Genomic DNA, 44,657 nt, shown 5'->3' with positions numbered 1-44,657 from the left:
GCCGGACCTGGAATCCTGGCCCACAAGCTCCCGGGTTAGGGCCACCACCTGCTCCAGGTACTTTCTATAGTCCAGGGCCTGTTGCCTGCGCTCCCGGATCAAGGCGTCCAGGCGCTCGGACATCTTCTGGTAGTACTTGGGGTTGACCGGCATCTCGTCGATGATCAGCCGCCGGACATTGTTCTCAATGGTCTCAGCCATGGTCTCCGGCTTGTTCTGAATCCCTTGGGGCAGAGATTTGACCGCATCCTGGCCCCGCCGGACAATGAGATCCACCAGGGTCATGTCGTCAAAGGCGGAGAGCTTCTGGCTCTCCTCGGCCCGGATATAGGTATCCAGCAGGTGGCGCATGGCCGGTTCATAAGCCTTCATGTCCACATAGTCCCCGCTGGCCACCTTGACCTCCCCTCGGACCTGTTCAAAGTGTTCCACCTCGGATTTTATTTCCTGGGCCTCGGCCTGGCTGTACCCGGCCTGGTGCATCTCGTTGGCCACCTCGGCGTAGGCCCGAAGCAGACTGCTGACCAGCTTGTACAGCTCCACCCGTTTTGGCTCGTTGTCTTTCAGGGTCTTGGTATCTGTGCTGTCCGGGCCGCAGAAATAGCGGATATAGGCCTGGGTGTCCCGGGGCGGTTCCACCGGCTCGCACAAGGCCTTGATCGACTCCCGGGTCTGTTCCAGCTTCTCCTTGGCCTTGCTCAGACGGTCCTCCAAAAGGCCCTGTACATCCTCGGGATCGTAGCCGTCAAAGGCCCCGCCGGTATAGTCCTGCAAGGATTTCTCCAGGGACTGGAAGAGATCCTTGTAGTCGATGATGTAGCCGAACTCCTTGTCTTCCCCGTCCAGGCGGTTGACCCGGCAGATGGCCTGAAACAGGCCGTGGTCCCGCATCTGCTTGTCGATATACAGATAGGTGGCCGGAGGGGCGTCAAAACCGGTCAGCAGCTTGTCCACCACAATGAGCAGCTTGAGCTGTCCCGGCTCGTTGATGAACCGCTTTTTGACCTCCTGCTCAAAGGTTTCCACCTTTTTCACCGCTGTCTCTTCCGGCTCGTCAAAATGCTCGACCAGCATCCGACGGTAGATCTGGTACTGGTGCAGCTTCTCGGTTTCCCCCTCACCGGTGGTCTCTTTCTTGATGCTCTCGGTGGAGGGGACGTAGGAGGTGACAATGGCGCACGTGCCCTTCAGCTCAGTCTGCTGGAACAGCTCGTAGAAGCGGCAGGCGGAGTAGATGCTCCCGGCCACCAGCATGGCGTTTCCCCGTCCGCTCTTTAGCCGGTCCCGGATGGCCATGTCCCACAGGATATCCGAGACGATCTTTTCCAGGCGGTCCTTGGAGCTGAGCACCTTTTGCAGAGTCCCCCAGCGCTGCTTGAGCTGGGCCTTGGCAAAGTCGCTCAAGCCCTGGGTCTTCAGCTCAAACCACTTGTCGATCTTGTCCTGGGAAGTGATGTGCTGATCGATGTCCCGGGCCTCATAGCGCAGGTCCAGGACCACCCCGTCCTGCACCGCCTGATCGTACTTGTAGGTATGGATGTAGGGGCCAAAGACCTCGATGCTCTTGCGCTTGTCTTTTTTCAGCAGCGGGGTCCCGGTGAAACCAATGAGCACCGCCCCGGGCAGCATGCTCTTCATGGCCTCGTGCAGCTTGCCGGACTGGGTCCGGTGGCACTCGTCCACAAAGACAAAGATCTGGCCCTTGGGATGGAAGTTTTTGGGCAGCCTGCCCTGAAGATCCTGAAGGAAGGAGTCCACATCCCCCTCTTCCGAGGCCCCGAACTTGTGAATCAGGGAGCTGATCAGCCACTCCTGGCTGTCGTTCAACACGCTGATCAGATCCGCCCCGCTTTTGGTCCGGTAGATGTGCTCATTGACGCCTGTGAACACCTTCTCCATCTGCTCATCCAGCTCGGTCCGGTCGGTGATGATCAATACCCGGGCATCCTGGACGTTTTCCCGTATCCACTTGGCCAGCCAGACCATGGTCAGGGATTTGCCGCTGCCCTGGGTGTGCCAGATGATTCCGCCCTGCCGACGACGGACAAAATCCTGGGCCGCCTTGACTCCAAAGTACTGATTGTGGCGGCAGGTCTTCTTGTACCCGGCATCAAAGACCATAAAGTCGTGGATAATCTCCAGAAAGCGCTCCGGGCGGCAGAGCTGAAAAAGTCCCCGCTCCAGAGGGTCGCTCAGCTCCGACTCCTCCCGCCACTCCAGCCAATACTTCTCCGGGGTCTGGATCACCCCGTAGCGCAACCCCTCGGTGGGATTGCCGGCCATGACCAGCTGCACGGTGGCGAAGAAGGGGCGGATGAAGTTTTTGTCCTGGTTGTCCAGGTTCTGGCGAATGCCCTCAGTGACCGAGACAGTGGACCGCTTCAGTTCCAGCACCCCCAGGGCCAGGCCGTTGACAAAGAGGACAATGTCCGGGCGCTTGGTGTGCTCCTCAGTGACGGTTACCTCCTCGGCCACAGCAAAGTCGTTGTTCAAGGGCTGATGCCAGTCGATGAGCCAGACGGTGATGGTCTGCTCTCCCAGCTCCGGTCTGACCCTCACCCCATAGCGCAGCAGGCCGTAGACTTCCTGGTTGGCCTGGTACAGGGTCTTGCTCCCGCTGATGGCCCGGGCCTGATCCACCTCCCTCAGGACTTTGGTGATAATCTTGTCGCTATGGCCCTGGTTCTTAAGCCAGGCCCAAAGCAAATCCTCCTGCACGTTCTTGTTGGGCCGGTCCTTCCAGTTGCCCAGATAACGATAGCCCAGGTAGTTTTCAAAAAAGCGGAGCACCTGCTGCTGGGTATGGATTTCGCGTTGGCCGACCTTATTCATCAGGTTCCTCCAGGATCTTCCAATAGCCCCCTTTTGCCGGTCCGACCCGTACCACTTTGCCGGCTTTGCGCAGCCTGGCCAGATTCTTTTCTATTGTCCGGGAACTTTTGCCAAGCATATCAGCCATTTCTGGTATCGTGGTCCGGGGCTCTTGCCGTATAATATCAAGCAATTCTCCCGAACTTTTCCCCGAACTTTTCCCCGAACTTTTCCCCGAACTTTTCTGGGCTGTCTCCTGGGGAGGCACTCTGGTATCCGCTGGTGGTTGATACTGCGAAGAAACACTCTGCTGGTAGGACACTGAGAAGGGAAACTCGACCCAGATTTCTCCAGATTCAATCTGAATGGAAGGTTCCGGGGTTCCCGATTGCTGACAGGCCTCAAAAACACGATGGATGCCCCGGCCCCACGCCTCGATTTCCCCGGCCCAGAAAAAGGCATTGGCCACTTCAGGATTGAATGGCCGCGAAGGGTGCTGCCCTAAAAGCTTTTCCCGGGACCAGCCTTCAGGCAGCTCACCCGGATTCCATACCAGCAGCTTATCAGGGTATACCCGGATCTGTATGGGGCTGGCTACGGCATAATCCCGGTGCACAACAGCGTTTAACAAGCTCTCCCGCAATGCGCTTTCTGGAACTGGGTAGCTCTCCACCCTTTGAATGCCTTCGTAATGAATACCCGCCTTGAGGTACTTGGTGAGCAGTAGATCAATGCTCTGATCCACTTGCGCAAAAAGGTTGCCGTGGATTTCATCGTGATAGCGCAGGTCGCTTTCTCCGGCAAAATACCCGATCTTGATATAGGCCCCTGTAATGAATCGTTCAGGGTCTTGGTGGAAAAGCAAAATGGCTGCCCGCTTAAGATAGGAATGCTCCAGCAAGCGCAGCTTGTCGATCAACCCGTGATCATCCTCAGCCAGAGCCTCAGCACTGAGTCGTCTGCTGCGTTGTGCTCTCTGGCGAAAACGTTGCAGGGCCATTGGGTCTAAGTCCTGAATCGCCCCTCCGGGCAGAGGAACACTATCCCAGGTCCGACCGTGTCTGCCCAGCAAAAAGCGATCCAGAGCTGCGCCTTTGAGCACCTGGTTGGTGCTCCCGCTGCGATAGAAGTACTCCCCCTTGTAGCTGACCGGGTTGGGATGGGGATCGACATGGATCTCCAGGTACTCCTGTCCATCTTCATAATGGAGGTTTACGTCTACCAAAATTCCCAGAAGATCCCTTACTTTATTGGGAATTTCCTCCAGCAGGCGCTGGGCATTGGATATTCCCACGACATTTCCGTCATCGCCACGGCCAATGACCAGAATGCCCCCTTCAGCGTTGGCCAAGCCACATATCCATTTCAGATACTCGTCCCGCCAACTTTGCTTCCATTCGATATGCTGCGACTCGCTCACTGTTCCGCCTCGGTGGCTTGTGCTTCAACCAACCGGGTCCGCCCGGTCAAAAGCTCCTGCATCATGCCCTGCTTGATCTGCTTGGTCTTGTCCCGGCGGCGTTCCAGGGCCTCGATCTCGGCGTCCATGTCGGAGAGGACGGTGGCGATGGCGGTTTGTTCTTCTGGATCAGCTGGCAATGCTATCTGATAGTTTAGAATATCATTTTTGCTAAGATTACCTTGAGCACCACCTTTTGCTTCTCCTGTCATCGCTATTAAAAATGATGTGTTCTTCAAAAGCTGATATAAAAATTCTTTTGAAACAGAATGTGATACAATTAATCCTACACGCTGATTTAACAAACAATCGTTGTAATTTACTCTACATACGCGACCAACATTCCCTGTCATGGAGATTAGTAGATCTCCGATCTTTAATCGCTGATGGGATCGCAAGTCTCTAGGAAGCTCATTAATCATACTACATTCTGATAAATCCATTCTACCATCTTGAACATTCGCTATTGTAATGATTGAATATATTCCTGAATCAGTATACGTAGCACTCTTGAAAGCATATCCATTGAAGACTTCAGCAACATCTCCAAGCCTCTTCATCTCCCACTCCCCCTCAAATCCCGGCAACCGGGTCTCCCCGGTCAGGAGTTGCTGCATGGTGGCCTGTTTGATGTCCCGTTTTTTGGCGATCAGCCGGTCCAGGGCGTCGATCAGCGCGTCCACGTCGGAGAGGGCGGTGGCTATGGCGCGTTGTTCTTCTATCATGGAGGGAAGAGCAATCTGGAATCCAGCTACACGGCACAGAGCTAACTTTGGTTGAGCCCCAACAGTACAAATTGATTCAATTGCCCTTTGTATTGGTTCCGACATCAACCAATACATTAAGTATTTTCGATCACAATTAATATTGGTGATGCGGTCTGCATTCTCGGTTAGATTTGCGCCATCAAGGTAACTTGGAATTTCCCCCACAATTCCGATAGTTCCAGCTACACTTATAAAAATATCCGATTGGTAAATACGATAATTCCTGATTGTATGAAACGCCTCATCTGGAACATATTTTATGTCTGAACTCTTAACTCCCCCGGGACGCATATCGGCTACGCGAATGTAAGGATGATGAGTTGCTGATTCAGTAAGTGTATGCCCATTTGGAAGTCGTTTTCCACCTTTTACTATAGCCAAATCGGCCACAGCATGTTGATTCCAATCTTCAGGAATAACGCCCACCTCTGTTCGCTTATACCCGGGCGGCACGTCGCTCTGGTTGGCATCCGCCGGCACCACCTGATAGCCCCGCTCGGAATCTCGCACAGCGTTCTGTTCCTTGGTCTCGCTACGCTCAGCCATCAACCCGCACCCCCATCCTCTCCAAATGCCCAGCCACCTTCTGACTCAGCTTCTCCACCTCGCCCTCAATACTCGGCAATGGCTGCGCATAACGCTCATCCAGCTCCTTGACCCGACCAGCCAGGGTGTTGGTCAACCGCTGCACCTCGCCCTGTATGGCCTTCCGGATACTGGCCAGCCACTTGTCATCCACCACCAGGGCCTTGATTTCATCCTCACTGAGTGAACCGTAATGAACCAGGACCCTGGCATCCAGATCAACCTGGGCGTCCTTGACCGCCTTCTTGGCGCTGGCCTCGGCCTCCAGCAGCTTCTGGCACTTTTTGAGGGCGGCGATCTCGTCCTCGGCCTCCGGCTGGCCTTTGAGAGCTTTGAGCCGTTTAGGGATCTCGGTCTTGGTCACATTGCCCTTGTCGTTCTTGACCTCGCTGAGCAGATCCTCTTCCCCGCTGTGCTCCTCCAGAAACTCCTCCAGCTCCCGGGCAGCGCTCTCCTGCGCGGCTTGCAGCTCCTCTATCCGGGCCTGGTCCTTAGCAAAGTACCGGGCCACGATCAGCCGCGGGGGGACAAGGTCCATCTTGTACTTCTTGCGCTTCACGGTCAGGTCCGGGCTCTCCTTAATCTTGCGCTCCTTGTCCTCAATCACACCCCGGGGCCGGGCCGCCTCTTGCCAGCCATCGGCGGCAATGAGGTACACATCGTCCTGCATGGTCTCGTGCCAGTAGTCCATAAGCCGCTGGTACAGGTCGTAGCGATCCAGGAGGTCCACCTGGGCAAAACGCTCCAAAAGGTCTGTGGACAGGGTGTGGATGACCTCCTTGGGTTTGACCTCTGGCTCCAGGGCCATGAGATACGAGCGGTGGGCCTGCTCCCAGCCCTGGATGATGGCGGATATGCGCTCGGTGTAGGCCTGGAAGGATTGGTGGTTGAGGATGGTGGACTTCACCTCCGGGGTATCCACTCGGGGTTCACTGTATCCGGGCCTGCCATTGGAGGTGAACAGGGCCTCCCGCAGCCCGGGCAGGACCGACCAGTAGGCCTCCAATTCCCCGATATCCTGGTCCGGGATGCCGCCGTTTAAGTGCGCGTCCAGGTCGTGTTTGTCTTCGGGCTCGCTGGAATCGATGTACCGGGGGATGTTCAGGTTGTAATCATTGGCCGGATCGGCGATCTCGCTGATGGGCACCAGACGGGAGTAGCCGGAAACCTCCCGCTGGGAGTTGAAGGTGTCCACGATCTTGTGGATATCCTGGGACCGCAAGCGGTTCTTGTTTCCATCCTTTATATAGCCCTTGCTGGCGTCAATCATGAAGATGGCCTGCCGGGAGTGGGCCTGCTCCTTGTCGATGACCACAATGCAGGCCGGGATGCCCGTGCCGTAGAACAGGTTGGCAGGCAGGCCAATGATTCCCTTGATCAACCCCCGAGTGATCAGGTTGCGCCGGATGTCGGCCTCCTTATGCCCCCGAAACAGTACTCCGTGGGGCAGGATGATGGCCCCCTTGCCCTTGCTTTTAAGGGAAGAGACCAGGTGCAGAAGAAAGGCGTAGTCTCCGTTCTTGGCCGGAGGGATACCGTAGGCGAAACGGCCGAACTGATCATGGGCCGGGTCCAGCCCGTTGGTCCAGGACTTGGCGGAAAACGGCGGATTGGCCACGGCAAAGTCAAAGGTCTTCAGGCTCCCGTTTTGGTTGGTGAAATAAGGCGCGGCCAGGGTGTTTCCCTTCCACAGTTCAGCGGTCGGGTAGTCGTGCAGGATCATATTCATCTTGGCCAAAGCCCAGGTGGCGTTGTCGTTTTCCTGACCAAACAGGCTCGCCCCCCGAGGCGCCTCGTCAGCCGCCTTTAAAAGCAGGGAGCCGGAGCCGCAGGTGGGATCGTAGATGGTCTGGTCCTGGCTTGTGTTTGGCCCGACTCCGACCACCTTGGCCATAATCTGGGAGACCTCAGCAGGGGTGTAGAACTGCCCCTTGCTCTTGCCCGACTCGGTGGCGAAGTGGCGCATCAGGTATTCGTAGGCATCGCCCAGCAGGTCGTCCCCGTCCGCCCGGTTGGCCCGAAAGTCCAGACCGTCGAATATGGTCACCAGCTTGGACAGCCGATCCTGCATCTCCTTGCCGGTGCCCAGCTTGCTCTCGTCATTAAAGTCCGCCTGGTCGATGACGCCCTTGAGATCGTTCTCCTCAGCCAGACGGCCGATGATCTTGTTGATCTTGTCCCCAATCTCCTTGTCCCCTTTCAGGGCCACCATGTCCTGGAAGCTGCCTCCTTCCGGGACCTCGATCAGCGAATCCTGCTTGTCCGAGACGTACTTCATGAAAAGCAGAGTCAGGACATAATCTTTGTATTGAGAGGCATCCATGCCTCCGCGCAGCTCATCGCAGCTTTGCCACAGGGAGCTGTAGAGCTGTGATTTTTTCAGGGCCATATGCGAACACCTCTTGACGAGTCCAAGGTTGCGAATCAGTTGAGCATGCTTTGCCGGGGCAAGCCCGTTTGCGTGCCGTATTCTGATTGGGATACAGGACACTTAAGGGAGTGGTCAACAACAGGGGGTATACCTGGCGGGCAAACGAGTGCCTGCGGACATGCATACCATCACTACAAAGAAAGATAAGACCCACAGGCCGTTTTCGTCGTTTGACTATTGACCGGCCCCGAGCATTAAATGCATTGCAACCACGCGAAACACGTGACAATCCAGTGCAACGCCCTTCTATCATTGGTCGCTCATTTCCTGGACGAAGCACCTGGATTCCCGCTTGCGCGGGAATGACGGGAAATAAGCCGAAGCTTCGTTGCAGTGCTATTTGGACAGCATTTTTTCAGGGGCCTGGATACCTCCTGGGTCTCAGTTGACAACCCGCAAATTGTCCTTATCATTTCCTGATGATGCTTATTTAGGTTACATCCTGCTCCCGGCCTGGAGCCGGAAAGCAGCTCTGACGATCACGACCAACACACAGGAGGTTCACATGGCAGATGGATCACGGGAAGAGCGGCGCGGCAAGGTCATCGAGGTCTTGAACAAGGCCCGGGAAATGGAGCTGCACGCCATTTATCAGTACATGAATCAGCACTACGGCCTGGACGACATGGACTACGGCGAACTGGCCAAGAACATCAAGCTGGTGGCTATTGACGAAATGCGCCATGCCGAGATGTTCGCCGAGCGGATCAAGGAGCTGGGCGGAGAGCCGGTGGCCTCTTCCTCCCAGAAGGTCCAGCAAGGCCAGGAAGTGGACAAGATCTTTGCCCACGATTCCAAGCTGGAGGACGACACCATCGATGCCTACAACCAGTTCCTTCAGGTCTGTCGGGACAATGGGGACAGCATTACCGCCAAGCTCTTTGAGCAGATCATCGACGAAGAGCAGGAGCACTTGAACTACTTTGACGACGTGGGCGACCACATCAAGGACCTGGGATCAACCTACCTGGCCCGCATAGCCGGGACACCGGCCAGCACCGGCGGCTTTGCCAAAGGCTTTACCGTGGCTGAAGGCGGCGGGGAATAAGGACGCACGTGATCTGCCCTCTGCCCTGGGATTCAGGGTAGAGGGAGCATACACACTCCCTGCCCTCCCGGCAAAACGCCTCTCCAATCCCCTCCCAGCCTGCGGAAAACAGGGTACAGAATCTAGCACCATGTCATTCATCATCTGTCGCAATGCAAGAAACACCCCCCAGCCCCCTCAAGGGCTGAGCTTTACCCACACTTGACACCGTGGGATAAGGTATTTGTCATCGTTCAACCACCCCTTTATCCCCCTGCACTCACTTGTGATTTACCAGTGATCAGCTATGTGTCATGCACTTTTTCAAGTGAGTGCAGGGAGGGGACCCTTAACCGTCTGATCTTGCCTTAAATCTGCGATTACGGTTTTCGATAATCCATACACTTGCGGATAGAAAACGTACAGACAGCCGCGATTTTCTTAACTCCCCTCCTTTGCAAGGAGGGGCAGGGGTGGTTGGGATGGTGAATCTGACACCTCATTTTTTCAGCATGTTATAACCCCACGGTGTCAAGTGTGTGCCATGCACAGCCCTCAAGGGAGGACGAAGAGGGAGCGACAGATTAAGAGTGATTTTTCACTAGGTCGAAGAGCCGGTCCTGAGCCGGATCACTCCCAGATGGCGTAGAAGTGATGCACAGGCCCGTGTCCGCGGCCCAGCCTGTAGCTTGCCCCGGCCTGGATGGCCCGGGTGATGTACTCCTTGCCCTTGCCCACCGCCTCTTCCATCTCCATCCCCCTGGCCAGAAAAGCGGCAACAGCCGATGACAGGGTGCATCCGGTCCCATGGTTGTTGATCGTGGACACATGCTCGGCATGCAAAGGAAGGCATCGATCCCCCTCCCGGAGATAGAGAAGGTCCACGCTGGCCGAATCCTGGAGATGGCCGCCCTTGAGCAGCACGGCTTTGCTGCCGAAAGCGCACAGGTCCCGTACCGCCCGCTGCATGGACGTAAAGTCCGGGATCTTCCGCTCCAGAATGGCTTCGGCCTCTGGAAGATTGGGGGTGATCAGATCAGCCAGAGGCATCAACTCCCGGCACATGACCTCAATGGCCCGGTCTTCCAGCAGCTTGTCCCCGCTTTGGGCCACCATAACCGGATCGAGGACAACCCGGGGCGCTTTGGCCTGGGCCAGGACCTGGCTCACAGTCCAGATAATGTCAGTTGAAAAGAGCATCCCGATCTTGACCGCATCAGTGCCTATATCACTGAGGACCGCGTCCATCTGAGCCTGAACAAAGGAGGCCGGCACCTGCTGAATTCCCGTGACTCCCTGTGTGTTCTGGGCCGTGAGGGCGGTGACCGCGGTTGTTCCATAGCAGTCCAACGCGGAAAAGGTCTTCAGGTCCGCCTGGATCCCGGCCCCTCCCCCGCTGTCCGATCCCGCAACGCTCAGGACCCGGCGGTAGGTGCGCAAACTGTTCTCGGCAGTGGGCATGGCACTCTCCATGAGGTAGAAATGAGGACGAAAGCCGCAATGTACGCGGCTTTCATCGGACACCGCGAAAATGATTCCAGCCTGTGCTCGTTATCGGACGCACCCTCCCCGAGGCATCCACCAGTTCCGGCTCCCCGCCTGCGGTCATTTCGCCGATCACGGCCAAGGATGGACGAAACCTCTCTGCGTACTCCCTTTGCACCGCATCCAGCTTTTCAGGCCGGACAGTGAACAACAGGACATAGTCCTCGCCTCCGGCCAGGGCCCACTCCAGGGGATCGAACCCAAACCGGGAGCAGAACCAGGTCAACTCCTGGGAAAGGGGCATATCCGCGGCATATACTCTTGCCCCGGTCCCGCTGGCGGTGCAGATATGCTGCAGATCAGAGCTCACCCCATCGCTGACATCGATAGCCGCCCCCAAGGCCCGGGACGAAGCCAGGAAACGGCCCTCTTCCAGGCAGGGCCACGGGGCGATATGGGCCTGATACAGGGGTTCGAATTCCTCTGGAATGGGCTCGAGGCCGCTGGTTATGAGGTGCAGGCCGGCCCGGCTGTCTCCCAGGGGGCCGGTGCAGCAGATCAAATCCCCGGGTTGGGCCCGGTCCCGGCAGAGGATCTCCTCTTCGGCCACCTCCCCGGTCAGAGCCACATTGATGACCAGCCCCTGGGTGGAGCTGGTGGTGTCTCCCCCCAGAATATTCACCCCGAAACGGACGCAGATATCGTGCATCCCCCGGTACAGCTCATCCAGATAGTCCATGGAGCAGTCCTTGGGTATGGCCAGGCTGATAAAGGCTTCCCCCGCGCTCCCGCCCATGGCCGCGATATCGCTCATATTCACGGCCACGGACTTCCAGCCCAGGGAAAACGGGCTGGCCGCGGTCCGGATGAAATGCACCCCCTCCACCAGCATATCCGTGGTCATCAAGGCCAGCTTGCTCCCGTCAGTCCAATACGCGGCCGCATCGTCGCCGATTGCCGTATGCACCCGGTCCGAGCGGACAAGACATTGCCCGCTGATCCGCTGGATGAATCCGAACTCTCCGACATCAGCAAGACTGGGCATAGGCTCTCCCGGATGCATTGTGTCCGCAGGGCTTCCTGAACCCAAAGCAGGGGGCATGAAAAAAGCCGCTTCCAGAGGGAAGCGGCCTGACATGGTGCACTGACGGTGATCGTATCTCCCTGCGCCGGAACGACCCGGATCAGGTTCAACGGGTATCATCTCAGGCGTTTCCGCCACCCCGGAACGTGTCGTTTTGCGCACAAGCCTAATTGCAGATCCCCGGTTTGTAAACCTCATGGCGGCGAGGACTTCTGCGGGCGGTATGGTTGACAGACGCAGTGTGGGTCCTATGTTTCATGGACAGAACTCAAAAAACACATCAATGGAGGTCAGCAGTATGCGGATTCTCAATCTTTATTACACCGCCACCAGCAACACAACCAAGGTCGCGGAACAAATCGCCTCCACCCTCACCCAGCTGGGGCACACGGTAGATACAGTCAAAGCCACGGCCGACGCTGATATCGATATCCTGGACTACGATTTCGTCTTTGCCGGATCCGGGGTGTATGCCTGGCTTCCGGGCAAGCCGATGCAGGACCTGTTCACCAAGCTGCGCAAGGGCTATGCTCAGGCCGGGGAGATCAAACCAGCCTCCCCCAAGCGGGTGGAGAAAAAGGCTGTTGTCTACTGCACCTACGGCGGTGTGCACACCGGCATACGTGAAGCCGTCCCGGCGGTGAAGTACATGGGGCAGCTCTTCGACCATCTCGGGTTTATGATCCTGGACGAATGGTACTTTGTGGGCGAATACCACCCGGAGAATATGCGCCAGATGTCTGAACAGGGCCGCCTGGGGGACATCCGGGGCCGGCCGGACGAGCGCGACCTGCGGGAAGTGGATCAGAAGGTTCGAGGAATCATGCTGACTGCCGGGAACGGATGATCCGGCAGCAGGAGCGCGTCCCGGCACTCACTTGCAGGCCAAAATTTCAAGCATACCTTGATCATTCATACGCCAAGTGAGTGCCGGGTGGAGAAGAAATGGACAGTGATTGTGCTGTGCATGCATGGGCTTCACCCGTTCTGAGCAAAGGATTCCACAGCTTCCCGGACCAGGGTGGCGGTGTAGGCCAGGCTCGGCCCCCCGCCCATGGCGACGGCGACCTCGGCGGCTTCATAGATCTCCTCGGCCGTGGCCCCGGATTCCAGAGCGTCATGGACGTGATGCGAGATGCAGTAGCTGCACCGCTGCTGGACAGCCAGGGCGACGAAGATGAGCTTTTTCATCTTCCGGGGCAGTGCCCCCTCCCGGGCCGCGGTTTCCGAGAGGTTCATCATGGCCCGGACCATATCCTTATTCGTCCTGGCCAGCTTGGTGATTCCTGTTTGCAGTTCCTTCAGGGTCTCTTGGCTCATGCCTCGCTCTCCTCATGTGTTCAGTGTATTGGTGAGATGTCATGTTCCCTCGTAGCCAGGGAGGAAATTGTAAAGCAAATAAGGGTGCAACACAACACCCCGAATAAGGGAGCGCACCATGCTCATCAAAGACGCTGCACCTGAGGCCGGAGGGATGGTCCGGACCTGCTTTATTTGAGCTGCCGCCTGTGCTACATCCTTACATCACACCTCGAACACGCGTAATTGGAGATTGAAGGAGAACCTATGCTCGCAAACGATGACCTGCAAACCACCTGTCACCAAAGCTCAAGCTATGTACTGGACCGGGAGCTGGCCAAGATAGTCAATATTTCCATGGCCTTGGAAATGCCCTTACTCCTCAAGGGCGAACCCGGGACCGGCAAGACCATGCTGGCCCACGCCGTGGCCGAGGCCCTGGATATGCCGCTGATTGTTCTGAATGTGAAGTCCACACTCAAGCTGGTGGACACCCTGTATCAGTACGATACCCTGACCCGGCTCAACGACAGCCGTTTCGGGGACTCCAGCCGGGATGTGAGCAACATCGAGGAGTACATCTCCATGGGCAAAATCGGACAGGCCTTCATGTCCGATCAGAGAGTGGTCCTGCTCATTGATGAGATCGACAAGGCTGATTCCGATTTCCAGGACGACATGCTGGATATCCTGGATCAGATGGAGTTTGACATCATAGAGATCGACAAGACCATCCGGGCCAAGCACCGGCCGGTGATCATCATCACCTCCAACGCCAAGAAGGACCTGTCCGAGCCCTTCCTAGGCCGATGCAACTTTCACCATATCGCTTTTCCCGACCCGGATATGATGCAGGACATAGTGCGCACGCATTTTCCCGACCTGGCCAACGAGGTGATGCAGCAGTGCGTTCGGGCCTTCTATGCCCTTCGCGATCTGCCGGGGATTGAGAAAAAACCGGCCACCAGAGAGCTGATCAATTGGATCCGGGCTGTGCAGCACGATCCGGAAGTCACCCCCAAGGAGCTGAAGAAAGGAAACCTCCCCTACCTGGGGACCCTGTTCAAGAAAAGTCAGGATCTTGAGCGGGCCCAAGCCAATCTGGGACGGCTGTAGCCCATATGTTCATTCCCTTTTTTTTCCTCCTGCGCCAGCACGGGGTCCCGGTGTCCCCCACTGCATTCCTGCGCCTCCAGACAGCCCTGCGCCGGGGGCTGATCGCCGATCTTGACGATTTCTACACCGCGGCCAGATGCCTGCTGGTGAAGAACGAAAAGCACTTTGATCTCTATGACCGGGTCTTTGCCCACTACTTTCAGGGCCAGACCCTGGAGGAGCCTGAAAACAAAGAGCTCGAGGACTGGATCAAGCAGATGCTCCAGGACTGGCTGCACGATCCGGCCGAACTGGCTCAGGCTCTGGGTATGGACGAAACAGAGCTGTCCGGCATGTCCCCCCAGGAGCTGGTGGACTACTTCTACCAGCGCCTGCGGGATCAGGACGGGGAGCATCACGGGGGCAGCAAATGGATCGGAACCGGAGGCACCTCGCCTGTCGGCCATTCCGGGCATCACCCCGGAGGCATGCGGGTGGGCGGCGCCTCCCGCAGTCAGTCCGCGCTCAAGGTGGCCATGGATCGCCGCTATCGGGACTATGCCCAGGAAGGTCCATTGACCCAGGCCCGGATCGGCGAGGCCCTGAAAAAGCTTACCCGCCTGGTGCCCGAAGGCCCCAAGGACATCCTGGACGTGGACGAGACCATCAGGGAAACGGTCAAAAAGGCCGGTGAGATAGAGCTGATCTTTCGCCGCAGCCTGCGGGACAGGCTGAAGGTTATTCTGGCTATCGACAACGGCGGCTGGTCCATGGACCCCTACGTGCAGGTGGTCACCACCCTGTTTTCCCACGCCAGAGCCCAGTTTCAGGATCTGAAGATCCTCTATTTCCACAATACCATCTACGACTTTTTGTGGGCCGATCCCCGCCGCCGCAACCGCCGGGTGAAGGTGGACGATATGGTCACCTGGGACTCGCATACCCGGTTGATTATCGTCGGAGACGCGAGCATGGCCCCGTATGAACTCATGGCCAGGGACGGCTCCATCCATCAGGAGGAAACGTCTGGACAGCCGAGCATCGACCGTTTGCAGCTTCTGGCCCGGTCCTTTCCCTACTCGGTGTGGCTCAATCCCAAGATGGCGGCCCAGTGGCCCTATACCCGGACCATCGGCATGATCCGCCAGGTCTTTCCCATGTTTGAGCTGAGCATGGACGGCTTGGAACAGGCTGTGCAGTATCTCAAGGGACAGCCCGGTGCGCCGGCGTAGAATGACAGGTTTCACCCCAAACACAGGAGGGCGCTATGCAGGAACGTACAGGACTGATCACTATGAAAGGCAACCCGTTGACCCTGGTCGGTCCGGAGATCACCACCGGGAGCCCGGCCCCGGACTTCCGGACGGTGGATACGGACCTCAATCCTCTCACCTTGCAGGACCTTGAACACAAGGTGCTGATCATTTCCTCTGTGCCCTCTCTGGATACAGATGTCTGTGACATGGAGACCAGGCGGTTCAACACCGAAGCGGCCAACTTAAGCCAGGACATCAAGATCGTCACCGTCAGCATGGACCTGCCCTTTGCCCAAAAGCGCTGGTGCGGTGCGGCCGGTGTGGATCAGGTCCTCACTGTCTCCGATCACCGGGAGGCTTCTTTCGGTCAAAACTACGGGGTGTTGATCAAGGAGCTGCGCCTGCTGGCCCGGGCGGTCTTTGTTCTGGATCAGTCCAGGACCGTGCGCTATGTGCAGCTTGTTTCCGAGGTGACTGAGGAACCGGACTACGGCCCTATTCTGGATGCGGCCAAAAGCCTGGTTTGAGGGCAACCGCGGCCTGCTCACCAACGACTCCGCGCAGTTGAGATGTCCCCGTCGGATTAAAAGGTTCTTCGACGTAGCCTGTGGATTTTTGGAGTTTGCCATCTCTTCTGTGTGCCCACTTTCGGCCCGGTATTTTCTAAGCCCCGCCAAAGGGGGATCCCTGCCCCCTCCTGGCACTCACATGCTGGACCTTGTTTTCAGATGGACTGAGCATATCATGCATGTGAGTGCCTGGTTTCCCCCTTTTGGCGGGACCAAGAAAATGTGCGGGCCTGCCGCTTACGGCACACAGAAGAGACGGCAAACTCTTATGTAGGCAATTCCACTTTCTGTGTCGAAGAGCCGATTAAAAGTACGGGGAAAAGAGCCAGAAAAAGGAATCCCTGACCCTGGCCGGGAGGGATCTGCCGTCCACTTGCTCCAGGGTTTCCTCTCTGGAGATCTGGATGGTGTCCAGCACGTGGCGGGTCAGGGATGCAATCAGTTCCTGATCGTGGAACTCAACCACCATTTCAAAGTTCAGGCGCAGACTGCGGGGATCGAGGTTGGCCGAGCCTATCTGGCCGTAGCAATCGTCAACCAAAAACAGCTTGGAATGGTTAAACGGAGGGGGCTGATAGAACACCCGAACCCCGTACTGCAAAAGCTCCCAGAGCATGTTGCGGGTCGCCCAGTGGACATAAGGCAGGTTGTTCTTCCCCGGCAGGACGATGTTCACCCTCACCCCGCGCAGGGCAGCGGCCTGCAGGGCTCCGACCAGTTCGCGGTTGGGCAAAAAGTACGGGGTCATGATCATGACCTCGTCCTGGGCCTGGGAGATGGCCCCGACCAGGATCATGCTCAGCTTGTTCAGGTCCTGGTTCGGCCCCACGGTAATGGACCGGCAAACGGCCGGACCTGAGGATTCCAGCTTGAGCTCGGACGGATTTAGTTCCTCATCCCCGGTACAAAACCCCCAGTCTTCCAGGAACACCTGCTCCATCTGGGCCACTATCGGCCCTGAGCACTGAAAATGCACGTCCTTGACCCGGGAGGCCTTGGACAGCTTGTCGAACAGGTGCCGGTCCCCGATATTCATCCCCCCGGTGAAGCCGGTCTTTCCATCCACGGTCAGGATCTTGCGGTGATTGCGCAGATTGATAAATGCGGAGGGCGGAAAAAGACGCAGGGGCATGAACCGGGCGCAAGGCACTTTTTTTCGAGAAAGGAGCTTGCTGGCCCTGGGCCAGAAATAGAGTTCCCCGATTCCGTCCACTATGACCCGCACATCCACGCCTCTGGCCTGGGCCCGCTGCAAGGCCTGGATAAACCGCTGGCCGGTATCGTTGGTTTCAAAGATATAGGTTTGCAGATAGACGCTGTGCTCTGCGGCATCAATGGCCTGAAGCATGGCCGGAAAGGCCTGCTCTCCGTTGAAGAGCGGAGCAACCCGGTTCTGGCACAGCAGTGGACGCTTGGTCACCGCCTCCGAGATATCGGCGATGCGCCGAAAGGTTGGGGATACTCCTTCCAGGTTGGGCATGGCTTGAATCGGGGCCAGGCAGGTATTTTCCTGCGGCGGGGGAAACTCAATATGGACCAGGGGCCAATACCATTTCAGACTCTTGGCCTTGGTCCGCACCCGGTTGATGCCCAGCAGAAAGTAGAGGATGGCCCCGAAGGGAGGAAGGAGGATGCAGGTGGCTATCCAGGCCCATGAAGCCTTGGGATCCCGTTTGTACAGCAAGGCATGCCCAGCTGCATAGAGCTGAAAGATCCCCAGCAGGGTAATAAACCACCATTGAATGAATTGCATGCCGCATGATCCTTGTATCCAGGACTGTCGTGCCCTCAGGAGAATACAAAGGCCCTTGAAATAAGCTCAAGGGCCTTCGTCCTTCTCAGGAATCTGAGTGTTTTCCTTTCTTTGTGGCATACGGGTCAAAACATGGTGGTGTCAAGTATGCCCTATGCCCTGGACACAACTGGATACAGCTGTCAAAGAGCGCAAGAAGGAGGCCACAGCTCCGCCTGCAACCTCTCAAGGCTGTGGAGCTACTCAAATGACAGCGGAAGGCGCTTGAATCTTCCGCCGTGGATTATTGGATCCCCTTCATACCCCAGATCCTTGAAATTCAAGAAATCGCTTTTCTTTTCCAGGTGCTTTGGATCCCATCCGCTGTCTTCTGCGGACTGCATCCTCTCCCCGCCCTGCATCAGGTCTGTGAAGTCTGCGGCCCGGGCGGGGCGATGACAGCGATCACAGGTTTTTTCTCCCTGAAGCGCGGAGTGACACTGGGTGCACTTCAAGGCCCCTTCCTTGGGCAGAACTTCGTGTTCCATGCGCCAATACATATCCGTTCTGACCCAGACATAGTCTCCACTGTAGGGCAAGCCAGAGGCCTGCATGCCTTCCTCAAAGGCCTTTTGCCAGTCCAGATTCTTCCAATAGGCCGTGGTGTCCTCTTGCCCATAGGGGAAAAGGTGCGGCAGGAGCAGGAGGCTGGTTTCCGGATCGGCGGGCTGGACTCCGCGCATAACCTTAAATGGGGTGATCTTGGAATCCGGATCCGTTTTGTCTCCAACCGGAGAGGCTAAATGCACGTAGTCTCCCTGCTTCTTTTCCTTCTGGGACGCATCCGGGTCGACGATCTTTCCTTCCAGATCAACCGTATCTCCAGCCAGGGTCCGCTGGGTATAGCCATTGGACCACGCATAGCTCGGCTTGGCATTCTGGGTCCACCCAAACACCCCCTTCTTCCAGTGATACAGGGGTTGGCCATGCGGCCCTTTCTGAACAGGGCGGTCCGTGTCCCCTGCCTCTGACCAGTCCCACCAGATCTTTGTGGGATGGCTTCTGGCGTACAAGGGGGAATGACAGGTGTTGCAGGCGATGTGATCGCAGTGTTCGTTAAGATGATGATCCAACAGATCATTCCCGTAATGGGGCTCTTTGGTGTGGCAGTCTATGCACTGGGTCGTTCCCTCGGTTGCAGCCACTGAAGAGGACTTGCCCGGAATTTTATGGTTTGTGGTCCTATGGCATTCCGTGCAGGTAAAGTCATATCCGCCCATGTGGATATCACAGGTCCTGCATGGATCATTCAGCTCGCTGCCCATATTGGCGTGTTTGACATGATCGCCTCCTCCACCGGAAAAATGACAGCTTCCGCAGGTCTCTCTGCTGGTTGGCCCCACATTACGGGCAATCTGGGCCAGATCGATGTCCGGATCGGGCATCCCGGCCCCGGTAGGGGTCTTTGTGTACTTCCCTGTGGTATCGTGGCACACCAGGCAGTCGATGTTTTCCAGCCGCGAAAAGTCAAAACTGTCGTCTTTCCAACCGTAGCCAGCGTGGCATGAAGTGCAACGAGACTCGTTGCTGTTGGGATTAATTCAGAAGTTGTTCAGGGTTATATTGGCCTTGCCGATCTCCTGATGCTGTCTGTTCACCGTGTAGCTCGCCGGACCTTTCCACAGCCAATGAGCCGTGGTCACAAAATCGCGGGCCTCATCTTCATGGCAGCCAAGACAGGCTTGGGTCACTTCTCTTGGTTGGGGATCTTCCGGCAGGCTGACCAGATTCGTATGATCCGGCGGGTTCTTCCTGTGGCAGCCCTGGCACCCTGTAGGCCCTTGGTTCATGTCCTTATGACATCCCATGCACTTTTGATGATATGCGGATTTCAGGCCCACCCGGCTCGGAGCCTGGGGATGGGACTGCTCCTTGTGGCAGGCCCGGCAGGCTACAGTCTCTGATTGTTCTTTATCTGCCGGCCGGTAGTGGTGACAGGCCGCACAGTTGTCGTTTAACGCGGAGGCGTGCTTGGAGTGCATGAACCGCACCGGTTGATAGGTGTCCGTATCGGCATTGACCACAGGACTGGATAGCAGAAAATATTCATGGGTGATGTCCCCGCTGTCCAGCCCCATCCTGTGCAGGCGGAGCTTGCGCAACACCGGATCTTCCCGCTCCACTTCGGCTATAAAGGGATATCTCTGGGCGGCATGAACTCGGGCCTGCTCCTGCTCGGTCCGCACTTCCGGGCCGGGAGCGGCAGGGGCCGTCGTCATGCTTGATGCCGTGATCCCCAGGATGAAGCACAGAAAAACCGCAGTCTTGCGTTTCTTTGGTCCTTCCAAAAAGATATCGGGGGGATGCAGTCTCACTTTCATTGCTTCACCTCCAGCTTTTGGGCATGGATAACCGGGAGATAGGTGACAAAGAGCCTGTACAGAAACATGATGGTGGCAATGCATCCGGCAGTGACCACAAACTCCAGAAGGCTCGGCGTATACGATGTGCCGTGAAGCTGCGCATTATAGGCAACGATAAACACATTGATCCGGTTCAGAAGGACCCCGCCGACGATTAAGCTGGCAGCGGCGAAAAGCCCCCGTCGGGATCTGCGTACCGCGGGCGACAGGAGCATGAGCCAGGGCAGGATGCCTCCGACAGCCAGCTCGACCAGAAAAAACCAGCTGGCTGCAGTGCCTTCAAAGATGAGGTCCAATGCCCCCCTGTAGGCAAGATCTCCCAATTTTAACCCCAGATACAGGCCCAGAGTGATGATCACGAATCTGGAAAGAGGCTCCAGAATCTGTATTTCCGATCTCAGCCGCAATGAGGTTGTGGCGATGGTTGTCTCGAAAATAACCATTGGATATCCAACGGCGATTGCCGAGGTGAGAAAGAGCAGAGGAAGAAGGGGTGTGTACCACAGTTCGTGCACTTTTGTCGGGGCAATGAGCATCAGAGTGCCCAGGCTGGATTGATGCATGCAGGACAGGACCACCCCAAGGATTGTGAAGATCCAGATGGTCTTGTCCAGGCCCCGGTCCAGTAGGGCCAACAATCCTATCTTGTGCTTGAACCGTTCTGCGAGCACCGGGATGAACTCTATCCAGAGCACAGCCAGATAGGTCATGACGCACATAGCCACTTCAAACAGTGCAGAATCATGGTTTTGAAAAAATACCGGCTTCCAGACGGCCCATGGTCGGCCGATATCGATGAACACACCGAAAGCGACAAAGGTGTACCCCAAAGCCGCAGTCAAAAGCGCCGGCCGGACGATGGGCTCATAATACTCTTTCCCCAGGATGTGGGCCAAAAAAGCGGTTGTAAATCCCCCCGCAGCCAAGGCAACTCCGGAGGCAACGTCCACCGCTATCCACAGGCCCCACGGATTGGCATTGTCCAGATTGGTGACCGGCCCCAGGCCGCCGATGAATCGCGCCGCCAGTCCAATCCCTCCGGCAAGCATAAAGGCAAGCAGGATCAGCACTCCCGGAGTCCAAAACGGCCTGTCCACAGGTCGAGGTCCACTATTACTCATGATCGCCTCTTGTATTTGCTTCGCCTGATGCATCTTTCCTGCTGGTATAAGCCATAATGCCGCCCAAAATGCCGAAGAGAAGGATGGGGGACCACAGATAGCTGAATAGGCTGTGCTGAATGGTTTCAGTCAGCTTCGGCACCGGCTGGGTGGACACCTGGGCAAAGCCCAGCTTGGAGAAGCGTTCCCCTGAGACATACATCCAGCATGTCCCCCCCGCCTCCTCTTCGCCGTATACGTGATCCATATACCGGGCTGGATTCTCCCTGATGCGCTGATGGGCATCGTCGAGGACGTCCTTTCTTTTTCCAAAGGTGATCGCCTCCATGGGACAGGCGGCGGCACACGCGGGCATTTTCCCCTGCTTGCCCACCCGGTCGAAGCAGAATGTGCACTTCCTTACCCTGGGGGTGAGCGGCGAGTCGTACTCATAGGCGGGCACTTCAAATGGACAGGCCACCATGCAGTACCTGCACCCGATACACTTGGTCACATCGTAATGGACCGCTCCGTTTGGATCCTTGCTCAGGGCCCCGGTCACACAGGCGGAGGCGCATGCCGGATCCTGGCAGTGCATGCACTGCCGCTTGACGTAGGTGGGAACCGGGTTGTGATCCTTATCAAGCTTTCCGGTGAAGTACCGGTTGACCACGGTAAAATGATCTTCATCCATCCATCTTTTATTTTCAAAGGCCGTCTCCTCACCCAGTCCGGGGTCAGGCCCGGGCAAGCCGTTTTCTTCAGCACAGGCCTGCTCGCACAGCCTGCACCCGATGCACCGGGTTAGGTCCACGAGACATGCGTTGGGGTTGTCCGGCGCATCTGAGGTCCAGGCCCGGGCCTGATTGGACGCGGTCAATGCGGTTGCCCCGGTGGCCGCCCCGGCAGCCCCAAGGGTCTTCAGAAATCCCCGTCTGGTACTATCCATATCCATCTCCTTTGTACAGCGCGTTCCCTTAACAGAGATTTAAACAGAATGTTAGGATTAAACACTCTGCACGCGCCCTCCATATGTAGACCGTATAAATAACATGTTGAAAAAATACAAAGGCAGTGTCTGAAGCAAAACAACGGACGCAATGCATTCATCAGCAAGCAAAAAAGAGACCAAAACAAGTGCACAGATCATTTCCTACCATGCATGGAGGCTTTACTGCCCCTGGCTGAGGCGATCCAGGATCAGATCTGTCAGTTTCTGCGTCGGTTCCGACGGCCGGCCCGGAGCACGGTGCAAGGCGATCTCCACTTGAGGGAGCGGAGGCAGTTCAGCCGGGCCTTCCGGTTCGATCTCCCGCAATCCTTGGCGCAGCATGGAGCGGGTGACCACAGTCACGGCCAACCCGGCCGAAACTGCGCTCAGCAGCCCCTCCAAAGATCGGCTGGTGTAAGCGATCCGCCAGGTGCACCCAGCTGAGCGCAATGCCTCCAGGGTCAGCTCCCGAAACACGCAGTAACCCTCCGGAAAAAGTGCTAAAGGCAGCACCGCCTGATATTCTGCACCAGTTTGCTGGGCAGCGGCCCAGGTCAGCTGTTCCGATCTGAGGACATGCCCGCCGGGGCTCTTGGGCTGGCGGGTGACCACGGCCAGGTCGATGTTTCCTTTGCGCACCTCCCGGACCAGGTCCACTGAGAGCTCGCAGCGCACATCCAAGGTCACTCCGGGATACATCTCCGCGAACCGACTCAGGATATCCGGCAGATAAAAGGCGTAGTCATCCGGGATTCCGAGCCGGACATTTCCTTCCACCCGCGGCGCGTTGAGCATATTGCGCACTTCTTCATTCAGGGCCAGCATCCGCCGACCGTAATCCAGAACCGTCTCCCCTTCAGGAGTCAAGACCACCCGGGAGCGATTGCGAAGCAAAAGCGTCACCCCCAGGGAGTCTTCCAGCCTCTTGACCTGCATGCTGACCGCGGACTGGGTCCGATGCAGCTTGCCGGCCGCTTCCGTGAACCCACCTGAGTCCACGATGACCGCGAGGGTACGAATCAAGTCCAGGTCCATATTCGTCTCCGGATACCCATCAAAAAAATTGATCAATAAATAAAATCAATTCATTTGCATGAATTTACCTTCCTGCTTATCTTGATCTGGCAGCTGCCGGGAACGATAGAATAACATGTCGAATTTTAATGGTATCCTATAAGGATTGAATATGCAAACCTTGAATTTCAAGCCTGACACAGTCTTAATAAACAGCAGACATAAAGGGAATTTATTGGGCGGGATCGCAGTTTTGATGTGGGGTGCCCTGCCCTTGCTCCGTCTAATGGCCGAAGAGATACCGCCCCTTCAGCTGACCACCATGTCCCTGTTCATGGCCGCAGTGGTCACCTCTGGCTTGCACCTGCGCGGCCAGCACAGGGTCCAGGCCAAACCCAAAAACCGGCCTCCAGCAGGACGGGATGTTTGGCTTGCCGCCCTGTTTCTCCTGGGAGCGGTGGTTTTTTATTTCGCCGCCCTGGCCAGCGGCCCGGCTGCCGAGGTCACCCTGGTGACCTATATGTGGCCCTTGGGTCTCTCCGCAGCAGTGTGCATGAAAACCGGAAGATTGCCGGGCATGCGTATGAGCACGGGCGTGCTGCTCTCCTTTGCCGGGGCAGCCCTGGCCCTGCTGTCCGCAAATGAGGGATCCGGAGGCGGGTCGTCAGGAATCCATGGCATTTGGGGCTACATCCTGGGGCTGAGCAGCGGCCTGTGCTGGCTGGGGTACTCAGTCCTGCTCAAGCGGTTGCCCTTGGATCTAGGCCTGCATGCCCATGTCTTTTCCATAGCCGGACTGGGGGCCGGGGTTCTGCACCTTGTCCTGGAGACAACCGCCCTGCATGTTTCCGCAGCTGTTTTGCTGCCGGCAGCAATTATCGGGATCGGCCCATATGGGTTGGCTTTTCTGGCCTGGGGGCAGGGGCTGCGATTCGGGCATCCAGGACTCTTAAGCGCCTTGTGCTATACCGTGCCCATAGTGGCCACTACCCTTTTGGTTCTGGCCGGAATGGAAACCTGGCGGACGGAACTGGCCATAGCAGCCGTGGCCGTGTCCTGCGGGGCGTGGATGGCCAGCATGGGCCCCTCGCAGACCAGCTCTTGACGGTCTCGGATATGTATTCTGGTTCTTCGACGTAGCCTGTGGATTTTTGGAGTTTGCCATCTCTTCTGTAGGCAATTCCACTTTCTGGGTCCAAGAGCCTGTATTCTGGCCGGGAGGTGCGGACGAGCAGCCCCCGGATGACCGGATCATCCTGCCCCGTCTGGATAGCCGGGGCCTACCCGGAGGGCGTCTCCAGCTCCTGTACCCGGTAGAAGCTGTGCTCAAACTCCGGCCTGTCCTTGTAGCGCTTCAGAAAATAGCTCGGGGCCTGCTCCAGGCTGTGCAGGACATTGGGATCGACCATGATCCCGGCCTGATGCAGAGCTTTTGTAATGGCCTCGGGCTTGGGCGGACAGCCCTTGACCGGGATCATGGACTCGATATCCGGGTGATCCCGATGCGCCTCCCACATGCACTTGCCCAGCAGGATGGTCTTTTTGCCGGGCGTGGGCTGCATGCGCTTGCCGGTCAGGACCTCCACATCGTCCCAGGGCGTGCCGTCCCAGGCCATGGCTATGGCCGACAGCACGAGCCAGTTCACGGCTGAGCAGAAGGTGCACATGGTGGCATCGTACTTGTAGTAGGAAAGCCCTTGGATCCCCATTTTGTGCATGGGCTGGGGCAGGGTCTGATCCTCGTTGTACGGGAACTCAAACTGGTGGCAGGCCCTGACCTCCGAAATGGGCATTCCCCTGATCTCCAGGTCGCGTCCATCCGGATACCTGTTCTGCCGGGCACAGGCATGAGCCAAATGCGGAACCCGGGCCGGATCGTGCCCCAGGACCATGGTTCCGGCCATGTCCGCGGCCAGAACATCCGTGGAGGCGATGAGCAGATTGCTGCGTCTGGCCTTCCCGTCAAAGCTGGGGCCCCGTTCCAGGGAATAGATGCCGTCGATGACTGTCAGCATCGGCGGCATGGGCCGGGCCAGACGCGCGACCCAATGGTGCAGATCCTGTTCAGCATCCGGGCTGTGGCATTTTTTCCTGGATGAGACGTCGATCAGGCCTTTGAGGTTTTTTATTCCTAGGCTGACCACGGTCTGGGCATGGGTCTTCAGCACCGGCAGATCTATGAGCACATCGCTCTGCACGGCCTGCTGGTTGTAGCGGACCGCGAATCCGTCGCCCAGGTCCACCTGCTCAAAGGGCTGCTGATAGACATTGATCAGCTTCACCCCATACCGCTTTTGCAGCTCGGTGTAGCCGAGCCCCTCAAAAGCGGCCTCGGTCAGAGCCGGGTCCTTGGGCTTCATGGTCACCATCCCCTCCCCGATGGTGATGTCTGTCACCCCGTATTCCTGGAGCAGGACCACCATGTCCCGGACCAGCCGGGAGGTGGTTATCACCCCCCACTTGGGGAACCCGGCCGATGTCCAGGTGACGATGTTCGGCTTGATGAACACCCTGGGGTTCGCAGGCAGGATGTTCCAGCCTTGGATCCGATCCACAGCCAGGCGCAGAGATTCTTCCGGCTGTTCATATCTGGTGATGGACACTACGGGCTGCGACATAGGGCATCTTCCTTGGATCTCTCTTCCGTACTCTCCTGGTACAATGAGGTTCTGTGACCTAGCCTGTGGATTTTTGGAGTTTGCCGTCTCTGCTGTGTGCCCACCTTCGGCCCGGTATTTTCTAAGCCCCGCCAAAGGGGGATCCCTGCCCCCTCCAGGCACTCACATGATGGACATTGCTTTCAGATGGACTGAGCATATCATGCATGTGAGTGCCTGGTTTCCCCCTTTTGGCGGGACCAAGAAAATGTGCGGGCCTGCCGCTTACGGCACACAGCAGAGACGGCAAACTCTTATAGATGCAATTCCACTTTCTGTGTCGAAGAGCCTACAATGATTTCCGGCCGCCTCTTGGGACCGGGCTACTGACTGCCGACATAGACCGGCCGAAAGGCGCTTTCATCCAAAGACAGGGCCTTGTCCACCTGGGCCAGGAGGCGCTCTCTGTCCTCTGGGAGCACACCTTCGGCCTGGATGTAATTGGTGTAGTGATCGCTGGTCAGCCGGGTCCGGCACACGCACTGGTCGATAATGGTCCGCAGCTCCAGCAGAGCCTGATGCGCGGAGACGATCTGAAACTCATTCTTTTCAATCTGTCTGAGCAAGGGAGTGTTGATCTTGGGCAGAAAGGTCCGGACCCTGAGAAACTCCGGACTTATGGCATTCACGGCCCAGGCCGTTTCCTCGGCGTGCTCCCTGGTCAGCTCCCGGCCGCCGATTCCCAGCATGACATAGGCGCTGGTCTCTATCCCGGCCCTGGACAGAAACTGTCCGGCCCGGATCTGCTCGTCCCTGGTCGCACCTTTCTTTATCCGGCGCAAGACTTCGTCGCTGCCGCTTTCCAGACCCATGTGCACCCTGGACAGACCGGCCTCGGCCAGCCTGGCGAGCCCGGATTCCCCTTTGTCCAGGATATATCTGGCCGATCCATACACAGTGATTCGTTCCAGGAGGGGAAAGACCTGTCTGGCTGTCCGGCAGATATGGACCAGGTCCTCAGTGGGCACGGCGATGCTGTTGCCAGCCGGCAAAAACATGGTCCGGACTCTGGATCCGTACACATCCTTGGCTGCATGGATATCTTCAACAACTTCCTGCACCGGCCGAACCCTGAACTTTGGGCCCTGTTTGTACACCATGCAGAATGTACACTTGTTGTGCGGACAGCCCACGGTGGCCTGAACCAGCAGGCTGTCGGCCTCGCTCGGCGGCCGGTATATCGGTCCTTCATAGCGCATGATCGGTTATTCCTAAATGCTGTTGCCTGGCCCAAGAGCTGCTCACTGTCCTCTCTTTCCGCCTGGGTCGGACCTGGGCTCAGGGATGTACTCCACTCCCAGGCTGCGCCGGACCGGCTGAGGATACAAAGCCATGAGCTCATAGACCATCTCCGGCATGTCCGGGCTGACCGGAAGGCCTATCTCCTGGGCGTTGGCGTAGGTTATCGGATAGTCGTGGGTCCAGTGTCCCTGGGTCAACAGATGGGATATGTGTTCTGCGGTGTCCTGGGGAAAGCGGTCCTGGAGGAGGTCAATCACCGCGCGCTCGATCTGATCCAGGGCCTTTTCCGCCATGTCCGCGCAAATCAGGGTCTTGTCCTCGATGTCCTTGATCGGCTTCTCCCGCAGGACCCGGAGCAGGGAGGCCCCGGGGGACTGCCCGATCTGGGGGTCCACTGGCCCCAGCACCGCGTGGGGGGCCATGACGATCTCGTCCGCGGCCAGGGCAATGAGGGTTCCGCCGGACATTGCATAATGGGGGACATAGACCGTGACCTGGGCCGGATGCTGGCGTATGGCCCGGGCGATCTGCAGGGAGGCCAGGACCAGGCCGCCCGGGGTGTGCAGGACGATATCCAGGGGCACATCATTGTCCGTCAAGTGTATGGCCCGCAAGACCTCCTCCGAGTCATTGACATCGATGTAGCGCATCAAGGGAAAACCAAGAAAGCTCATGGTTTCCTGGCGATGCACCAGAAGGATGACCCTGGAAGAGCGGCTCTTCTCCAGCTTGGCCAGGGTCCGCTTGCGGGCGGATGCGATCATCCGCTGTTTGAAAAGGGGCTGCAGGGAGATCAGGATTACAAAAAGCCAAAACAGCTCAAAGCCTTGCATACCAAACTCCACCGTAATGTATGTGCGTATCTTGCCTTGGCCTGTCCCATGCTTATGTATAACCAATGCGGATGATCAGGCCGGAACTGAATTCGTAACCCGAGGCGGATTTTCGGTCAATTTCTGCCCAACCCCAACAAAGGAGCACAGTCCATGGTCACAATGAAAACAACAGGTATGTCGATTCTGGCGGTGTTGATGTTCAGCGCCCTTGCTTTTGCCGCTCCGGGCCAGGAAAAGCAGGGCCCTGCCCCCTATCACGGGCCCAGAATGGGACAGTGGTATGATCAGCTCAGCACGGAGCAGCAAGAGGCATTGCAGAGCATACACGACAAGTACGTGGATCAAATGCGGGACATGCGCCTTCAGCTGAAGGCCAAGAAGGCCGCCTTGCGCGCCCAGGTCCTGGGCAGTTCACCAGATCAGAGCAAGGTGGACACCCTGGTTTCAGAGATCAATGAACTGCGCAGCAAGCTCTTTTCCGCCAAGGTCAACATGCAGATGGAAAAGCGGGCCAAGGACCTCCCTGTGCACGGGATGTACATGCGGGACAAGGGCATGATGAATGGCTCGGGCTGCCCGATGATGAACAAAAGGAACCACGGCGGAAAGATGATGCAGGGCAAAGGCATGCATCGCAGCGGCCAGGGCATGGGACCGCAAATGACGCAGGACGCGGCCCCGGAACAAAGTGAATAATGCTCTTCCCACCTCAGGCAGGGCAGGGTCGACGAACCATGAATCAGCCGCGGCTACAGCGGTTGCCTGTGGCTCTTTGACCCTGCATGTGGATTTTTGTCCCCTGTTCTGTGGCCAACCCTCGTCCCGGCATTTCCCAAGTTTCGCCAAGGTGAGATGCGGGATGCAAACCCAAGGTCATCCCCGGGACTGATCACAATCCGCCCTGCTCTCTCCCCACGTCCTCCGTAATGCAGGCTACCGGAACCTGGGATGGCACATCTTGGACGGGGACAGGATCTCCTCCAGCTGTTCCCGGCTGAGCAGACCTTCCTCCAACACCAGATCCATAACCCCCCGGCCGGTCTGCAGGGCCTTGGACGCTATCCGGGTGGAGTTCTCATATCCAATGTACGGATTCAGAGCGGTAACGATCCCGATGCTTTTCTCCACGTAATTCCTGCACTGCTCTTCATTGGCCGTAATTCCACGAATGCAGCGCCGGGTCAGGGTGGTGACGGCCTTGCTCAGCATCTTCATGGACTGCAGGATATTAAAGGCGATCACCGGCTCCATGACATTGAGCTGGAGCTGCCCGGCCTCGGCAGCCATGGTCACGGTCTGGTCGTTGCCGATGACCTGATAGGCCACCTGATTGACCATCTCCGGGATGACCGGATTGACCTTGCCGGGCATGATGGAGGAACCGGGGGCCACGGGCGGCAGATTGATCTCGTTCAGCCCGGCCCGGGGACCGCTGCTGAGCAGGCGCAGGTCGTTGCACATCTTGGATATTTTCACCGCCACCCGCTTCAGGACGCTGGAGAACATGACAAAGGCCCCCATGTCTGAGGTGGCTTCCACCAGATCCTGGGCCACCTCGAACTCAATCCCCGCGATCCTGGACAGCTCCTCCACCACCAGGCTGGAGTATTCCGGACTGGCCGTGATCCCGGTCCCGATGGCTGTGGCTCCCAGATTGATCTCCTGAAACAGGCGGACCAGGTAGTGGATGCGCTGCATGTCCTCTTTGACCGTAATCCTGTAGGCCTCGAACTCCTGGCCCAGGGTCATGGGCACCGCGTCCTGGAGCTGGGTCCGGCCCATCTTGATCACGCAGCTGAACTCCACCGCCTTTTGCTTCAGCTCATAGGCCAACTCGCTCATAGCTGTGGTCACATCTTGATAGCTGAGCAGAATGGCCAGCTTGATTGTGGTCGGATACACGTCGTTGGTGGACTGGGTCAGATTGACGTGGTTGTTGGGGTGGATATGGGTGTACTCCCCCCGACTGTGGCCCATTATCTCCAAAGCCCGGTTGGCGATGACCTCGTTGGCGTTCATATTGGTCGAGGTCCCGGCTCCGCCCTGGATCATGTCCACCACGAACTGATTATGCAGATTCCCGGCGATGATCTCGTCACAGGCCTGAGCGATGGCCCCGGCCTTATCCGGCTCCAGATCGCCCAGCTTTTGATTGGCCCGGGCGGCGGCCTTTTTGACCATGGCTATGGCCCGGATCAGATTGGGAAAATGCGACAATGGGATGCCGGTGATGTCGTAGTTTTCCACCGCCCGCAGGGTCTGGATCCCGTAATAGGCGTCGGCCGGAACGTTTCGATCGCCCAGCATATCGTGCTCGCCCCGTTCTCCTCCCTGAAGGCCTGAGCACAGGGCGGGATCGTTGTATCCATATCCTGCATATTTCAACCGGTGCAGCATGACCTTGGCCACCTGGGAAAAGATCTTCCGGGCCATTTCCGGTTTGTCCTGGATCACCTCCTCGATGTGCTTTCGTTCCAAGGCCAGGACCTCGGTATTGATCACCGCACGGCAGGAGGTGGAATGCGGCTCGTCACTTAACATAGCCCCTTCGCCCACAAAGTTCCCGGCCCCCAGGCGGGCCACCACCCTTTGGGCCTCGCCCACCCCGCGCAGGATCTCCACCTCGCCCTGGATGACAACTGATATCTCCGTTCGTGCCGATCCGGCATGAAAGAGAAAGCTGCCCAAGGGGTAGGTGCGCCTGATGCTGTTTTCTGCCAGCAGACGGAGATCCTCGGGGTCTACGTCGTGAAACACCACAATGTCTTTGAGCAGTTCCATGCGTGCTTCCATGTGCAGTCGTGTCCTTTGTTGGGGGAAAAGCCTTTCAGTCCGGTCGTTGCCACCTTGGCTCCACCAAGTCCCAATGTAGGATCTTCCCTGGGGGATGGCAATATACAAGTCATTGTTCGGTTGTGATTTTCAGCTCATACGCCAAGCAGAAAAGCCCTCCCGGAAGATTCCGAGAGGGCTTTTCATATCGCCTCAAGGACAAATTGACACTCACCAAGCGTCCTGTTTTGTCTCAGCAATAAGGGATTGTCGGGGCTTGATCAGCTGCCCTTGACTCCTTTTTCGATCCGCTCCCCGACATCTTTGTCGATGTTTTTCCAGTACTCAAAGGCCCGCTGGAGGACCGGCTCGGTGACGCCCTTCTTGAGATGGTTGACCACATTGGTCACCAGCCGTTCGCGCTGGGCATCATCCATGACCTCCCGGACCAGGGTACCGGGCTGACCGAAGTCGTCGTCTTCTTTATGCAGGGTGTAGGCAGCCCGAACGAACTCTCCATCGGCAGACCAGACAGCCTGCTCGGGATAGCGTTCAGGATCTGCCTTGGGACCACCCTTGGAGTTGGGAGCGTACACAGGATCGGTAACATTATCTATGCGCATCCTGCCGCCCTTGCTGTAGCTGTTGACCGGGACTTTCGGTCGGTTAACCGGAATCTGCTTATAGTTGACCCCCAGGCGGGCCCGGTGGGCATCGGCATAAGACATCAAGCGGGCCAGGAGCATCTTGTCCGGACTCGGCCCGATTCCCGGGGGGAAGCTGTTGGGCTCAAAGGCCGCCTGTTCGATCTGGGCGTGAAAGTCCGTCGGGTTTTGGGTCAGGGTCAGCCGGCCGACTTCAATTGGCGGATAGTCGGTGTGGGGCCAAACCTTGGTCAGGTCAAAGGGATTGAACCGGTAGTTCTTGGCATCCTCAAAGGGCATGATCTGGACCTTGAGGGTCCAGCTGGGGTAGTCGCCCCGCTTAATGGCCTCCGAGAGATCCCTGCGGTGGTAATCCGGATCCTCTCCGGCCATCCGATCGGCTTCTTCATCGGTGAAGAAGTCGATGCCCTGATCGGTTTTGAAGTGATACTTGACCCAGAACTTCTCGCCCTTGGCGTTGACCCACATGTAGGTATGGCTGGTGTAGCCGTTCATGTTCCGGTAGGTCTTGGGCACCCCCCGGTCACTCATCAGAATGGTCACCTGATGCGCGGTCTCCGGGGACAGGGTCCAGAAGTCCCACTGCATGTCGTTGCAGCGAAGGCCGGTGTCCGCCCGCCGCTTCTGGGAGTGGATGAAGTGCTGGAACTTCATGGGATCCCGGACAAAGAACACCGGGGTGTTGTTCCCGACCATGTCGTAGTTGCCCTCGTTGGTGTAGAACTTGAGGGCGAAGCCGCGCACATCCCGCCAGGTATCCGGGCTGCCGGCCTCTCCGGCCACTGTGGAGAACCGGGCCAGCACATCGGTCTTGGCCCCGGGCTGGAACAGGGAGGCCTTGGTGTAGGCGCTGACATCCTGGGTGACCTCAAAATGGCCGAAGGCTCCGGAGCCCTTGGCATGGGGCTGCCGGTCCGGTATCATTTCCCGGTTGAAGTTGGCCATCTGCTCCATCAGATAGTGATCCTGGAGCAGGATCGGACCGTCCGGTCCGACGGTCAATGAATGCTCGTCGCTGGATACCGGGATCCCGGCATCATTGGTGGTCGGTTTATTTTTTTCACCTGCCATGTTCGTGCCTCCTTACTTCGGGGATTCAGGTTCTCCAACTCTTGGGTATGGGCAGCATTCTTTTTGCCCCACGCTGCAGAGGCTCTCTCCTTGTATGCTGCTTATTCTTGCAAACAATTATCAGTCACCTTTTCCTCCGTCAAGCCAAATCCGGCAAAGGGCTGTTGCCCTTTGCCGCCATTTTCGGTACCAATGCTGATCAGTAGTTCGGGCTGGGCACAGCAAAATACGGCTTTTCGACACAAGGACTTCGGTCATGGAACTCAACCACAGACTCTATGGTCTCTTTCAGGACAAAGCGGCACAGGTGAATGTGGAGATCCTCAATCTGGGCCTTTCCTATACCTGTGTCACAACTTCGGACGGGGGAATGGGGGTGGCCTTCACCTGGCTGGACAACGGCAAGATGTGCTGCCAGGCATTGGACGGCATGCGCTATGAAGGCCGTCCGGCAGATGAGCTGCTGCAGACCATTCTCGATCCGCATCCGTTAAAACGCAGCATGGGGCTGGCTCTGATCAATGCCCTCAACCATGCCCAGGCCCTGGAGCTGCCTGAGGATACAGATAATGGACAGCTCTTTGATCTGTTAGGTGTCGGCCCGGGAAGCCGGGTAGCCATGGTCGGCTACTTCGGACCAATGATGAAGGCCTTTGAAGACCGGGGCGCAGTCTTGGAAGTCATCGATTACAATAAGAATATCGGCAACCCTCAGGAGTTCTACGCCAAGCTGGGCAGTTGGGCAGAGGTGCTTTTTCTGACCTCCACCTCCATCTTGAACCAAAGTACAGAAGAGATTCTGGACCGGGCTCCAAATGCGGTGCGCACGGTCATGCTCGGCCCCAGCACCCCCATGGCCTCAAACGCCTTTGCCCACCTGCCGGTGGACTTACTCGCGGGCACCGTCCCAGTGGATCAGGACAAGGTGCTGCAGGCGGTGCGCAACGGGGCCGGGACCCGGATGATTCAAAAGTTCAGCCGCAAGGTGCATGCAGAACTTGGCCCTGACAGGTGAGAGACCCTCGGTGCTAGGTCAAAAAACAAGGCTCTTCGACACAGGCAGTGGAATTCCATACAGAAGAGAGTTTGTTCACTCCAAGATTCGTTTAGAATGACAAAACACATCTCAAGCCCTCTCATATAGTTCCGTAATCGTTCAGCCCCCTGAACACATACATAGTTCCGGCTCTTCGACACAGAAAGTGAAGTTGCCTACATAAGAGTTTGCCGTCTCTTCTGTGTGCCGTGAGCGGCAGGCCCGCACATTTTCTTGGTCCCGCCACCCGGCACTCACGTGTATGATGAGCTTTCGTCACACAGAAAGCAGTGACCTGAACGTGAGTAGCCGGGAGGGGGCAGGGATCCCCCTTTGGCGGGGCTTAGAAAATACCGGGCCGAAAGTGGGCTCACAGAAGAGATGGCAAACTCCAAAAATCCACAGGCTACCTCGAAGAGCCATGGTTCCTTTGAAGACTCAGGACAGGCCCTAGTGCCCATTTATGCATGATGCCATAAAATCCCTTTTCCGCCCAGTTCACCCGGAATTTCCGCGGCACGACCTGTCCTTATTGTTCTTCGCCGTCGGCATCGGATTCCTGGCGGCTGTAGGGGCCTTGATCTTTCGAAGCCTGATCGAGCTCATGCAGTTCGCCTTCTGGCCGGACGGCATGGGCTTTGTGGATCAGGTGCGGGCGGCCCCCTGGTGGCAGATCCTGCTCATCCCCGCTCTGGGAGGTCTGGTTGCGGGCCCGGTCATAACCTTTTTCGTTCCCGAAGCCCGCGGACCCGGGGTTCCGGAGGTCATACTCTCGGTAACCACCCGCCAGAGTACCATTCGCCACCGGGTAACCTTCCTCAAAGGCCTGATCACCAGCCTGCTTCTGGCCTGCGGGGCCTCTGTGGGCCGGGAAGGTCCCATCGTCCAGATCGGCTCCTCCGTGGGCTCCTCTGTGGCCCAGCTCTTCGACCTCTCTCCTGAACTGCGCAGGCTGTGCCTGGCCTGCGGGGCGGCTGCAGGCATATCGGCCACCTTCAACGCGCCGATCACCGGCGCAGTCTTTGCCATGGAAATCATCCTGATGAACATCGAGGTGGCCTATATCAGCCACATCGTCATCGCCTCCATCACCGGATCCGTCTTTTCCAGGCTTTTCTGGGGCGACTTTCCGGCCTTTGAAATCATTGATTTCAAAATGGATACCTATTTGCAAATTTTCGGCTACCTCCTCCTGGGTCTTTTGGCCGGCCTTATCTCAATCATTTTTGTCCGGGCCATATACGCCTCGGAAAATCTGTTCACCCGCCTGCCCGTACCCCGGTGGCTGACACCCGCCCTGGGAGGCCTCCTTTTAGGGCTTTTGGCCCTCTACCTGCCCCAGGTCATGGGCGTCGGCTATGATACCGTCAACGCGGCCCTGTCCGACACCCTGCCCCTGCAGCTGGGCCTCATCCTGCTCGGAGCCAAGCTGGTGGCCACCGCCATCTGCATCGGCTCCGGCATGAGCGGGGGCATCTTTGCCCCTTCCCTGTATCTGGGAGCAACTTTGGGCACAGGGCTCGGCTATGCCCTGTCCATGCTCTGGCCCGGTTTACAGGTTCACCCGGCCTTTTTCGCCCTGGCCGGAATGGGGGCCGTGGTCTCCGGTACCACTTTGGCCCCGATTACCGCCATCGTGACCATCTTCGAGCTGACCCTGCACCCCCAGATCATCCTGCCCCTCATGGTCTCCTGCATCAGCGCCACCCTGGTCGTCCGCCTCCTGTTCGGGGTATCGGCCTACGAAATGAAGCTCCTGCGCCGGGGCATCAACATCGTCCGGGGCCACGACGTGAGCATCCTGCGTGATTTGTGCGTCAGGGACTTCATGCGCCATACCGTGCCCAAGCTGACCCTGAAAACCTGTCTTGAAGATATCGTTGCCGAGATGTCCACCTCGCCCTACCCCCATTTTGTGGTCGAAGACGACGAACACCGGCTTGCGGGCGTGCTGTCGCTCCGGGATGTGCGGGAGGCCCTGCTCTATTTCGATGACTTAAAGGAGAGCCTGATAGCCGCTGACCTGATGAGCTCGCAGGTAACGACCATCACCAGCCAGGACGACATGGAAAAGGCCATGCACCTCTTTGAAGCCCACCCCTTTTCCATGTTTCCGGTAGTGGACAGCGAAAACCATGTTGTGGGCATTTTGACCAAAGACGACCTGCTCAAGGCCTACGATCAGAAAGTGCTCAAAGACCGGGTCCTTTCAGTCAGATCCCCCAGGGAGGGGCAATCCGGCAGTAGCTGCCGGCAGTAAGCCTCTCTGATCGATTCCCGCCCCAGCCGAACCCTGTTCCGGCCATTCCCCATATATCTTTTTTGACATAATTGACTTTATCGATTCATGTTTGTAGCCTTGAAACTATTTCATGTAATTTCCTTCACTCTTGCGGTATGATTTTTGTGATGGAGGCATGAGGTCTGTATTGAGTCTCATTTTACACAGAATTCTGTAATAAAGATGCCGTTTGCAATTTCATACTTCGCAGCGCTGGATTCAAAAGCCAGCTTGTACACCAAGCATGCTGCGCAGCATTCCACCGATATCTGCACGAAAGCCTTTATTCAGGCCTGCACCAGGTCCTTCGGCCTGGATACAATCACAGGATGGAATGCTTTCGATTTATGCTTTTTCCATAACTCAAACCGGAGGTCTTGGCATGGGTGTTTCAAGACGTGATTTTTTCAAGATATCCGGAACCGCGGCAGTGGCTACAGGCGCCACAGCCCTGTCGGCGGAGGATACGAAGGCCCAAGTACCGGACAACAAGCTCAAGGGGACACAGGTCACTACCACCATCTGTCCCTACTGCGCAGTTGGATGCGGATTTAAGGTCTACACCAGGGACGGAGAGCTGGTGCACATTGAAGGTGACTCCGAGCACCCCATCAACCGCGGGCAGTGCTGCCCCAAGGGAGCCTCCCTGTATCAGCTGATCGACAATGAGACCCGGGTGCAAAAACCCATGTACCGGGCCCCGGGGGCCAAGGAATGGAAGGAGGTGGAATGGGATTGGGCACTGGACGCGGTAGCCAAAAAGATCAAGCAAACCCGGGATGAGACCTTTGTCCAGACAGACGCCAAGGGCCAGACAGTCAACCGGACCGAAGGGTTAGCCCATGTGGGCAGCGCGGCCCTGGATAACGAAGAGTGCTTCCTGATGCAGAAATGGCTTCGCTCTCTTGGCCTGGTGTATATCGAGCACCAGGCCCGCATCTGACACTCGGCAACAGTAGCGGCTCTGGCAGAGTCGTTCGGCCGCGGGGCAATGACCAATCACTGGATCGATCTCCAGCATTCCGACGTCATTTTGATCATGGGCAGCAATGCCGCGGAGAATCACCCTCTTTCCTTCCAGTGGATCTCCAAGGCCAGGGAAAAAGGGGCCACCCTTATTCACGTGGACCCCAGGTATACCAGGACATCCTCGCAATCGGACATCTACGCCCCGCTGCGTTCCGGATCGGACATCGCCTTTCTGGGTGGAATGATCAAATACATCCTGGACAATGATCTGGTCCAGTCCGAGTATCTCCGCCTGTATACCAACGCCCCCTTTATCCTCAATCACGATTTCCAGCTCCCGGAGGATTTGGACGGGGTCTTTTCCGGCTATGACCCGAAGAGCAGGTCCTACGATCAAAGCACTTGGAACTTCGACACGGACGCAGACGGGACAATCCGCAAGGATATGTCCATGACCCACCCCAGATGCGTCTACCAGCTGCTCAAAAGGCACTACTCCAGATATGATTTCAAGACTGTTTCCGAAATCACAGGGACTCCCCAGGAGCTGCTGAAAAAGATCTATTCCGCCTATGCAGCCACCGGCAAGCCGGACAAGGTGGCCACCATCATGTACGCCATGGGCTGGACTCAGCATACAGTTGGAACCCAGAACATCCGAACCATGGCCATCGTTCAGCTCCTGCTGGGCAATATCGGCCTGGCCGGGGGCGGCGTGAACGCCCTGCGCGGAGAGAGCAATGTTCAGGGCTCAACAGATCACTGCCTCCTGTACCACATCCTGCCCGGCTACCTGAAAACGCCCAAGGCCTCGCAGCAAAGTCTGGACACATACAACACCGAGAGCGCTCCGACCACGCAGGAACCGTTGAGCGCCAACTGGTGGGGCAACTACCCCAAATATTCGGTCAGCCTGCTCACGGCCATGTACAAGGACAAGGCCACTGCGGACAACGAGTTCGGATATCACTGGCTGCCCAAGCTAGAAGACAACAAGGACTACTCCTGGCTGATGCTCTTTGACCAAATGTACAAAGGGAACTTCCAGGGTCTCTTTGCCTGGGGCCAGAATCCGGCCTGCTCCGGAGCCAACTCCACAAAGGTCAGAAATGCCCTGTCCAATCTGGACTGGATGGTAAACGTCAATCTTTTCGACAATGAAACCGGTTCCTTTTGGCGGGGCCCGGGCATGGATCCCGAACAGATCCAGACCGAGGTCTTTTTTCTTCCCTGCTGCTCTTTTGTGGAAAAGGAAGGCAGCATAACCAACTCCGGCCGCTGGGCCCAGTGGCGGTACAAGGCCATTGAGCCGCAGGGCCAGAGCAAGCCGGACGGAGAGATCCTCAACGAACTCTACTTCCGGGTCAAGCGGCTCTACGAAGAGGAAGGCGGCGCCAATCCCGAGCCGGTAGTCAATCTTAGCTGGGACTACGGGGAAAAGGACGCAAGGGGCAAGATCAAAGAGATCGACACCCATGCAGTGGCCAAGGAAATCAACGGGTACTTTCTCCGGGACACAGTGATCCAGGGCAAACAGTACAAAAAAGGGACCCTTGTCCCCAGCTTCGCCTTTCTCCAGGACGATGGCTCCACTTCCTCCGGGAACTGGCTGTACTGCAATTCGTACACTGAAGAAGGAAACAAGATGGCCCGGCGCTCGCTTGAAGATCCGTCCGGGATGGGGCTTTATCCGGAGTGGGCCTGGTGCTGGCCGGTCAACAGGCGGATCCTGTACAACCGGGCCTCGGTGGACGCCTACGGCCGTCCCTGGAACCCCAAACAGCCGGTCATCCAATGGGATACTGACCACTGGGAAGGAGACGTCCCGGACGGGGGCTGGCCGCCGATGAAGAATCCGGACGGATCCATGAATCCGAATTCCAAAAAGCCATTCATCATGAAGCCGGCCGGTGTGGCCAGCATTTTCGGGCCGGGCCGTCCGGACGGGCCGTTCCCTGAATTCTACGAGCCGATAGAAAGCCCGCTGACCTCGAACCCCATCCCCAAGAACAGCCACAGGATCAATCCTGTCCTGTCTTCTTTCTTCATTCCCAGCACCCAGCAAAATACGGAGTTCGATCTCTTTGCCGTGGACGACCCGCAATATCCATATATATGCTCCACCTACAGGGTTACAGAGCACTGGCAGTCCGGAGTCATGACCCGGCACACGCCCTGGCTTCTGGAGCTTATGCCCCAGCTGATCGTGGAAATCAGCGAAGAGCTTGGAGCCATCAAGGGCATATCCGATGGCGATTGGGTCCAGATCCAATCCATCAGGGGAAGAGTCAAGGGCGTGGCCATAGTCACCAATAGACTGCGGCCCTTCACCATCATGGGCAAGACGGTGCACCAGGTTGGGACATTGTGGTGTTTCGGCTGGCAATACCCGGAAGGCGGAAAAGCCGGGGACAGCGCCAATCTCCTGACAGCCTCCACCGGATGCCCGAACACCCTGATACCCGAGACCAAGGCCTTTATGGTCAACCTGCAGAAGCTCTAACAGGAGGAATGCGCCATGGCGAAGGGCGTTCTTGTCGATATCACCAAGTGTATAGGCTGCCGTTCGTGCCAGATAGCCTGCAAGGCCTGGCATAATCACGAAGCCGGTTATGAAGGACTGAACGGGACATATACAATGCCCAACCAGCTCAGCGCTGACACCTATACCCGAATTTCGTTCGTGGAAGGCGAACGAAACAACCAGCCGACCTGGAGCTTTGTCAAAAACCAGTGCCTGCACTGCCAGGAGCCGGCCTGCGCTTCCGCCTGCCCGGTAGGCGCTTTGCAGAAGACGAAAGAGGGACCGGTGATCTATGACCAATGGAAATGCATCGGATGCCGCTACTGCATGATCGCCTGCCCCTTTCACATCCCCAAATACGAATGGGACACCCTCAATCCCTGGGTCCAGAAATGCAACTTCTGCGCAGACCGGGTGGATGCAGGCATGGAGCCCGCCTGCATCAAGGCCTGCCCAATGAATGTCATGTACTTCGACGACTACGAAAAGGTAGTTCAGGAGGCCAAGAACAGGATCGCCAACCATCCGGGGAAATACATCAATCACATTTATGGCTTGAACGAGGCGGGGGGCACGTCCTGGATCTATATATCCGACCGTCCGTTTCAGGAGCTTGGTTTTGACACCCAGGTGGTCAAGGCCAGCTACCCGTCCTTTACCTGGGCCTCGCTGTCCAAAATCCCGTGGAAAGCAGTTGGGTTCGCAGCTGCCCTGTCAGCTATCGCCGTTTTTCGGAACAGGGGAAGCCGTAAGGAGGATGTATGACGTCCCAATCCAGATATCATTCCACCCGATTCTTTACCCCGTCCACCTGGGTTCTGCTCCTGCTGCTCATCATCGGTGCCGGAGCAGCGCTGTACAGGCTGGGGGCAGGTCTCGGACCGGCCACCAACCTGTCCGACGGAAACCCATGGGGCCTGTGGATCACCTTTGATGTTCTCACCGGCGTGGCTCTGGCCGCAGGCGGGTTTACCATCACCTGCGCCGTGTATATCCTGAACTGGAAGAAATACAAGCCGATCACCCGGGCGGCCACACTGACCGCTTTTCTCGGGTATCTCCTGGTCATGATCGGCTTGTTCCTGGATATCGGCAAGCCGTGGTCCTTCTGGCATGCCTGGGTCTTCTGGCAGCCCCACTCCGTGATGTTCGAGATCGTGGTCTGCCTGACCCTTTACTTTCTGGTCCTCCTGCTGGAGTTCTTGCCCTGGCTGCTGACCAAATTCTCATCACTGAGCAAACTACAGCGGATACTGGAAAGCAAGGCGGTCATCTTCCCCCTGGTCATTGCCGGCATTATGCTTTCATACGGGCACCAGTCCTCTCTGGGCGGTCTCTTTCTGATCACTCCGGACCGGCTGCATCCCTTGTGGTCTACCCCCATGCTGCACAACCTCTTCTTCCTCTCGGCAATCTGCGCCGGGCTGGCCATGGTCTCCATCGAGACCATGCTCAGCAGCAATGCCTTTGGCAAAGAGCCTGAATCCGACATCCTGGAAGGGCTGGGCCGGGGAACGGCCATTGCCTTGCTGGTCTATACCGCAGCCCGGATGATCGACCTGGGCGTTCGGGGCAATATCCCGTACATCTTCGAAGGCAGCGGAGCCAGCCAGTTGTTCCTGTTTGAGTTCGGGATCTGCGCTGTCCTGCCCATGATCTTTCTGGCGGCCAAGACAATCAGAACCTCCCTGCCCTCTCTGCTCTTCTTCCAAGGTCTGGTCCTGATTGGCGTTGTTTTTTACCGCTTCAATGTGGTCTTAAGCTCCCAGCAGCAGATGGGCGGCACCTACTTCCCCTCCCTGGTGGAGATCGCGGTCACAGTGGGCCTGGTCGCGGGCGGGGTCTTCCTCTACCGCCTGGCGGTGACCTATCTGCCCATCTTTGCACCTGCTGAACACTCAAAGTAGTTGCCCGGGATAACATACCGGCCCTCGCAAAAAGGCCGGGAGGCTGAGCCTCCCGGCCTTTTTGCGGGATCAGCATCACTCCGGTCTCAGGGAATTTGTTCCACGGATGCAAACTTCGGTTCGTGCAGCGGGATGAGGATATCGGCCTGCTCCTTGACCCGCTGCATTATGTCGTAGGCATGGTAGGTATTGACCACTGTTCCCGGCGGAATGACCTCCATCTCCAGGCCCCGGATCTGAGGGGGAGGGAAGAAGTTTTCCTCGATCACGCAAAATCCGGTGATGGCCGCCAAGCCATGCTTGGTTTGAATCCAGACCGTCAGCCCTCCTTCAGTGTGCACAGGCGTATGCATGACCCGAATATCGGGCAGAATCTCCTGTCCGTCGACAACGGTCTGAATCTGCCCGTTTTCTTCTATATCCTCGATAAAATCTTCCAGATAGCGATAATCAAGAGGATGGGGATTATGCACGGTCTCCAGCTCCCGGCTGTGGCAGTAAAAGACCGCATTGGTGCACTTGGAGTCGTTTTCGCAGTGGTCATTGTGCAGATGAGTATGAATAACCACGTCAATATCCTCAGGCGTGAGACCGAACCTGGCCAGTCCCTGCTCAAAAGTGAATATCGAACCCTGGATAGCCTTCTCCCGCGCCTCGGATTGAATAGGATGCATCTCTCCGGTGTCGATGATGATATTCTTGTCACCGCCCTGAATATACCAGGAGTAGATAGGAATGGTGTACTCCCGGCCGTAATCGTGCTGGTAGGTCATCATCCCTTTGTCAAAGACCTTTGTGCCCACAACAATGGGATGTATGGCATATGTCATGTCTGCCTCACTTAAGTATCTGCGTGCAGCCTGAGGCAACAGTGAAAATCCTTGACAAGGATACGCAAGAGCCAATCTGTGTAGGAGGTGACCAGCTCGTATCCTTTGTCCATACATGGGCGAATACAAACCGCAGGCCGCGACGCGGGTTTCAACGAATTGTCTTTGAGTATCATTTCGCAGGATGCTCTGTCCAATCAGCAGATCCCGTTTTCGTATCCGTCTTGCGATACCCCGACTTCCCCTGGTATACACCATAAAGGAAAGGAGTTGTGATGAAAAAAACTGTTCTCATCGATACAGATCCCGGGGTGGACGATGCCCTGGCCCTGCTCTGGGCCCTGCATTGCCCCCTGCTTGAGATCAAGGCCATCACCACGGTCTGCGGCAATGTGGATGTGGACACGGCAACCGCCAATCTTGGTACCGTCCTCGATGTTGTCTCAGGTCCTTGCCCTGTGCTGGCCCAAGGAGCCAAGCGTCCTCTGGTCCGGGAACCATACTTCGCCAATCATGTCCACGGAGCAAACGGCCTGGGCGGATCCCGAACAGGTACAGACCCAGCCTCCCGTCTTCTTGCTCTGTCCAAGCGGGAGGCAAAAGATGAGATTGCACACCAAGCACTGATATCTTCAGAACCCCTCACCGTTGTCACCCTGGGGCCGCTGACCAATATCGCCCTGGCCTTGGAAGACTGCCCCGAGCTTGCGGACAGGCTGACTGAAATCGTTATGATGGGCGGGGCCTATCTCGGACCTGGAAACATCACTCCGGCTGCGGAATTTAATATTTTTACCGATCCCGAGGCCGCGGATCGTGTCTTTCGCTCCAAAATCCCTGTGACTGCTGTCGGCCTGGACGTCACCCGGCAGGTCAGACTGGACCGGGACACTTTGGATACCTGGGTCCAAGAGTCCAATTCTTCGGCCAGGCAAAAGATCCGGGAATGGACCGTCCATTCCTTGAGCTATATGCAGAAGCTGGATGGCCGAGCTTCAATCTTTCTGCACGATCCTCTGGCAGTCATAGCCACCGTCGCTCCGGGGCTAATCACCACCGAGCCTATGCATGTCGAGGTTGAAACAAAGGGCAAGCTCACTCAGGGGATGACCCTGGCCGACCGCCGGCCCATCCTGGATATATGGAAAGAAGCACCCAATGTTCGGGTTTGCACACAGGTGGACAGCAATCAAAGTCTGAAACGTTTTCTGCAAGGAATTCCATGAACCGGGTCATTGTGGTCGGCAGCGCAAACACGGACCTGGCCGTACGGGTTGAAAACCTTCCCTCCAAAGGGGAAACGGTCATGGGCCGGGACCTGACCTTCTTTTTTGGAGGCAAGGGTGCCAATCAAGCCCTGGCCGCTTTGCGTTGCGGAGCGGATGTCCTGCTCATCGCCAGGATCGGAACGGATCATTATGGACAAAGACTGGCCCGGCACCTCAAGGATTCCGGGCTGCCCGCCGCCGGGATAGCCGCTGATGACGAGCATCCAGCCGGGCTGGCCTTTATCCTCGTCGAGCCGGGCGGAGACAACCAGATAACCGTTGTGCCTGGAAGCAACCAGCATCTGTCTCCTGCCGATGTCCGGGCCTGCGCGGATTGGTTTGCTCCAGGATCAGTCCTGCTCACCCAGCTGGAAATCCCCATGGACACGGCAGCAGCAGCCTTGGAGCTGGCCAAATCCTGCGCTATGACCACCATCCTCAATCCGGCCCCGTTTGCTCCTCTTTCCCGGTCCATCCTGGCCGCAACCGACATCCTGACCCCCAATCAAGGCGAAGCCGTCGCTCTCTGCGATTCTGCAGAGGATATCATGCAGGATCCGTCCCAGCATTTGGCCCCGGTTCTGGATCTGGGCCCCAAAGAAATCATTATAACCCTTGGACAGGACGGGGCCCTGCGTGTGACCAGAAAAAGGCAGCTGCACATTCCGGCCAGTCCTGTCCGGGCCGTGGACACGGTGGGTGCCGGAGATGCGTTCAACGGTGCCCTGGCCGCAGCCATGGCCCACGGATGCAGCATGCAAAATGCCTTGCGTTTGGCTGGTGCCGCCGGGGCTCTGACCGCGGCCACCCCCGGAGCCCAGGAAGCTCTTCCCAGTCAAGAAGATATCGAGGTCCTGGCAGGTGTCCGCTTTGGCTCTCAGGGCCACGGTCGGGACCCGGGGTAAAATCCAGCAATGCTTGTCATCTATCTGATACTACTTATCCTGGCTTTGCCAGGCATCGTGGCCCTGGGCACCTGCCTTTCGTCCGCGGGGATCAACCTGGGGCATGGGCAGCTGCACAAGGCCGCTGCCCACACCGGCCTTTCCCTTGCCCAGGTGTTTCTGCGCACCCTGGCCTCAAGCTGCTTGGGAAGCGCCTACTCCCTGCTGACCAGCTTGATACCCGCGCAAAAAGGGCTGCATTCGGCAGATCCGGGAGAGAACACGAACCGGCAGCCCATCCTTCTGGTCCACGGCCTGTACCACAACCGCTGGGCCTGGCTGTTTTACCGCCATTGGCTGCCTAAGGCGGGCTTCCCCAATCTGTACACCTGGTCCTACCCCAGCTTTGGCCGGGACTTTCATTCGCTGTCCCATGAACTGGCCCAGGAGGTGACCGAACTGGCCCACACCCATCCCGCTCACCAGGTAATTTGCATCGGGCACAGTTTGGGCGGGCTGCTCATCAAATCAGTTATAAACACACCTGAGACAGCCAATCACATTAGCCTTGCCGTCACTTTGGGGAC

The 44,657-nt window shown here is 57.3% G+C and carries 34 protein-coding genes and 1 riboswitch (2 of these 35 cut by a window edge); of the genes, 15 read left to right on the top strand and 19 right to left on the bottom strand.

Features of this window, described 5'->3' with window-relative positions; all coding sequences use genetic code 11:
* The 4 genes in view from N902_RS0105355 to N902_RS0105340 are tightly spaced (each overlapping or abutting the next) and all read right to left on the bottom strand, a layout consistent with a single transcriptional unit that may run on beyond the window.
* Positions 1-2,832, bottom strand: partial view of a type I restriction endonuclease subunit R gene (locus N902_RS0105355; protein ID WP_027370094.1) — the 5' portion only. The gene continues 249 nt to the left of window position 1, outside the view; the window shows 2,832 of its 3,081 coding nt (coding positions 1-2,832); its start codon is at positions 2,830-2,832; its stop codon lies beyond the left edge, outside the window.
* Entirely contained in the window at positions 2,825-4,231 is a 1,407-nt protein-coding gene (locus tag N902_RS0105350; RefSeq protein ID WP_027370093.1) for an ATP-binding protein, read from the bottom strand. Before N902_RS0105350 ends, N902_RS0105355 begins: the two co-directional genes overlap by 8 nt.
* Positions 4,228-5,583, bottom strand: coding sequence for a restriction endonuclease subunit S (locus N902_RS0105345; RefSeq protein WP_027370092.1), 1,356 nt, complete (start codon positions 5,581-5,583; stop codon positions 4,228-4,230). Before N902_RS0105345 ends, N902_RS0105350 begins: the two co-directional genes overlap by 4 nt.
* Positions 5,576-8,011 carry a type I restriction-modification system subunit M gene (locus tag N902_RS0105340; protein ID WP_027370091.1) on the bottom strand — a complete coding sequence of 812 codons (2,436 nt, stop codon included), beginning with the start codon at positions 8,009-8,011 and terminating at the stop codon, positions 5,576-5,578. The genes N902_RS0105345 and N902_RS0105340 overlap by 8 nt, the downstream gene beginning before the upstream one ends.
* Positions 8,012-8,558: 547 nt before the next feature.
* On the opposite strand from N902_RS0105340, the gene N902_RS0105335 reads away from it, so the two are divergent.
* The gene (locus tag N902_RS0105335; protein ID WP_027370090.1) at positions 8,559-9,101 is read left to right on the top strand and encodes a bacterioferritin; all 543 of its coding nucleotides are present in this window, start codon (positions 8,559-8,561) and stop codon (positions 9,099-9,101) included.
* Between the two features lie 609 nt (positions 9,102-9,710).
* On the opposite strand, the gene thiD is transcribed toward N902_RS0105335, so the two are convergent.
* Both thiD and thiL read right to left on the bottom strand, forming a co-directional pair.
* Positions 9,711-10,541 carry a bifunctional hydroxymethylpyrimidine kinase/phosphomethylpyrimidine kinase gene (thiD, locus tag N902_RS0105330; RefSeq protein WP_208596268.1) on the bottom strand — a complete coding sequence of 277 codons (831 nt, stop codon included), beginning with the start codon at positions 10,539-10,541 and terminating at the stop codon, positions 9,711-9,713.
* A 52-nt stretch (positions 10,542-10,593) separates the two neighbouring features.
* Complete coding sequence (gene thiL / locus N902_RS0105325; protein WP_034621641.1) at positions 10,594-11,610, bottom strand: thiamine-phosphate kinase; 1,017 nt, start codon at positions 11,608-11,610, stop codon at positions 10,594-10,596.
* Between the two features lie 98 nt (positions 11,611-11,708).
* A riboswitch (TPP riboswitch) is annotated at positions 11,709-11,801 on the bottom strand.
* Between the two features lie 146 nt (positions 11,802-11,947).
* Here thiL and N902_RS0105320 point away from each other — a divergent pair.
* Positions 11,948-12,496, top strand: coding sequence for a flavodoxin family protein (locus N902_RS0105320; protein ID WP_027370087.1), 549 nt, complete (start codon positions 11,948-11,950; stop codon positions 12,494-12,496).
* Between the two features lie 131 nt (positions 12,497-12,627).
* Here the strand turns inward: N902_RS0105320 and N902_RS0105315 are convergent, their stop codons facing one another.
* Complete coding sequence (locus tag N902_RS0105315) at positions 12,628-12,969, bottom strand: carboxymuconolactone decarboxylase family protein (RefSeq protein WP_027370086.1); 342 nt, start codon at positions 12,967-12,969, stop codon at positions 12,628-12,630.
* A gap of 246 nt (positions 12,970-13,215) precedes the next feature.
* Between N902_RS0105315 and N902_RS0105310 the strand changes: the two genes are divergently transcribed.
* From N902_RS0105310 to tpx, 3 genes are read left to right on the top strand one after another with little or no spacing between them, the layout of a single operon-like run.
* The gene (locus tag N902_RS0105310) at positions 13,216-14,064 is read left to right on the top strand and encodes an AAA family ATPase (RefSeq protein ID WP_051564332.1); all 849 of its coding nucleotides are present in this window, start codon (positions 13,216-13,218) and stop codon (positions 14,062-14,064) included.
* Between the two features lie 5 nt (positions 14,065-14,069).
* On the top strand, positions 14,070-15,275 hold the full coding sequence (locus N902_RS0105305) for a vWA domain-containing protein (protein ID WP_027370084.1): 1,206 nt from the start codon (positions 14,070-14,072) through the stop codon (positions 15,273-15,275).
* Between the two features lie 35 nt (positions 15,276-15,310).
* Positions 15,311-15,826, top strand: a complete 516-nt coding sequence (tpx, locus tag N902_RS0105300) for a thiol peroxidase (RefSeq protein WP_027370083.1) — start codon at positions 15,311-15,313, stop codon at positions 15,824-15,826.
* Positions 15,827-16,172: 346 nt separating this feature from the next.
* On the opposite strand, the gene N902_RS0105295 is transcribed toward tpx, so the two are convergent.
* From N902_RS0105295 to N902_RS0105275, 6 genes are all read right to left on the bottom strand, one after another.
* Positions 16,173-17,621 carry a phospholipase D-like domain-containing protein gene (locus N902_RS0105295; RefSeq protein WP_027370082.1) on the bottom strand — a complete coding sequence of 483 codons (1,449 nt, stop codon included), beginning with the start codon at positions 17,619-17,621 and terminating at the stop codon, positions 16,173-16,175.
* Positions 17,622-17,860: 239 nt separating this feature from the next.
* A complete protein-coding gene (locus tag N902_RS20355) occupies positions 17,861-19,201 on the bottom strand; it encodes a tetrathionate reductase family octaheme c-type cytochrome (protein WP_244147375.1) in 1,341 nt (446 codons plus the stop codon).
* Entirely contained in the window at positions 19,202-19,981 is a 780-nt protein-coding gene (locus N902_RS20350) for a cytochrome c3 family protein (protein ID WP_244147372.1), read from the bottom strand.
* A complete protein-coding gene (gene nrfD / locus N902_RS0105285) occupies positions 19,978-21,144 on the bottom strand; it encodes an NrfD/PsrC family molybdoenzyme membrane anchor subunit (protein ID WP_027370081.1) in 1,167 nt (388 codons plus the stop codon). The genes N902_RS20350 and nrfD (N902_RS0105285) overlap by 4 nt, the downstream gene beginning before the upstream one ends.
* A complete protein-coding gene (locus N902_RS0105280; protein WP_027370080.1) occupies positions 21,137-22,072 on the bottom strand; it encodes a 4Fe-4S dicluster domain-containing protein in 936 nt (311 codons plus the stop codon). Before N902_RS0105280 ends, nrfD (N902_RS0105285) begins: the two co-directional genes overlap by 8 nt.
* 222 nt (positions 22,073-22,294) lie before the next feature.
* Positions 22,295-23,149: a LysR substrate-binding domain-containing protein gene (locus N902_RS0105275; RefSeq protein ID WP_027370079.1), complete on the bottom strand. Its 855-nt coding sequence runs from the start codon at positions 23,147-23,149 to the stop codon at positions 22,295-22,297.
* Between the two features lie 151 nt (positions 23,150-23,300).
* On the opposite strand from N902_RS0105275, the gene N902_RS0105270 reads away from it, so the two are divergent.
* A complete protein-coding gene (locus N902_RS0105270) occupies positions 23,301-24,233 on the top strand; it encodes a DMT family transporter (protein ID WP_027370078.1) in 933 nt (310 codons plus the stop codon).
* Between the two features lie 175 nt (positions 24,234-24,408).
* Here the strand turns inward: N902_RS0105270 and N902_RS0105265 are convergent, their stop codons facing one another.
* The 3 genes from N902_RS0105265 to N902_RS0105255 form a co-directional block, all read right to left on the bottom strand.
* Positions 24,409-25,746, bottom strand: a complete 1,338-nt coding sequence (locus N902_RS0105265; RefSeq protein WP_027370077.1) for a DUF362 domain-containing protein — start codon at positions 25,744-25,746, stop codon at positions 24,409-24,411.
* Positions 25,747-26,108: 362 nt separating this feature from the next.
* Entirely contained in the window at positions 26,109-26,984 is an 876-nt protein-coding gene (locus N902_RS0105260; protein WP_027370076.1) for a radical SAM protein, read from the bottom strand.
* A gap of 42 nt (positions 26,985-27,026) precedes the next feature.
* A complete protein-coding gene (locus N902_RS0105255; protein ID WP_027370075.1) occupies positions 27,027-27,860 on the bottom strand; it encodes an SDH family Clp fold serine proteinase in 834 nt (277 codons plus the stop codon).
* A gap of 153 nt (positions 27,861-28,013) precedes the next feature.
* On the opposite strand from N902_RS0105255, the gene N902_RS0105250 reads away from it, so the two are divergent.
* On the top strand, positions 28,014-28,559 hold the full coding sequence (locus tag N902_RS0105250; protein WP_084287828.1) for a periplasmic heavy metal sensor: 546 nt from the start codon (positions 28,014-28,016) through the stop codon (positions 28,557-28,559).
* Positions 28,560-28,796: 237 nt separating this feature from the next.
* On the opposite strand, the gene aspA is transcribed toward N902_RS0105250, so the two are convergent.
* Complete coding sequence (aspA, locus tag N902_RS0105245; RefSeq protein WP_084287838.1) at positions 28,797-30,644, bottom strand: aspartate ammonia-lyase; 1,848 nt, start codon at positions 30,642-30,644, stop codon at positions 28,797-28,799.
* 272 nt (positions 30,645-30,916) lie between these two features.
* Complete coding sequence (locus N902_RS0105240; RefSeq protein ID WP_027370072.1) at positions 30,917-32,371, bottom strand: catalase; 1,455 nt, start codon at positions 32,369-32,371, stop codon at positions 30,917-30,919.
* Positions 32,372-32,627: 256 nt separating this feature from the next.
* On the opposite strand from N902_RS0105240, the gene N902_RS0105235 reads away from it, so the two are divergent.
* The 5 genes from N902_RS0105235 to nrfD (N902_RS16555) all read left to right on the top strand — a co-directional run bounded on the left by N902_RS0105235 (position 32,628) and on the right by nrfD (N902_RS16555) (position 41,088).
* The gene (locus N902_RS0105235; RefSeq protein ID WP_027370071.1) at positions 32,628-33,386 is read left to right on the top strand and encodes a DUF364 domain-containing protein; all 759 of its coding nucleotides are present in this window, start codon (positions 32,628-32,630) and stop codon (positions 33,384-33,386) included.
* Between the two features lie 484 nt (positions 33,387-33,870).
* Complete coding sequence (locus N902_RS0105230) at positions 33,871-35,667, top strand: chloride channel protein (protein ID WP_027370070.1); 1,797 nt, start codon at positions 33,871-33,873, stop codon at positions 35,665-35,667.
* Between the two features lie 403 nt (positions 35,668-36,070).
* Positions 36,071-39,160 carry a formate dehydrogenase-N subunit alpha gene (gene fdnG, locus N902_RS0105220; protein ID WP_084287825.1) on the top strand — a complete coding sequence of 1,030 codons (3,090 nt, stop codon included), beginning with the start codon at positions 36,071-36,073 and terminating at the stop codon, positions 39,158-39,160.
* A gap of 15 nt (positions 39,161-39,175) precedes the next feature.
* Positions 39,176-39,946: a 4Fe-4S dicluster domain-containing protein gene (locus N902_RS0105215; protein ID WP_027370067.1), complete on the top strand. Its 771-nt coding sequence runs from the start codon at positions 39,176-39,178 to the stop codon at positions 39,944-39,946.
* Positions 39,943-41,088: an NrfD/PsrC family molybdoenzyme membrane anchor subunit gene (gene nrfD, locus N902_RS16555; RefSeq protein ID WP_034621638.1), complete on the top strand. Its 1,146-nt coding sequence runs from the start codon at positions 39,943-39,945 to the stop codon at positions 41,086-41,088. The genes N902_RS0105215 and nrfD (N902_RS16555) overlap by 4 nt, the downstream gene beginning before the upstream one ends.
* Positions 41,089-41,174: 86 nt before the next feature.
* On the opposite strand, the gene N902_RS0105205 is transcribed toward nrfD (N902_RS16555), so the two are convergent.
* Positions 41,175-41,918, bottom strand: coding sequence for an N-acyl homoserine lactonase family protein (locus tag N902_RS0105205; protein ID WP_027370066.1), 744 nt, complete (start codon positions 41,916-41,918; stop codon positions 41,175-41,177).
* Between the two features lie 275 nt (positions 41,919-42,193).
* Between N902_RS0105205 and N902_RS0105200 the strand changes: the two genes are divergently transcribed.
* The 3 genes in view from N902_RS0105200 to N902_RS18610 are tightly spaced (at most 9 nt apart) and all read left to right on the top strand, a layout consistent with a single transcriptional unit that may run on beyond the window.
* Positions 42,194-43,144, top strand: coding sequence for a nucleoside hydrolase (locus N902_RS0105200; protein WP_027370065.1), 951 nt, complete (start codon positions 42,194-42,196; stop codon positions 43,142-43,144).
* Complete coding sequence (locus tag N902_RS16550) at positions 43,141-44,091, top strand: ribokinase (RefSeq protein ID WP_051564330.1); 951 nt, start codon at positions 43,141-43,143, stop codon at positions 44,089-44,091. The genes N902_RS0105200 and N902_RS16550 overlap by 4 nt, the downstream gene beginning before the upstream one ends.
* A 9-nt stretch (positions 44,092-44,100) precedes the next feature.
* Positions 44,101-44,657 carry the 5' portion of an esterase/lipase family protein gene (locus tag N902_RS18610; protein ID WP_051564328.1) on the top strand. 352 nt of this gene lie beyond the right edge of the window, so 557 of the gene's 909 nt are visible here — the first part of the coding sequence; the start codon lies at positions 44,101-44,103; the stop codon falls past the right edge of the window.

Origin of the sequence: Desulfovermiculus halophilus DSM 18834 (genome assembly GCF_000620765.1) — a bacterium.
Classification (GTDB): domain Bacteria; phylum Desulfobacterota; class Desulfovibrionia; order Desulfovibrionales; family Desulfothermaceae; genus Desulfovermiculus; species Desulfovermiculus halophilus.
Note: the sequence above shows the minus strand (reverse complement) of the source record. Positions and strands in the feature narration are given on the sequence as shown.

Excerpts from the sequence above, each read along its gene's own strand:
- N902_RS0105345 (WP_027370092.1), bottom strand. The coding sequence starts at position 5,583 with ATGGCTGAGCGTAGCGAGACCAAGGAACAGAACGCTGTGCGAGATTCC.
- N902_RS0105340 (WP_027370091.1), bottom strand. The coding sequence starts at position 8,011 with ATGGCCCTGAAAAAATCACAGCTCTACAGCTCCCTGTGGCAAAGCTGC.
- N902_RS0105335 (WP_027370090.1), top strand. The coding sequence starts at position 8,559 with ATGGCAGATGGATCACGGGAAGAGCGGCGCGGCAAGGTCATCGAGGTC.
- thiD (WP_208596268.1), bottom strand. The coding sequence starts at position 10,541 with ATGCCCACTGCCGAGAACAGTTTGCGCACCTACCGCCGGGTCCTGAGC.
- thiL (WP_034621641.1), bottom strand. The coding sequence starts at position 11,610 with ATGCCCAGTCTTGCTGATGTCGGAGAGTTCGGATTCATCCAGCGGATC.
- N902_RS0105320 (WP_027370087.1), top strand. The coding sequence starts at position 11,948 with ATGCGGATTCTCAATCTTTATTACACCGCCACCAGCAACACAACCAAG.
- N902_RS0105315 (WP_027370086.1), bottom strand. The coding sequence starts at position 12,969 with ATGAGCCAAGAGACCCTGAAGGAACTGCAAACAGGAATCACCAAGCTG.
- N902_RS0105310 (WP_051564332.1), top strand. The coding sequence starts at position 13,216 with ATGCTCGCAAACGATGACCTGCAAACCACCTGTCACCAAAGCTCAAGC.
- N902_RS0105305 (WP_027370084.1), top strand. The coding sequence starts at position 14,070 with ATGTTCATTCCCTTTTTTTTCCTCCTGCGCCAGCACGGGGTCCCGGTG.
- tpx (WP_027370083.1), top strand. The coding sequence starts at position 15,311 with ATGCAGGAACGTACAGGACTGATCACTATGAAAGGCAACCCGTTGACC.
- N902_RS0105295 (WP_027370082.1), bottom strand. The coding sequence starts at position 17,621 with ATGCAATTCATTCAATGGTGGTTTATTACCCTGCTGGGGATCTTTCAG.
- N902_RS20350 (WP_244147372.1), bottom strand. The coding sequence starts at position 19,981 with ATGAAAGTGAGACTGCATCCCCCCGATATCTTTTTGGAAGGACCAAAG.
- nrfD (WP_027370081.1), bottom strand. The coding sequence starts at position 21,144 with ATGAGTAATAGTGGACCTCGACCTGTGGACAGGCCGTTTTGGACTCCG.
- N902_RS0105280 (WP_027370080.1), bottom strand. The coding sequence starts at position 22,072 with ATGGATAGTACCAGACGGGGATTTCTGAAGACCCTTGGGGCTGCCGGG.
- N902_RS0105275 (WP_027370079.1), bottom strand. The coding sequence starts at position 23,149 with ATGGACCTGGACTTGATTCGTACCCTCGCGGTCATCGTGGACTCAGGT.
- N902_RS0105270 (WP_027370078.1), top strand. The coding sequence starts at position 23,301 with ATGCAAACCTTGAATTTCAAGCCTGACACAGTCTTAATAAACAGCAGA.
- N902_RS0105265 (WP_027370077.1), bottom strand. The coding sequence starts at position 25,746 with ATGTCGCAGCCCGTAGTGTCCATCACCAGATATGAACAGCCGGAAGAA.
- N902_RS0105260 (WP_027370076.1), bottom strand. The coding sequence starts at position 26,984 with ATGCGCTATGAAGGACCGATATACCGGCCGCCGAGCGAGGCCGACAGC.
- N902_RS0105255 (WP_027370075.1), bottom strand. The coding sequence starts at position 27,860 with ATGCAAGGCTTTGAGCTGTTTTGGCTTTTTGTAATCCTGATCTCCCTG.
- N902_RS0105250 (WP_084287828.1), top strand. The coding sequence starts at position 28,014 with ATGGTCACAATGAAAACAACAGGTATGTCGATTCTGGCGGTGTTGATG.
- aspA (WP_084287838.1), bottom strand. The coding sequence starts at position 30,644 with ATGGAACTGCTCAAAGACATTGTGGTGTTTCACGACGTAGACCCCGAG.
- N902_RS0105240 (WP_027370072.1), bottom strand. The coding sequence starts at position 32,371 with ATGGCAGGTGAAAAAAATAAACCGACCACCAATGATGCCGGGATCCCG.
- N902_RS0105235 (WP_027370071.1), top strand. The coding sequence starts at position 32,628 with ATGGAACTCAACCACAGACTCTATGGTCTCTTTCAGGACAAAGCGGCA.
- N902_RS0105230 (WP_027370070.1), top strand. The coding sequence starts at position 33,871 with ATGCATGATGCCATAAAATCCCTTTTCCGCCCAGTTCACCCGGAATTT.
- N902_RS0105215 (WP_027370067.1), top strand. The coding sequence starts at position 39,176 with ATGGCGAAGGGCGTTCTTGTCGATATCACCAAGTGTATAGGCTGCCGT.
- nrfD (WP_034621638.1), top strand. The coding sequence starts at position 39,943 with ATGACGTCCCAATCCAGATATCATTCCACCCGATTCTTTACCCCGTCC.
- N902_RS0105205 (WP_027370066.1), bottom strand. The coding sequence starts at position 41,918 with ATGACATATGCCATACATCCCATTGTTGTGGGCACAAAGGTCTTTGAC.
- N902_RS0105200 (WP_027370065.1), top strand. The coding sequence starts at position 42,194 with ATGAAAAAAACTGTTCTCATCGATACAGATCCCGGGGTGGACGATGCC.
- N902_RS16550 (WP_051564330.1), top strand. The coding sequence starts at position 43,141 with ATGAACCGGGTCATTGTGGTCGGCAGCGCAAACACGGACCTGGCCGTA.